Genomic DNA, 47,603 nt, shown 5'->3' on the forward strand with positions numbered 1-47,603 from the left:
GCCTCACCTCCGGCGGCCTCACCTCCGGCGGCCTCACCTCCGGCGGCCTCACCTCCGGCGGCCTCACCTCCGGCGGCCTCACCTCCGGCGGCCTCGCCCTCACCAGCCCCGCTCGCTGAGCCGCCACCATGGGCGGAGTCGGCGGCGACGCCCTCCCGAGCAGGGGCGGGAGCCTCGGGGCCGGCGTCGTCATCGGCGTCGGCTTCGGCGTCGTCATCGTCTCGGGTGGGAGACTTGGAGGCGGCACCGCCGTGGTCGGCGGTGTCGTCGTCGCGAACGGTGTCATCGTCGCGAGCGGGGGCACTGGGGGCGGGGCCGCCGGCGGGTGCCGGGTCGTCGGGGAGGGACTCGGCGTTTACCAGCACCAGCAGTTCGGTTGTGATCTGCTGTTCCAAGAACGCGATGAACGCGTCGGCGTTGCGGACCCGAAGCGGCCGGTCATCCTCCCGCGCCTTGGGCTTGGCATACGAGTCGAGGAGCGTTCGCAGTCGGGCCGCGGCCTCACGCGGCAGGCGGAACTCCCCTTCCAGCCCACCGGTGCCGGTCTCCCGCACCAGGAGGAACCGGGCAGCATTGTCGGCGTTCGCGTCGGCGATCTCCCCGTCGGGATCAAGAACCGCCCGCAGGTATCGCCCCGCCTTGGCGATCTCATCCGGACCGGCGGCGTCGGCCAGTTCCAACAAGATGGCCTCGGCCTTGGCGGCGTCCTCGTCACCGAGACCGCTCGTGGCTGCGCAGATCGCCGACACGATCCCCTCATTCAGCATCCCAGCGGCGTACCGGTGCCGGACCTCCGGTAGCCGCTCCAGATCGGTCCCCAGAGCCACCAGGCGGTTGGCGGCACGTCGGCTCATCCCGCATGCCGAGCGCAGCCATGTCTTGGTGGAGGCGTGTCCGTGCTCGCGGGCGGCCCCGGCGGCGTGCACCCGCTGGGTCCGGATCGCGATCGCCGCTTCCAGTCGGTCACGTGCGAAAGCCAACTCCTCCATCTGGGCCAGGCACTGTTGGGGCGAGTCCGGCGCCGGGGTCAATGCCAGCGACAGGGTGCTCTCCCGGATCTCACTCACCAACGGCCACGACGCCGACCCGTCCGCGGAAAAAGTCGCAGAGGCACCCTTAGGGTCGTCCGTTGAGCTGCCCGAGGGGCCATCAGAAGAATTATCGGGGGCGTTGCCAGAGTGCTTTTCAGAGTGTTCGCCAGGGGGGTTGTCGGATGGGCCATCAGAAGGCGCAGCCGTGGTCTCTGGGGCGCGCTGCCGATGGGGGCCGTCACCATCTGCGACGCGCGCCCGGGAACCGTCAGTCGTACGAGATTTGTCACCGACAACCGCATTGGCCGGCCAGTCGCCATGCAGAGAGTCGGCACTTGGAGATGAAGCGTCCGGAGGCGTACGGCGGAATGCTGCGGACCAGTCGGTCCACGATGAGGCGTCCGTCGAAGAGCCTGAGGAACGGGCCGCAGCACGTGCTGCGGCCTCCGCCTTCACTTCGGCCCACCACTCGGGCCCAAGTAGGGATGGAATCCCCGGACGCGGCAAACCCGACGGGAACAGCTCGTCGAGGTTGGTTAGCTTTTCCGACTCCATGGCCCCCCTTCCAGTGCCACTTCTTGCCGCAACTTCGATTTTCGAAAGCCTGTCTGAATAATCTCATGTCCACCCGAGGATTGCAATACCTTTCTCGATCTGTTTGGAAAGAATTATGAGTAATGGATACCGCTTGCTTATAAGTCCGAAATGCCGGTAATGATGAAAGTAGATATGGGGGTAAGGCGTAAAACGGGAAAAATGCGGCGGTCGCCGTACCGAGCATGCAGTTCGGCACGGCGACCGCCTTGTCCGGTAGGGCAGGGCTGTCAGGGGAGGGCCGTCGGGATGGGTGCCGGGGTGGGGTGTCGGGGTGGGCCGTCAGGATGCGGCGATCGCGGTCAGCACGTCGAGCCTGGCGGCGCGGCGGGCGGGCAGCAGTCCGGCCAGCAACCCGGCGAGGGCGGCCACGGTCACGATGATCAGGAGTCGGCCCACGGGCAGCACCAGCGGGGCCTCGATGGCGCTGCCCAGGGCGGCGACCGTGCCGGCCGCGAAGGCGATGCCCATACCGACACCGAGAACGATCGCCAGGGCCGCGATGAGGACCGCCTCGCCGCGGATCATCCAGCGCATCTGGCCGCCGGTCATCCCGACCGCGCGCAGCAGCCCGATCTCCCGTGTCCGCTCCATGATGGACAGGGCGAGAGTGTTGGTGATGCCCAGCGCGGCGATCAAGATGGTGAGCATCAGCAGGGCGGTCACCATGCCGAGAACCTGATCGATCATGAGGGTTCGCCCGGCGACCGCGGCGGCCTGGTCGCGCAGTTGTGCGGTCGGGTAGTCGGCGAGGACGCCGTTGATCGCCTTCTTGGCCGCGACGTCGCTCACCCCGTTGGCGATCTTCACGAAGACGCTGGCGTCGACATGCTCTCGGTAGTTCTCCGAGAACGTGTCCAGCGAGATCAGGTAGTCGGTGGACAGTGCGTGCGCGTCGCGGTCGAGCATGAGACCGACGACCGGGATGCGCTGCGTGCCGGTGAGGGAGAACGTCATGGGCAGGCTGTCGCCGACGGCGAGGTGACGCTGCCGGGCGACGCTCTCCGCCAGGACGATGCCGCCGCCGGAGAGAGCGTTCAGACCACCCGCGACCATGCGCGGTGACGCGACCTCCGGCAGCGTGGCCGGGTCCACGGCGGTCAGGGCCCGGGTGGCCTCGCCGTCCTTCCAGTGGCCGTAGCGCAGGCGGGACGCCACCGCGACTTCGGCCAGCTCGCTCACATGATGGTGCACGTGGTGGGACAGGCCGCCGAGCATCTCGTTGCGTGCGCTTTCGATGACGTAGTCGGCCGAGATCACCTCTTTGTACGAGCTCGCGACCGACGCCTTGATGGAGGTGGCCAGCACGGTCATGAAGCTGATCAGCGCGAGGCCGATCGCCAGGGCAAGGGCGGTCGCGGCGGTGCGTCGCGGTGCCCGGGCCGCCGACTCGCGCGCCAGCCGACCGGGGACTCCGGCGGCGTCCAGCGGCCGTCCGATGAGCCGGGCCAGGGTCGGGGTGACCGCCGGACCCAGCAGGACGAGCCCCACGATGACGCTGATCGCGGCGGCGCCGACCGGGGCGATCAGGCCGACCGACGAACGCGGCCCGGCGATGACGGCGGTCAGGCCGGCGGCGCCGAGCCCGGTCATGATCCACCCGATGACGGTACGGGCGCGGCCTCCGGTGGCAGCGCTCGCCGAGGACAGCCGCATCGCCTCGACCGGCGCCACGGTGGCCGCGCGGCGGGCGGGTCCGATCGCGGAGACGATCGTGACGCCGATGCCGACCAAGAATGCGATGATCACGGTTCGCGGTGCGACGATGAGGCCCCCATCGGGGAGGGTGATGCCGAAGGCTCCGGCGAGGCTGCGCAGCCAGGCCGCTGTGGCGACGCCGAGCCCGACCCCCGCGATCGACGCGGTGATCCCCACCAGGAACGCCTCACCGAGCACGGATCGGAGGACCTGACCCCCGGTGGCGCCGGCGGCGCGCAGGACGGCGATCTCACGGGTGCGCTGGGTGATGACGATCGAGAAGGTATTGGCGATCAGGAACGCGCCGACGAGCAGGGCCGCCGCCGCGAGGGCGAGCAGCATGAGCTGCAGGTAGGCGACCTGGGTCTTCGCCGCATCCGCGCTCGCCGCGGCGATGTCGCGGCTGGCGGCCACCGCGTATTCGGTCCCGAGCGCGGCGGCGACGCGGTTCTGCAGCTGCTGGGGGTCGATGTCTTCGGCGGCGATGACGGCGACCTCGGTGACGCCGTCGCCCAGCCCGAGCAGGCGCTGCGCCGTGGGTAGATTGACCAGCCCAACGGTGCTGCCCGGCAGGCCGGCGGCGCCGCCGAATCCGGCCAGCCCCACGACCCGCAGGCCGGCCGTACGTTCTGCCTGAACGGTGATGGTGTCACCCAGGGCGATGTGGTGCCCCTCGGCGGTCGCGGCGTCGATGACGATCTCGTCGTCCGCCGCCGGCGGGCGACCCGCCCGCAGCGTGAACGCCCCGACGGGGGCGGGCTCCCAGGAAGCGAGGAGCGAAGAGCCCGAGGGGACGATCGCCTTCCCGCCGGCCGTCTTGTCGGTGCTGAGCAGCCCGCTGCCCCGGACGACGGGGCTGGCGGTCGCCACACCGGGCACTGTGCGGATCTGATCCACGACCGTGGGGGGCAGCGGGTCGCGTTCGACCTCGACGCCCATGGCCGAGTCGAATGCGGCGGCGTCGCGTACGGTCAGGTCGACGCCGGCGGTAGCCGTACGGAACTGATCGTCCAGCAGCCGCTGGGAGGTGTCGGTGAGCACCAGGCTGCCGGTCACGAAGGTGACCCCGAGGATCACGGCGATCAGGGTCAGCGCCAGCCTGGCGCGATGTGCGAGAGCGTTGCGGAGGGCCAGACGCCACATCGGGATCACTTCTCCTCGTCCATCACGGAGTCGAGCGCGGAGTCGATCGCGGTCTTGGTCGCGGTCTTGGTCGCGGTCTTGGTCGCGTACGCCGGAGCCGACGTGTCGAGGCTCGCCATGCGGGACAGGATGGCCGGTACGGCCGGCGCGGACAGCTCGTCGACGACGCGCCCGTCGGCGAGGAACACCACGCGGTCGGCGTACGCGGCGGCGCTCGGGTCGTGGGTGACCATCACGATGGTCTGGCCGAGCTCACGTGCGGCGCGCCGCAGGAAGCTCAGCAGTGCCTCCCCGGCGCGGGAGTCGAGGTTGCCGGTCGGCTCGTCGGCGAACACGATCTCGGGCCGGGCGGCCAGGGCCCGGGCCACGGCGACGCGCTGCTGCTGACCGCCGGACAGCTCGGTCGGGCGGTGCCGCAACCGGTCGGCCAGCCCGAGAATCGCGACGAGCTCGTCGATCCACTCCTGATCGGGCCGCCGTCCGGCGAGGGTCAGCGGCAGGGCGATGTTCTCCGCCGCGGTCAGGGTCGGCACGAGGTTGAAGCTCTGGAAGACGAAGCCGACCCGCTCGCGGCGCAGCAGCGTGCGCTGCCGCTCGCCGAGCCGGCTGAGGTCCGTGTCGCCGAGAAGCACCTGGCCCCCGTCGATCGTGTCGAGGCCGGCCAGGGCGTGCATCAGGGTGGACTTGCCGGAGCCGGACGGCCCCATCACGGCGGTGAACTGCCCGGCCGGGATCGACAGGGTGGCGCCGTCCAGGGCGCGGACGGCCGTGTCGCCGCGACCGTAGATCTTCACGACGTTACATGCCTGCGCGGCGATCGCCGTTCCGTCCTGCGCCGATCCGCTCTGTGCCGATCCGCTCTGTGTCGATCCGCTCTGTGTCGATCCGCTCTGTGTCGATCCGCTCTGTGTCGATCCGCTCTGGGGGGATAGGGGCGGGGCGATGCTGATGGTCATGACGGGCTCCTGGATGGGGGAGAGGGTGTGGAGGGCGACGTTGAGTTCGGCTGAGTTCGGAGGAACGGTCTGTGTGGGATGGGTGGGGGCTCGGGCGACTCAGCGGGAGTCGGCTTCTGCGCGCCGCTGGGCGGCCCTGCGGGTCGCGCGGTTGACGGCACAGGAACGCCGTAGTTTGGCGACCAATCGGTAGTTGTCGGCCTCCTGTAGCAGTTCGGCGTGCTTCAGCAGGAGCAGTTCGGACATGAGGCTGAGGTGCACGGCGGGCTCCTTGGCCGGAATCGGATCTGACACGAGGAGCGTCGCGGGCCGCGCTGTCCACTGGCTGGCCATCGACTGGCCGCGCACTGGCCGCCCTCTGGCGGCGCCGGTACGGCCCGGCCGCCCAGACAGGTGCCGGGGCAGCCGGACGGACAGCGGACGGACAGCGGGGCGCCAGCAAGGTCGGGCAGCCTGATCGCATGGCAGAGGGGAGCCGTCAAGAGGCGGACATGTTGACCGTATCCGTACAAGCCAGGCTGTGCCGGCGGTGCGTTCGCGCCGTGAGCCGACTGGTCAGAGACGTTCCAGGCGTCGTTTCGTTCGAGGTCGACGCCGCGCGGGGTCTCCTGCTGGTTCAGGGAGACGTGGACGAGCGGGAACTTGTGAAAGCGCTGGGTTCAGCCGTATGCCTGGGCGATGCGACCTGTTCGGGATGCTCGGGCAAAGGGTGTTCCGCGGAGCTTCCCTAGGTCCACGGAACACGACCTGGGCCGTGTTCACCCCCTGATCGCCCCACCCCTCAAGGTGGTGATCTTGCGAATTCTCGCAGTCGACGCCACGAGCAGGCATTTCGCATTCGTGATCATGTAGCTACTCGCACATTTAGAGCCAATGAGCAGCGCGAACGCACTTGGTGATCTCGCACTTCTCGCCGCAAGATCACCAAGCGTACAGGTGCAGGTCGGACGGCTTGTCGGCATGAAACTACAAGATCATGAAAGTCGTCTGTGCAGGTCGGAAGGCCATCTTGCGAGCCTTCCGCAAGATCGCGGGGGCGGGTACAAGATCACGGGGGTAGGAAGGGGCGTTAGGTGGTGGTTTCGACTGACGTGGCAGCTGTCGTAGCAACGGTCAGGGCCGCGTGGCGGGCCTGCGCGGCCTCGTCGCGGTGGCCCGTGGCCTCGGCGCATTCGGCGGTGAACGACCACAGTCGCGCCCTGGCCCAGGGGAATTCGCGCTCCTCGAGCAGGGTCAGTGCTCGCCGGCACTCGTCGTAGGCACGCGAGACGTCGCCGCCCGTACGGGCGATGCGGGCGCGACCCCAGGCCGCCCACGCCTGGCAGCGGGGATTGCGTGCCCGCCTGGCGATCTCGTCCGCCTCGTTGAGCACGGCAGTCGCCTCGCCGTCCGTCTCCTCGGCTCCCCTGCCCTCGCCGTCCGTCTCCTCGGCTCCTCTGCCCTCGCCTTCCGCCAGGTCGAGCCGGGTGTGCGCCAGATGGACCAGGGCGAAGGTCAGCCCGTGCAGGGAATCCACCCGGCGGTTCTCGTCGACGGCCTCCTCCAGTACGGCTCGGGCCTCCGCATGGTGACCGGCCTCACGCAGGGCGACACCGAGGTGTGCCAGCGCCGCGCTGCCCAGCATCAGATCACGGGTGGAGCGGAGGAGATCGATGCTGTGCCGCCACTGGCGGGCCGACTCCTCGAATTCCCCGAGGCGCAGGGTCAGCGCGGCTTCGAGGTAGTGGGTCATCGCCCGCCACCAGCCGTCGTCGGAGTCGCCCAGCTCGTCGCGGCCTTTCGCGATCATGCGTCGATATTCGTCGGCGTCTCCGCCGTACTGGCCCGCCCAGACCATGGTGAGCCGGGAGATCGCGGCGTTGCGGTGGTCGCCGATCTCCTCGAAGAGCGCGAGGCTCTCCTCGACGGCCGCATGCGAGCGCGGGGTCGGGTAGTAGACGCTGAGCACTCCGATGCCCTGCAATGCGAGCGCCCGGGCCGCGATGGTCCCTCCGCCGGTCTCCAACAGCGCGTTCAACGCCCGGTCGCCTTCGTAGCGCAGGCCGTAGCTCCAGAACCAGACGAGCGCACCCGCGAGCCGGAATCCGATCTCGACGACGTCCCGCTCGCCCGACTCGCCGACTCTGTCGGGCTCGTCGGCCCCGCCGGCTTTGCCGGAATCCACAGCGTGGTCCAGCGCGGCCCGGAAGTTGTCGTGCTCGTCGGTCAGCCGCGACCAGGCGAGCTCCTGCGAGCGGACCTGCGGGCCGAGCTCCTCGGCCAGTCGCAGGTAGTGATCGAGATGGCGGGCGTGGCACGTCGCCGCCTCGCCGGCCTCCGCCAAGCGGGCCCGGGCGTACTCGTGCACCGTGACGAGCAACCGGAACCGCCCGCTGGCCGGGTCGGGCACCACGAGAGACCGGTCGACCAGCCGGAACAGCAGGTCGAGCACCTCATCGGAGGCGATGCCGCCGAAGGCGCACACATCCTCCGCCGCCTGCACCGTCCAGCCGCCTCGGAACACCGCGAGCCGCCGCAGCAGGCGGCGCTCGGAGTCGGACAGCAGGTCGTGGCTCCAGTCCAGGGTGGCCCGCAGGGTGCGGTGGCGTGCCTCGCTGGTGCGGGGTCCCGCCGTCAGCAGGGAGAACCTGTCGCGCAGCCGCGCCGCGATGTCGGCGGCCGACAGCGCCTTGATCCTCGCGGCCGCCAGTTCGATGGCGAGCGGCATGCCGTCGAGCTGCCGGCAGATGGTCGCGACCACCGGCGCCGTCTCGGCGTCCAGGGCGAAGGCGGGACGCACCGCCCGAGCCCGATCGAGGAACAGCCGTACGGCCGGCGCCGCCGAGATCGCCGCCGCCGAGCCCGCCGCCGAGGTCTCGGTCTCGTCCGGTACGGCCAGCGGGCCGACGGCCACCTGAACCTCGCCGGGGATGGCCAGTGCCTCCCGGCTGGTCGCCAGCACGCGCAGTCCGGGACAGCGCCCGACCAGTCGTTCTATCAGGGCGGCGACGTCGTCGATGACGTGCTCGCAGTTGTCCACGACGAGCAGTGTGCGCCCGGGGCCGAGATGTTCGGCGATCGCCTCGGTCGAATCGGCGCCGGGCCCGCCGCTCATCAGGCCCAGTTCAGTGATGAAGGTCTCCACGGTTTCGGCGCCGGCCTCCAGCGCGGCCAGGCGGATCAGGTGGACCCGATCGGCGATCGCGTCGTCCGCGCCGCGTGCGATCTCCAACGCCAGGGTCGTCTTGCCGACGCCGCCGGGGCCGGTCAACGTCACCACCCGTGCCTCACCCAACCGACGCAGCGTGGTGACCATGTCGTCGTCTCGGCCGATCAACGAGGCCAGCCGCTGGGGAAGCCGGTCGGCGTGTGCCGCCGCCACCCGAGCCTCGCTCTCAGCCCGGGACGGAACGGGTGATGCCGGAGCAGGTGATGTCGGAACGGGTGATGTCGGAGCGGTCGCCGCCGGGGGCCGGTCGACAGGGGCGGCAGTCGCGGTGGCCGGTGCCGTACCGCCTGAGGAACTGCCCGAGGGGCCGGCCGGGCTCTGGGACGGCACCTGCTGGCGGAGGATGGCCTCGGCCAGCGCCTGCAGTTCCGGTGCCGGATCGATCCCCAGCTCGTCGGCCAGATGGTGGCGCAGCGCCTGATAGGCGGTGAGCGCGTCGGCCTGCCGCCCGCTCCGATAAAGCGCGAGCATCAGCAGTCGGTGCAGCCGTTCACGCAGGGGGTTGTCCACCACGAGGCGTTCGAGATCGGCGACGGTCTCGACGTGCCGCCCGGTCTCCAGGAGGAGTTCGAGCCGGTCCTCGACGGCGCCCAGCCGCAACTCCTCCAGGCGGGCGCTTTCGGCCAGCGCCCAGTCCGTCTCCCCGACGTCGGCCAGCGCCGGCCCTCGCCACAGTCGCAGGGCCTCGTCGAGGCATTCCAACGCCGGTCCCGTCAGGCCGCGGGCCGCTACGCCGCGCGCCTCGCCCACCAGGTGCTCGAACCGGTACGCGTCCACCGACTCGGCGGGGACGGCCAGCAGGTAGCCGGGTGCCCGGGTGACGAGGACGTCCCCGCCGACGCCCGCGGCGAGGAGGGCCCTGCGAAGCTTGGAGACCCGGATCTGCAACGCGTTCGTGGCATCGGCCGGGAGGTTCTCGCCCCACAGCGCGTCGGTCAGTCCGTCGACCGACACGACGCGTCCGGGGGCGAGGGCCAGGCGGGCCAAGAGGACCCGCACGGACGGGGGCAGCGTGCCTGTCTCGCCGCCGGGGGCCTGGAGCTCGACCGGGCCGAGGACCCGGAAGGCCGCGGCCGTCACAGCAGGTCCTCAGGTGAGGCGGACGGGTGTCCCATGTCGCTCCTTGACGGCCTTCCCGGCACATTGCCCGGTTTGCCCCGACATGGTACGCGTACGGCCCGGCACGAAACAGATCACCCGTCAAACGGGTACGGCCCGACTCGCGGAGATCAACTGCTCGGCGAGCGACTCCGCGTCCCGTCCGACCCAGCCGAGCAGCGCCGAGCCGCGATTGCGCTGCCAGGGCAGGCCGAGGAAGTACAGGCCGGGCCACGTGGTCACCCCCTCCCGATGGGCGGGTGCGCCGGCGTCGTCCAGGACGGGCACGTCGAGCCAGGGATAATGCGGCCGGAATCCGGTCGCCCACACCACCACGTCGGGACTGTGCCGCGTTCCGTCGGAGAGGACGACGTCCGGTCCGTCGGCGTCCACCACGCGGTCCAGCCGCCGTACCCGCCGCATCAGGGCCTTCACGTCGGTCCCGAAGATCGGGTCCTGTTTCTTGAGACGGCGTCCGATGCGGCTGTCGCCGCCGAAGTCCATCATGCCGAGCAGCGAACACCACCAGAAGATGTCTCTGCCCAGCAGCCGCTGCGGCAGTGCCAGGCCCAGCGTGGGGGCCGACAGCGCGACGTTCCGGCCGTGGTCGACGAGTTCGGCGGCGATCTGCACTCCGGTGTTGCCCGCGCCCACGACGAGGACGTCACCTGCGGGAAGCCGGGCCGGGTCGCGGTAGTCGCTGCTGTGCAGTCGCACCACGCCGGGGGACAGCCGCGACGCGAAGTCGGGTGTCCGCGGGGTGTGGAACGGACCGGTGGCGATCACCACCTGCCGCGCGGTGAACGACCCCGCCGACGTGTCGACCGCGAACCCCGTGGGCCGGTCCGGGCGTACGGAGGTCACGGTGTGGTTCAGCAGCACCGGCAGGTCGAACCACGCGGCGTACGCCTCGAGGTAGTCGGCGACCTCGTCCTTGCCCGGATGACCGTCCGGGTCTCCGGGGAACGGCATGCCGGGCAGGGCGTCGTACCGGCGCGGGGTGAACAGCGTCAGCGAGTCCCACCGCCGCCGCCACGTGTCACCGACCCGGGCGTGGGCGTCGAGAATCACGAAGCGGCGACCGGCCTGCCGGAGGTGGTGGCCGAGCGCCAGCCCGGCCTGCCCACCTCCGATGATCAACGTGTCGAGTTCTTGGGTGTTCATTTCTAGATACCTATCTCAGACGGTCTCGTAACCGGCGTCGTCGATCGCCGCGCGCACGGCGGAAGGGTCGGCGGCGCCCGCGACGGTCACGGTCTTGGCCGACAGGTCCACCTCCACCGCGCTGACGCCGGGGACCTCGCCGACGGCCGTGGAGATGGCGTTGACGCAGTGGCCGCAGGTGATGCCGGGGACGGAGAGAACGAGCTGGCTCACGGGATGCTCCTTGTCGTGATTCGGATCTGGAACGTGAGTCCGATCCGGGATCTCGGTGGCGGGCCGCCCGATGCGGCCCGCCGGGGATGAGAGCAGCCTGCGGGCACGCGCTGTCCGCCCGCTGTCCTCCGGATTTCGGCCACCCACGAGATCGGACAGCGGTTCGGACAGCGGCTCGGACAGCGAACCGGCAGCGCCGGGAAAGCGGCGGTCGGAACAGTCGCATCGACGGCCCGCGCCGGCGGGCCCATGTCGATGAGGAACTGAGCCATGACGACTGCGACGAAGGCTTCCTGCACGCTGGACATCGGCGGTATGACCTGCGCGTCCTGCGTGCGGCGGGTGGAACGGGCCCTCGGCCGGGTCGAGGGCGTCGAGGTGGCCGAGGTGAACCTCGCGACCGAGGTCGCCACCGTCACCTACGACGCCGCCCGCGTCACGATCGAGGCACTGACCGAGGCCGCGAGCAGGGCCGTGCGCAGGGCCGGATACACCGCCGCCCCTCGCTACGAGAACGTGACGGGCCCCGAGAACACGACCGGCAACGTGGGGGAGACCGGGGGCCCCGGCAGGGCCGCGCGCCCACCGGCGCTCCCGTCAACGCCGCCACCACCGCCGACCCCGTCACGGGCCTCGTCCGCCGGCCTCGCCGAGGCGGCGCGTGACCGAGAGATCACCGACCTGAAGTGGAAATGGCAGGTCACCCTCCCGGTCGGGCTGTCGATGATGGTGCTGATGTACCTTCCGCTCCCCATCGACGCGATGGACTGGCTGATGCCGCTGCTGCTGGTCGTCTCGACGGTGGTGCAGTTCTGGGCGGGCCGGCCGTTCTACCGCGCGGCCTGGGCGGCGGGCCGCCACGGCGCGGTCAACATGAACACGCTCGTCGCCATGGGCACCACCGTGGCGTACGGCTACAGCGCGTTCGTCACCCTGTGGCCGGCCGCGGCCGAGCGGTTCGGGCTGCCGCTGCACGTGTACTTCGAGATCTCCGTCGTGGTCATCGCGCTCGTCCTGATGGGCCGGTGGCTGGAGGCCCTGGCCAAGCGGCGTACGACCACGGCGATCAAGACGCTGATGGGGCTGCAGCCGAAGACCGCCCGCGTGCTGCGCGCCAATGCGGAGGGACACGGTGTCGAGGTGGAGCTGCCGGTCGAGGAGGTCGTCGTCGGAGACCTCGTCCGCGTCCGCCCAGGAGAGAAGATCCCGGTCGACGGCGTGGTCGTCGAAGGCGTCTCAACGGTCGACGAGAGCATGATCACTGGCGAGAGCCTGCCGGTGCGCAGGGATGTCGGCGATCCGCTGATCGGATCCACCCTCAACCGGACGGGTTCGGTGGTCATGCGGGCCACCGCCGTGGGCCGGGACACCACGCTGGCGCAGATCGTCCGGCTGGTGGAGGACGCCCAGGGTTCCAAGGCACCGATGCAGCGCCTGGTTGACACCGTCTCGGGATGGTTCGTCCCCGTCGTGATCGGCATCGCCGTACTCACCTTCGCCGTCTGGGCCGTGCTCGGGCCCGAGCAGGGACGGCTCGCGATGGGCATCGGTACGGCGATCGCCGTACTGATCATCGCCTGCCCCTGTGCCCTCGGCCTGGCCACCCCGACCGCGATCATGGTGGGCACCGGGAAGGCGGCCGAGCTCGGGATCCTGATCTCCGGAGGTGAGGCCCTTGAGCAGGCCCGCCGCATCACCACGGTCGTGCTGGACAAGACCGGCACCATCACCCGCGGCCGCCCCGGCGTCACCCACGTCAGCACCGTTACCGTGAGAGACACCGAGAGAGACACCGTGGGAGACACCGCGATGTCCGCCGACGAACTGCTCGCGTACGCCGCGGCGGCCGAGACGGGATCCGAACACCCCCTGGGCGAGGCGATCGTGGCGGAGGCACGCGACCGCGGGCTCGACCTGCCGGCGGTGGAGTCGTTCGAGGCCGTGCCCGGCCACGGAGTCGAGGCACGGGTCGGCGGCCGTGCCGTACTCATCGGAAACGCCGCGCTGATGCGACGCCACGCCATTGATTCGGGTGACATTGGTGCGGGCGACGTCGATTCTGGTGGCATGGCGGCGGTGGCCGGTGAGGTGGCCGCCCAGGTGGCCGCCCAAGGGGCGACGCCCATGTACGTCGCCATCGACGGGCGTCTCGCCGGTGTGATCGGCGTCGCCGACACCGTCAAGCCCGAGTCGCGGGACGCCGTCGAGCGGCTGCGCGCCCTCGGCCTCGACGTATGGATGCTGACCGGCGACAACCAGGTCACGGCGGAGGTCGTCGCCCGGCAGGTGGGCATCGAGAGCGATCGGGTCATCGCCGACGTCCGGCCCGAGGAGAAGGCCGCCCGCGTCGCCGCGCTCCGAAGCGAGGGCGCCGTCGTCGCGATGGTCGGCGACGGGATCAACGACGCCCCGGCGCTGGCGACGGCCGACCTCGGCATCGCGATCGGCACCGGGACCGATGTCGCCATCGCCGCCTCCGACATCACCCTTGTCGGCGGCGACCTGCGGGGGATCGTCTCGGCGATCGCACTGTCCCGCCGCACCGTGACCACGATCAAGCAGGGGCTGGGCTGGGCGTTCGCCTACAACGTGCTGCTGATCCCGGTCGCCGCCGGGGTGCTCTACCCGATCAACGGCGTCCTCCTCGATCCCTCGCTGGCCGCCGCGGCGATGGCGATGAGCTCGGTCAGCGTCGTCACCAACGCCCTGCGTCTGCGCGGCTTCCGCCGTACCGACGCGGATCGGACCGGGCGCGCCCGGGTGTTGGCCAAGATCGCCGATTATGGCTATCTCACGGGCATCGCCGCGCTCGCGGTGTGCGTCGGCGCCGGGCTCACCGCGCTGAGCCGTACGGACACCGCCCAGCGCGGCATGAACGGCGTCCTCGCCTGGATGCAGGGCACCGGCATGCCGATGCGCCCGGCGATGAGCGTCATGATGGAGGCGGAGACCGAGCCGCGTCACGCCGACGACGCCGGGGTGCAGGTCGACCTGGAGGTCCCCGACGACGTCACCCCCGGGAAGCCGGTCACCGTCCGCGTCCGCGTGACCGACGCCGAGTCCGGGCGGCTCGTCGACGACATCGGGCGCAGCCACGAGGCGTGGATGCACTTCATCGCCACGCGGCTCGACCTGGGCACCTTCGCGCACGTCCACCCGGCGCCCGACGGCCGGCCCGGCGAGTTCTCCGTACGGCTGACATTCCCGACGGCCGGCACCTATCTCATCCACACCGAGTTCCGGCGGCGCGGTGAGATGACCGACATCCTGGAGCGCCACGCGATCACGGTCGGTGACCCGGCCCAACTGAACGAGTCTGCCCAACTGAACGGGTCGACACAGCCGAACGGGTCGACGCAGCGCGGCGAGGAGGCACAGCCCGGTGGTGAGGCGCCCGCGCCGTCGCCGCGGGAGCAGGTCGTGGACGGAGTGCGTGTCACGCTCATCGGGGACGCCGAGGTCGGTACGGGCAGCCGGTTCACCTTCCGGTTCGCCGACGCCGCGACCGGCAGGCCGATCGACGGTCTCAGGCCGTACCTGGCCGCGGCCGGACACGTCGTGATCATGCCGATCGACGGCAGCGCCTTCGCCCACGAGCACGCCGAGGTGGAGGACGACCAGGGCCGGCCCGTGTTCGCGCTGCCGGGTCAGACCTTCGGACCCGAGCTCGGGCTGCACGCCGACTTCCCCCGCGCCGGCCTGTACCGGTTGTGGGGACAGTTCCGCACGGCGAGCGGGCACGTCATCACGGCGCCCTTCACCGTCGAGGCCCGCTGAGGCCTTCCATCGAATGGCCGGACCCGCGCCGTCACCGGGTGGCGCGGGTCCGGCCGGCTGCCGATACGCTCAGGAATACCGACGACGATCAGCAGGGGGAGTTGACGGGGATGCGGGACACGATCACGATCGGCAAGGACCTCACGGTGGACCGTCTCGGCTTCGGGGCGATGCGCATCACCGGGCCGGGCATCTGGGGGCCGCCGGCCGATGTGCCCGCCGCCCTCGCGCTCGTCCGCCGCGCGGTCGAGCTGGGCATCACGTTCATCGACACCGCGGATTCGTACGGCCCCGGCACCAGTGAGGAACTGCTCGCCGAGGCGCTGCATCCCTATGCCGACAACCTGGTCATCGCCACCAAGGCGGGGCAGTCCCGCCCGTCTCGGGCCGAGTGGATCCCGCTGGGTCGTCCCGAGTACCTCCGCCAGCAGGCCGAGCTGAGCCTGCGGCGGCTCCGCCTGGACCGCATCGACCTGTTCCAACTCCACCGCATCGACCCCAAGGTGCCGCTCGCCGACCAGATCGGCGCCGTCAAGCAGCTCCAGGACGAGGGGAAGATCCGGCACTTCGGGCTCTCCCAGGTGTCCGTCACGGAGATCGAAGCGGTCAGGGATCTCATCGAGGTCGTTAGCGTGCAGAACCTCTACAACCTGACCCGTCGCGATGACGAGGACGTGCTGGACTACTGCGAACGCGAAGGCATCGCCTTCATCCCGTGGTCGCCGATCGCCGCCGGCGCCCACGCGTCGGTGTCCGGACCGCTCGCGGAGGTCGCCGCGGAGCTGGGCGCCACCCCCGCGCAGGTGTCCCTCGCCTGGTTGCTGCGCCGTTCGCCGGTCATGCTTCCGATCCCCGGCACCAGTACGATCGCGCACCTGGAGGAGAACACCGCCGCCGCGGATCTGCGTCTGACCGACGAGCAGTTCGAGCGTCTCCAACACTGACGATCGGACGACCATTGGCGACCTGGTCAGCAGAGTCCAAGCGCGGGTGTGTCCTGCCGTCCAGGTCAGGCGGGCTCGACCGAAGAAATTCGGTACCGATGGACCTCAGCGTCGAGGATCTGCACCGACTGCTCGTCGCTTGTGCCGTCACCGCGGAAGGCTTCGAGAGCGGCCTCGGACTCCCAGCGTTCGTAGACGTTTATCCTGCCGGGCTCCACCAGGTCGGCGGCGAGCGCGAAATCCAGGCACCCCGCCGTGGCTCGTGCCTGCTCCACGACTTCGACACAGCCCGCGAGGTAGGCGTCGCGGACCTCGGGAGCCACGTACAGATGTCCCGAGACGATGATCATCTCAGGCTCCCCGGTTCCGGGCTTGGGACAGGACAGGGTGCTTGGCCTCGTACGAGGAGACCAGTTCCTTGGGAGCGCTCAGGCACCACGCCTCGGTCACCAGCTCTGCGAGTTCGTCGGCGTCAATCTTCGTGAGGTGCACCACCACCCAGCCGAACTGGCCCGCCGTGAACTGGACCTCGAACACCTCGGGGCGCTCCGCGACGAGCGCCAGCTGCTCCTCGATCGTCGACTTGAGCCCCACAGTCTGGGTTTTCTCCCAGAGATAGCCGAAGCCCTTGTCGTGCACCTTCAGGGAGACCCAGTTGCCCGCCTCGGTCTGCTCGACATCGGGCAACTCGGCCAGCATCTTCAGGAACTCGTCCACACTCACCGCCATGCCCCACATCTACCAGGCGGCCACGACAATTTCTTCCATCCGCGGCCTCGCCGGCAGCGGTCATTCATGCCAGACCAGGTGGATGATCTCCACAAGGCGCCGATACTCGATAATCAGGTAGGTCACCATCCCTGATCCGCCTTCGCCGAACGTGCGTGTCCGCATTGGGGAGTCAGGTCGTTCCCGCATGAACGGGTGGCCGTTCCATGGCGCTACCTGGAGGAATAGGACTACCTCCTGGAATGCCGCGAGTGCCGTGGCTGGAAGAGCCGCGATCTGCTCGTCTACCTGCTCGCTCTTGCCGACCGTGTACATCTATCGGTCGAGCTCTATGCCTAATTCGGCCGCGCGTTCGGCAAGGACCTCACGTAGAGGCCTGCCCGGAGCGTACTCGCCGCGCTCGATTGTCTTCTCGATAAGGGCCGCCCGTTCCAGCACCTCTTCGTACTCGCCACTCGCTTTCATCCTTGCGATGTGCCACCAATGGGCAAGCAAGTCATTGACAGGCGAGAGGTCCAGTTCTTCGGTGGCTCTGGCCATCGCCTGCCGGTAGTCCCTGTCGAAGTAGTCGCGATCCGCAGGCGGTAGGCACGTCCGGATGTTCCGGGGACTCCGGTCGATCTCCAGGGACTCCAAGATATGCTCGGGCGTCCGAGCGAGGACCAGTTCATGGGACTCGGCGGTCACGAGGCTGACCTCCTTTGGCTGAGCGCACCCCCTACGGCAGAGCCGAGCGGGCGCATCCTTGCAGGACGTAGGGTTATGCCAGCAGCCTATGTGCGAAGTGCTGTTCTGTGCGTGCCACCGGAAGCCTCGACCGCTCCAGGTCTCACTGTCATGCCTCATGTCTATCAAGCGGCTACGACACTTCTGAAGATCAAGGGCTCGATCGTGGGTCACGACGGTGCCGGCCAGGTAGTCGTGAAGCCGCACGGCCACGGGGAATCGTGGTGATTTACGATATCGGCGCAGGGTGAAATTCATGCCGGTTTGAACGAGCGGATGGCTCGGGGGAGACGTGGGCCTGCGCCAGGAAACTTGGGTCATGCGGGAGCCGTACCGGATCGTGGGCCTGTGGGTGCGGGTCATCCTGCTGGTCGTGCTGCTCTGGGGTGGTCTGGTAACGGTTCTCAGTGAGACCCCGCGCGATCGTGCAGTCGCGGATTTCCAGGCTGCGCTGCGCACTGGCCGGGTCACGTACGTGATCTACAGGGGCGACAACAGTCACCTGAACGGTCTACGCTGGTCCACCAGCCCGCTCCTCTGGTACCGGCTGACAGATCCGTGGAACCTGACCTACACGAAGCACGATCTGCAGCGGGATCTCAGCACGCTGCCTCTCGGTACGGAGCTTCCCAGCACGGAGCTTCCCAGCATGGGGCGGGCCGGTCCGGTCGTGCGGGACGTTTCCGCGCACAACAACGGCACGGGCCTGTTTCCCGGCTGGCCGTTCCGGGTTCCGGTTCCCCATCTGAGCTGGACGGTCAGGTTCGCGTGGATCGTCACGTTTCTGATCATGCTCGGTACGGCACGGCCGCGCGTCGGCAATCGATGGGCGTGGTTCTGGCTCTTCACCGTCGGCCAGGTCGGGGCCGTCATGTTCCTGTTCTCCGAGCCCCGCCCCCTCTCGTACGGCCTCGAACCCCAGAGATCGGCCCACACCGGCCGGATGGGCGGTGGTCAGGGATGCGCCATGGCCATCGGCCTCAGCTTCGTCGTGAGCGTCATCGTCGCCTGGGCGCTCGCGGGCGTGGTGCATACCCTGCTCGACATGCTGGCGTTCCCCTGACAGCGCCTTTCAGACGTGAGACCGCTGTGGTGCTATCGCCGTACCACGGCCGTCTCGCCGATGCGTACGATGCCGGGACCGGTCACCCGCAGGATCACGCCGAACTTGTTCTCGTGAGCCGCGATGAGGTGCTTCTGCAACTCCGGCCAGCGCTCCCGGCCGTACGGGTCCCAGCTCGGCACGGCACAGCGGATGCACGGTCCGGCCTGATCGCCCGTCACCTCGAGGACGGACCCGCCCACCGTGATCACGGTGCCCTCCGTGAAGGTCTCCTCGGCGAACGCCGGTGCGTCGGTGACCAGGTGAATGTTGGGCCGGAACCTGTCCAACTCGATCTCCGCGCCCAACTCCTCCTCCAGGCCGCGCAGGGACGCCTCGAACGTCACCAGCACGGTCGGACCCCGATCCTGCTGCCCGTCGGCCGCCCTAAGCGACAGCGGGACGCCGTACGACTCCGTCAGCGCGGCGGGGAGATCGGGATCGTCCCACGCCCACGGCACGCCCTCGGGCGAGTAGAGCACCGGGGGGCTCGGCGGCTCGGGGGAGCCGTCGCATGGCGCGGGGTACGCCGCCTCCCAGGCCAGCATTCCGGGCGACTGCCGCACCGTGAGCCGCTTGCCCGTGTGGGTCGGACGCTCGTCGATGAGCGCGTACGCCCGATCGCCTGCCACCCCTCGGGCGTCCAGCAGGACGGCGGGCAGACGCTCGCCGCGCAAGGACTTGATCGGCCAGCGGTACAGTCCCTCGACGGTTCCCCCGTACATAGCTCCGATCCTAGGCCGTGTTTCGAAGTCATGTCCTTCAGTGGCTCGGTGCCGAAGGCCGGGTGAACGGCGTGACCAGCGGAGATGCGATTCGCCGCCGGTTGGATGCCCGTCAGGCGCGCTCCACCACATAGCCGCCGTCGCGGAAGCCGGTGACCCTGGCGCCCTCGCCCATCAGCCCGCCGAGCACGTCGCGTACGGCCAGCCGCCACGCCCTGGCGGCCTCCGGGTCCTCGGTGCGCAGGGATTCGATGTCTCGCGGCACGGCGACCAGCACGGTCGCGGCGTCGGTGCGACCCGCCACCGGCCTGCCGCCGGTGTCGGCGATCCCCACCACCGCGTCCGGCGGAATCTCCGTCCGGTACGGCTCCCGCCGCACCGCGGCGAGCACCCGCGGCTCGCACAGCCGCCAGACGACGAGCAGCCGGTCCGACTCGTCGCCGGCGTTGACGGCGTCGTCCAGCTGCCCGTAGAAGGCCGGCAGGTACTCCTCGGGACGGGCGCCGAGCTTGGCCAGATTGAAGTGGGCGTTGCGGCGGATCAGCGGATCGAAGGTCCAGGTGATCATCTCCAGGCCGCGGGCCAGCGCCCACTCCCGCTGGTGCAGCTTCAGGGCGAAGCCGTTCCCGCTTCCGGCCGCGGCACCGGTGACCGCACCGGTGACGTGGGAGTGCATCGCCCGTCCCACCGGCGCCGACAGGAAGCCGACCGACGCGCCCACGAGGTGGTCGGACCGGTAGGCGCCGGCCACGTAGTTGCCCGCGTGCGACAACGCGCGCATCATCTCCACGGTGACGGGCGCGCCGCCTGGCGGAGGATGCCAGATCCGGTCGAACAGCCGGAAGACGTCCTCGAACTCCTCAATGGAGTGGAGCTCGCGAAGGACGAGGTCGTTCACCGAGGGCGTCCCTGATCGGCCGGGAACGGCCGCGGCACGTTGTCGCTCAGACGGTGCGGGGTGGACGGCGGCTCGACGGACAAGTGACAACCTCCGATCCGTGACTCACCGCGACCATACGTCAGACAGGCGATCGGGGATACGGCGCTTTCACCTGGGCATCGGGTTCACCGGGGCATCGGGTTCACCGGGGCATTTGGGGGCGCGGTGGCTGCGCCGTGAGCGCGTCACGGGTCCACGACCCCAGCACCAGCAGCGTCTTGGTGCCGTTGACGTCCCCGGCCCGGCGCAGCCGGTCGATGACGTGCTGGAGGTGGCCGAGGTCGCGGACGCGGACATGGATCAGCGCGTCCGGGTCGCCGGCGATGGTGAACACCTGCTGGACCTCCGGCACGTCCGTGGCCGTACGGACGATCTCGCTGACCGGGGTCGTACCGGGATAGCGCAGCTCGGTGAAGGCCTCGATGCCCCACCCGAGCTTGGCGTAGTCGATCTGGACGGTGAAACCGGTGATGACGCCGATCTCCCGGAGCCGGTCCACGCGACGCTTGACGGCGGCAACGGACAGCCCGACCTGGCCCGCCAGCTCCGAGAAGGTCCGGCGTCCGTCCTCACGGAGCAGACGCAGCACCTGGTGGTCGATGTCGTCGATGTCCGACATGCGAGACACTCCCTCTTGAGCGCAAAGAAAATGAGCTGTGGACACGCAATCGCGAGGAATTTTGCGTCTTCATCATGCCTTCTCGCGCGATGCTTGCGCACCTGCCGGGTGACTTGCTGTCCTGGAGATCCCCCCAGGTAGCAAGCCAGGAGGTTTCGCGTGAGCGTGACTCCCACCACCTCGACGGCCTCGACGGCATCGGTGTCGCTGGACGACAGGTACACGGCCACGGACGGCAGAGTGTTGATCTCAGGCATCCAGGCCCTGGTCCGCCTGACACTGGAACAACGACGTCTGGACCGGGAGCGCGGGCTGAACACGCGGATCTTCGTCTCCGGCTATCAGGGCTCCCCACTGGGCGGCCTCGATCTGGAGATGGGGCGGGCGGCGAAGTTCCTCGATCCGGCCGGCGTGGTGTTCCGGCCCGGACTGAACGAGGAGTTGGCGGCCACGGCGGTGGCCGGGACACAGCTGCTCGGCCACCTGCCGGGTCGGCGGCACGACGGGGTGACGGGTTTCTGGTACGGCAAGAACCCCGGCCTGGATCGGGCCGCCGACGCGATCCGGCACGGCAACCTGGCGGGCACGGCCCCGCTCGGCGGCGCGGTCGCCTGGATCGGCGACGATCCGGGCAGCAAGTCCTCGACCGTGCCCAGCGCCTGCGAGCAGATGTGCCAGAGCCTGTTCATGCCGGTGCTCGCGCCGGGTTCCATCGGCGAGATCATCGAGTTGGGGTTGCACGCGGTCGCGATGTCACGCGCCACCGGTCTGTGGACGGGCCTGAAGATCGTGGCCGACCTCGCCGACGCTTCGGCGACCCTCGATCTCGACACTGATCTCGGCGCGTCGCGTGATCGAATCCCCCCATCGCCGGCCAACTCGGTCGGGCGCGGCGCGCCGCCCACTCTCGTCGGGCCGGCCTCGGTCGACGCCGAGCACGACCAGTTGACCCGCAGGCTCCGCCTGGCCCGCGACTACGCCCGTGAATGCGGTCTGAATCGGGTGACGTTCGGGTCGCGGCGGGCGAGTCTCGGCATCCTCGCCGCCGGGACGACGTACGCCGTGGTCCGGCGCGCGCTGGAGGACCTCGGGCTGGACGAGCCGGCGATGGACGATCTCGGGCTCAGACTCATCAAGATCGCCATGCCGTACCCGCTGGACTCCGGCGAGCTCGCCGGTCTGACGTCCGGCCTCGAACGGGTGCTCGTGGTGGAGGACAAGGTGCCGTTCCTGGAGGGATGGCTCAAGCAGGCGCTCTACGAGCGGGCCCTGGGCGAACGGGCCCTGGGTGAACGGTCTCTGAGTGAACGGTCTCCGGACGAGCGCGTGCCCGCCGTGATCGGGCGGTTCGACGAGACGGGACGCGAGCTGCTCACCTCCCGGGGCGCCCTCGGCGCCGAGGACGTCGCCAAGGCGCTGGTCGCCTGCGTCGGAGCCGACAGGCTGCCCCGCCCGACCGTCAACCTGACCGCGCCGCACCTGACCCCGCCTCACCTCGCCCCGTCTCGCCGGGCCACGCGTCGTCTGCTGCCGATGGTGGCGGCGCGCACGCCGTACTTCTGCTCGGGCTGCCCGCACAACATCTCGACCCGAACGTCCGACAGCACGCTGGTCGGCGTCGGCATCGGCTGCCACGCCATGATCGCGCTGGACGGGAACGGGCGCGGCACCCAGGTCGGCATCACCCAGATGGGCGGCGAGGGCGCCCAGTGGCTCGGTCTCGCTCCCTTTACCGACGACCGGCATTTCGTGCAGAACCTCGGCGACGGCACCTTCCATCACTCCGGATCGCTGGCCGTACGCGCGGCCGTGGCCGCCGGGGTGACGATGACGTACAAGCTGCTGTACAACGACGCGGTGGCGATGACCGGGGGTCAGCGGGCCGAGGGCCGCATGGACGTCCCCGCGATCACGCACTCGCTCGCCGTCGAGGGCGTCCGACGCATCGTGATCACCACGCCGGAGCCGGAGCGCTACCGGGGCGTCCGGCTGGCGCCGATCGCGGACGTACGACACCGTGACGAGTTGGCGGGGGTGGAGAAGGAACTGGCCGCGCTCGACGGGGTGACCGTGCTGATCCACGACGACCGGTGCGCGGCCGAGGAACGGCGGCTGCGCAAGCGCGGACAGCTGCCGACCCCGGCCGTGAAGGTCGTGGTCAACGAGCGGGTCTGCGAGGGCTGCGGCGACTGCGGCGACGTCTCCACCTGCCTGTCGGTGCAGCCCGTGGAGACCGAGTTCGGCCGCAAGACCCGCATCCACCAGCCGTCGTGCAACACGGACCTGAGCTGCCTCAAGGGCGACTGCCCGTCGTTCCTGCTTGTCGAGCCCCTCAAGGGACGGCGACGGGAGCGGGTGCTGCCTTCGCTTCCGGTCGAGCCGTCCGAGCCGGTCGGCAGGTTCGCCGGACGACCGGTCCTCATCCGGATGCCCGGCATCGGCGGCACCGGCGTCGTCACGGTCTCGCAGATCCTGCAGATGGCGGCCCACCTCGACGGGCTGCACGCGGCCGGGCTGGAGCAGACCGGGCTGGCCCAGAAGGGCGGGCCCGTCATCAGCGACATCCGCATCTCCCCGCGGCCGATCACCGGCGCGGTGCGCGCCTCGCGTGGCGCGGCGGACGTGCTGATCGGCTTCGACCTGCTGGGCGCGGCCGCCGACGGCAACCTCGCCGTCGCCTCCCCCGGGCACACGATCGCGGTGGTCAACACCGGCATCGTGCCCACCGCCGCCATGGTGACCGGCCGCGATGCCCTGCCCGGCTCGCCCGCCGACGCGGTCGTCCGCGTCGAGTCGGCCACCCGTGGAGGTGAGCCCGGGGCCGCCGACAACGTCTACCTCGACGCCCACGGTCTCGCCGAGGCGCTGTTCGGCGATCACATGCCCGCCAACATGCTGCTCGTCGGCGCGGCCTACCAGCACGGCTGCATCCCGGTCTCGGCCGGGTCGATCGAGCAGGCGATCCGGCTCAACGGGGCGGCGGTCGACAAGAACCTCGCGGCCTTCCGCTGGGGCCGGGCGGCGGTGGCCGACCGCCAGGCCGTACTCGCCGCGACGGATCCCCGGCCGGACAACGTCGAACCGGCCGGGCTGGAGGAGGCGCTCGCCATCCGGACCGCCGACCTGACCGATTACCAGAACGCGGCTTATGCCCGGAAGTACGCTGAGGACGTGCGCAGCGTGACTGACGCCGCCGCCGAACGTGCGGGGGCGGATGCCGGGGAGCGGATCGGGCTCGCCTATGCCCGGGGGCTGCACAAGCTCATGGCCTACAAGGACGAGTACGAGGTCGCCCGGCTGCACCTCGACCCGGAGGAGAAGGCGAGGCGGGAGCGGGAGTTCGGCCCCGACGCCGTCGTGTCGGTGCTGCTGCACCCGCCGCTGCTGCGGGCGATGGGCATGAAACGCAAGATCAGGCTGCGCAGGTCGGCCGGCGTTCTGTTCCGTGGGCTGCGCGCCGCCCGCGTCGTGCGCGGCACCGCGCTGGACGTGTTCGGGTACGCCAAGGTCCGGCGGGTCGAACGGGAACTCGTCGGCGAATACCGTGGCATGGTGCGCGAGGCCCTCACCCGGCTCACCCCGGGCACGCCGGACATGGTGGACACGGTGGACGCCGTAGCTGAGATCGCCGCGCTGCCGGAGATGATCCGCGGCTATGAGGACATCAAGCTCGCCCGCGTCGCCGAGTTCCGCGAGCGCGCCCGGACCGCTCTCGCCCGCCTTACCGAGCCCGCCGCGCAATCCACCTGACCCGTGACCCCTGACCCGTGACCTAGTCCAGGACCTGCTGAGGAGCACGACCGTGACCGTGGACCGCCTGCTGCCCACCCCGGAGGCAGCGGACCTCATCGAGCTCACCCGAGAGATCGCCGACCGGGAGCTCGCCTCCCGGGTGGACGAGCACGAACGCGCGGAGACCTACCCCGAGGGCCTGTTCACCCTGCTGGGCGACGCCGGGCTGCTCGGCCTGCCGTACCCGGAGGAGCTCGGCGGGGGCGGGCAGCCGTACGAGGTGTATCTGCAGGTGATCGAGGAGCTGGCGGCGCGCTGGGCGGCGGTCGCCGTCGCGTGCAGCGTGCACACGCTCGCCTGCTTCCCGGTGGCGGAGTACGGCACGGCGCGGCAGCGGGAGCGGTGGCTGCCGGACATGCTGGCCGGGCGGCTCGTCGGAGGCTACAGCCTGTCGGAGCCGCAGGCCGGATCGGACGCGGGCGCACTCAGGTGCAAGGCCGAGAAGGTCGAGGGCGGCTACCGGATCAGCGGCAACAAGGCGTGGATCACCCACGGCGGCATCGCCGACTTCTACGCCCTGTTCGCCCGCACGGCGGAGGGCGGCCGCGGCATCTCCTGCTTCCTCGCGCCGGGGGCGGCCGACGGCCTGACCTTCGGCCGGCCCGAGGAGAAAATGGGGCTGCACGCCGTCCCCACCACCACCGCCCACTGGGAGGGCGCGTTCCTGGAGGACGACCGGCTGCTCGGCGCGGAGGGACAGGGCCTGCAGATCGCGTTCAGCGCGCTCGACTCGGGCCGGCTCGGCATCGCCGCGTGCGCCACCGGACTCGCCCAGGCCGCGCTGGACGAGGCGGTCGCCTACGCCAAGGAACGCGAGACCTTCGGCAAGAAGATCATCGATCACCAGGGGCTCGGTTTCCTGCTCGCCGACATGGCCGCCGGCGTGGACGTGGCCCGGGCGACCTACCTCGACGCGGCCCGCCGCCGCGACGCCGGCCTGCCGTACAGCAGGCAGGCCAGCGTGGCCAAGCTGGTCGCCACCGACGCCGCCATGAAGGTCACCACCGACGCGGTGCAGGTCTTCGGCGGGTACGGCTACACGCGGGAGTTCCGCGTCGAGCGTTACATGCGCGAGGCCAAGATCATGCAGATCTTCGAGGGCACCAACCAGATCCAGCGCCTGGTGATCAGCCGCCATCTCGCCCGCTGACTCAGGGGTTAGGGTCGGGGATATGTGGATCGACAAGGTGACCGAAATCCTGCGTGAGGCCGCCGAGGTCGCGATCCTGCCCCGGTTCCGGGCACTGGAAGAGGGCGACATCGCGGAGAAGTCGCCCGGCGAGGTCGTGACCGTGGCCGACCGAGAGGCCGAGGAACTGATCAGCCGTCGGCTGCGCGACGTGATGGACATCCCGGTCGTGGGGGAGGAGGCCACCGCCGCCGATCCCCGGCTCGTCGCGGCGCTGCGGGAGGCGCCCGCGGCCTGGGTCGTCGATCCGCTCGACGGAACCTCGAACTTCGTCGCCGGCCGCCCCGAGTACGCGGTCATGGCGGCCCTGGTGCGGGACGGCGAGACCGTCGCGTCATGGATCGTACGTCCCACCGAAGGGTGTGCATATGTCGCCGAGCGGGGATCGGGGGCCTGGCGCGACGGGGTCCGGGTGCGTCGGAAGCCCGCCCCCGCCGATCCCGCGACGTTGCGCGGCGCCGCGCTGACCAGGTTCTTCGATCCCCCGGCCAGGGAGCGGGTGGCGGCGGCGGCGCCACGCTTCGCCGCGCTCGGACCGGGCACCGCCTGCGCGGGCGTGGAATATCCGCGGCTGCTCGACGGCGAGCAGGACTTCATCCTGTTCCACCGGACCCTGCCCTGGGACCACGCGCCGGGAACCCTGCTGCTGACCGAGGCCGGCTGCGTCGCCCGTCGTCCGGACGGGAGCCCCTACCGACCGGCCGACCAGCGGATCGGCCTGCTCAACGCCGCCGACCCCGCCTGCTGGGACACCGTACGCACCATCTTGCTCGAGCCCGCGTCCGCCTGACCGCCCCCGAGCCGTCTGAGGCTCCACTTCTCCGCCCACGCCGCGGCGGCCGCCGTACCAGATCTTCCCGGGCACAGGATGTCGGGTGCGGTGGGGTGGGCCGCGCCTAGCGTGGTGATCGTCAAAGGAAGGACGGGCGGGGATGCTGGAGCGGCTGAACCAGGCGATGGAGCACATCGAGCGGCGCCTCGATCAGGAGATCGACGTGGCCGAGCTCGCGCGGATCGCGGTCACCTCGGAATATCACTTCCGGCGGCTGTTCTCCGCGCTGGCCGGCCTCCCGCTGTCGGAGTACATCCGGCGCAGGCGGCTCACCGTCGCCGGCGCCGACGTGCTCGCCGGCGAGGAGACGCTGCTCGACATCGCGGTGCGGTACGGCTACGGCTCGGGTGAGGCGTTCGCGCGCGCGTTCCGCGCCGTGCACGGTGTCGGGCCCGGCGAGGCCAGGCGGACCGGTGCGGCGCTGTACTCCCAGCCCCGGATGTCCTTCCGCCTCGTCATCGAAGGGAGCAGCGGCATGCGGTATCGGATCGTGGCGAAGGAGGAGTTCCGTGTCGTGGGCAGGAAGGCCCGCGTCCCCCTCGTCCACGAGGGGATGAACCCCGCGATCGTCGCGTTCGTGAGGAGTATGGACCCGGAGACCAGGCGGCGAATCGAGGGACTCGCCGACCAGGAGCCGCGGGGGATCGTCAACGTGGCTGACCGCGTCGCGGACAGCCGTACGGAGGGCACCGAGCTCGACTACTACTACGGCGTGGTGACCGGCGCCGACGTACCCGAGGACCTGGACGTTCTCGTCGTGCCCGCCGGGGCGTGGGTGGTCTTCGAAAGCTCGGGCGCGTTTCCGCAGGCGCTGCAGTACCTGTGGCGGGACGCGTTCACGCAGTGGTTCCCGTCGAACCCGTCGTATCGCAGCCGGCCGGGGCCGGAGATCTCAAGCGTGGTCGTGTCGCAGGACGGATCGCAGGCGGACGCCGAGCTGTGGCTCCCCATCGAGCGCACCGCGAGCTGAAACACGGCCGAGCGGACCCCGAGCTGGGAGCCGGGCAGGGCTGTGGGAGGTCATCCCTTCGCGCCCGGCGCGTAGCCGAGGTCCGCGTGGTCACATCGCGAACTTGCGGTGCCGCTGGGTGCGCCACTCGACCAGCAGCATGGTCGCGTCGTCCTGGAGCACGCCGTGCTGGTGGTCCAGGACGCTGTGGATCAGGCGGCGTACGGTCTCCGGAGCGGACACGCCGTCGGCTTCGCGGCGGATCACGAAGCTGGTGAAGCGCTCGATGCCGAACGGCTCTCCCTCGGGGTTGCGCGCCTCGACGATGCCGTCGGTGTAGAACAGCAGCCGGTCGCCGGGCTCGAGGTGATAGCGGGCGAGCTCGCCCGGCAGGCCCAGCCGAAGGCCCATGGGCGGCGCCGGCGTTGCCTCGTCCAAGGTGGCGACCTGCCGTCCGTGCCGTAGGACCAGCGGCGGGGGGTGACCCCGGTTGATCCAGGTCAGCCAGCCGGATCTGGTGTCCAGGGTGGCCAGGATGCCGGTGGCGAAGCGCCCCCCGCCGAACTGGTCGTCGATGGCCTTGTCGATCGCTTCGGTGGCCTCGAACAGACCGGAGTCGCCGCGACGGCTGTTGCGGTAGGCGCCCACGGCGATGCTCGCGGTCAGTCCGGCGGCCGTGTCATGGCCCATGGCGTCGAAGATCGACAGATGCATCATGTCGCCTCGGAGGCCATAGTCGAAGACGTCTCCGCCCACGTCGTAGGCCGGCTCCAGGGCCGCGCTGATCACCACTCGGTCGTTCGCGAAGGTCGAGGCCGGCATCAGGTTCCACAGCACCTCGGCCGACAGGGTCATCTGGTGGGCGCGCACCAGGCAGGCGTAATCATCGCTGCGGTCGCGTTTGCTCATTATGAGCAGGGCCATCACGGTGCCCAGCCGCTGGGCCCGCCACCTGCTCGTCTCGTTGTCCACGGGCACGGTCACCCCGAGGACGCCGATCCGCTCGGCGCCGTCGAGCATGGGCACCCACAGCCGCCGCTGCTCCGGGGAGGGAAACGCCTCAGCGGGCTCGCCGCCGAGCGGGTCGGGGACCTGACGTACTGAAACGATCTCGAGGTCGCGGAAGGCACGCCCGGCCATCGTGGTGTCGATGCGGATGGGGTCGAGGGCCATGCCGCGCGCGTCACGCTGGCCGGGCAGCGGCACCAGGAACTGCTGCTGCAGGTCGGGCACGTAGACCATGGTCTCGGAGAAGCCGACGATCGCCGCGTGTTCCGCGAGCAGGCGCGGCAGGTCCTCCATCGTGGCCAGATGGCTGCCGCGCAGCAGGCCGCCGAGCATCAGTTCGGCCTTGCTCCGCATCGGCATCCCTCCTCGTTCGAGAACCCAACCAACCACCGGCTACCTCCTACCCCTTGTTCGCCTTCACAGGCGGACCGAGCCGCAGGCGGCCCTTGTCCGCCGCGCGTGCTGTGGAAGGATGAGGAGCATGCCGACCGATGATCTTGGGATGCCGTTCACGCCGCATGGTGCCGTACGCCGCGTCGTGTCGCTGGTCCCGTCGCTCACCGAGTCGCTCGCCGAGACGGCCCCGGAGCTGCTGGTCGGTGCGACCGATTGGTGCACCCACCCGGAGGGGTTGACCGTACGGCGACTGCGCGGCACGAAGAACCCCGACGTGGCCGCGATCATCGATCTGCGGCCGGATCTGGTGCTGGCCAACGAGGAGGAGAACCGCCGGGTCGACATCGAGGCGCTGCGGTCGGCCGGGGTGCCCGTCTGGGTGACGAGGATCCGTACCCTCGACGAGGCGTTCGCCTCGTTGCGCCGGATGTTCGCGTCGGCCTGCGGCGTCCCCGAGCCGGCCTGGCTCGACGCCGCGGAACGGGCATGGTCCGCGGTCCCGCCCGTCACGGTCGTACGGCAGGGGCTGATCCCCATCTGGCGCAAGCCCTGGATGGTGCTGGGGCGGGACACCTTCGCCGGCGACGTGCTGCTCAGGCTCGGGGTACGCAACGTCTACGCCGATCACCCGGAGCGCTATCCGAAGGTCGCCCTGCCCGAACTGCTGGCGGCCGGCGCCGACCTCGTGGTCCTCCCGGACGAGCCCTACCGTTTCACCGCCGAGGACGGCCCCGGATTCTTCCCCGCGACACCGGCCGCGCTCGTCAGCGGCAGGCACCTGACCTGGTACGGCCCATCGCTGGTGGAGGCGCCCGCCGCCCTCCTGGCCGCACTCGGTCGCTGAGGGACGTCACTGAACGACGCGTGTCGTGCGCGGTCAGCGTTCTGGCTCGCCCTCCTCGACGCGGTACGTCCAACGCGGATCTCCTGTCCGCGGGCGCTCCCGAACTGTGGCTCAGTCACGTCGCCAGCCCGGACTTCGCCAAAGTCGCCTCTCGGCGGCGGCTCAGCCAGCGCTCGTGGGCGGCGAGCAACCGCCGCCAGAGGCCGTCCCGTTCTGCGGGGGTGACGTCGCCGAGGGTGAGTCCGAAGACGTCTGCCAGGGCGGTGAAGTAGTCACGGCGATTCTCCAGCGTGCGGGAGCGCTTGCCCTCGCCGATCCGGGTCAGCACCAGTCCGCGCAGCACGTCGGCCCCGGTGGCGTCCCGCCGCTGGACGGTGGCCACCCGGACGTACCCGGACTTGGGGGAGGTGGACAGATGCTCGTGTTGTTCGGCGAAGGCCGCCATCTCCGCGGCGTGGGGGCGGAAGTCCATCCCGACGAAAGAGCCGCGCGGGTCGTGGTCGAACCGCCACCCGCTGGGCTCGGCCTGCGAGGGGCGCAAGCCGTACTGGAACGGTCCCTGCCGATGGGTCCCCTCGGTCAGCGGCAGGGGCTCGTGCAGGCCGTCGCCCATGCCGAGATCGACGAGCCAGCGGCCGTCGGGCGAGTCCTCCGACGGCAGCCCGGACACGGTGAGGACCAGGTGGCCGGCGTCGGCCTCGGCGGGATCGTCCGCGGTGCCCTGCACGCCGCCGACGTGCCGGGTGACCTGATAGCCGAGGGCGTCCAGCAGCAGGGAGAAGGCGCCATTGAGCTGGAAGCAGTAGCCGCCGCGATCACGCAGGATCCGCCGCGCCGACTCCATCGGGTCCACGGTGGTGCGACGGTTGAGCCAGATCTCCAGGCATTCGTACGGCACACGCTCCGTGTGAGCCCGGTGCAGCGTGTGGAGGTTGGCCACGCTGGGCGGCTGACCCGCCAGATTATCGAGGTCGAGCCGGTGAAGGTACGCGTCGATGAAGGCCGTCATCTATGCACATTACCGGGTAAATCAGACATTAAGTTTCACACCGGATGTACGTCGGGGAGTACGAGGCGTCCGCCGGTCCTGCGGCCGGATCCGAAACGGCGTGGTCTTGGGCGCGCCCGTGCCAGTATCGCGGTGGTTTCGGCCGGGAGGGATCGGGAGCCTACTTGACCTCTGCGTCACCATCAGCCTCAAGTCTGATGTATGAGACCTCTTGTCGCCATCATCCCTCTATGGGGATAATCTCCCCGCAATGATCCTTTCGCTCTAAAGTGGGTCCTGTGAGCATTCCCCCGCGCCCCGGTCCCGATTGGCGTTTCAACGCACCGCCGGGGTGGCCGTCCCCTCCGGACGGGTGGGCGCCCACGGCGGCCTGGGCGGGCCCGGAGGACGACTGGCCCGAAGCCCCGCCGTACTGGAAGTGGTGGGTCAGGGACCCGGCAGACGCCACCGCCGCAATGCCGCCCGGTCTCACCCCCGCCACGGCGGTCATGCCGCCCGATCCGGCGCCCGCCACGTCCATCGGGGTGCCGCCCACCCTGATCCAGCCCGCGACCAGCACGCTGGTACGGCTACGAGTGCCGCTCATCGCCACGGCCCTCGCAGCCGTGGTGATCGCCGGGACGCTCGTCGTCGTCAACCTCCAGCGCGCGCACACGTCGGAAGCGGACTCGACGCGTTCCGCGGCCCAGTCGCAGGAGCAGGCGTCCGCCGAGGCCGCGCAGGCGTCGATGGCACCCCTTGCCGATCCGAGCGAGTCCGCCGATTCAGAGTCGGAGCCGGAGGCGGGAACCACCGCGTACGACCAGGCGACGGCCATCGACGCGTTGCTCGACCGGAGCGAGCCCAGCCGGGGAGCGTTACAGCGTGCCATCAATCAGATCCTGCGCTGCTCCGGGGTGAGCAAGGGGGTCAGCGCCATCGAAAAGGTGACCCGGCAGCGCGGCGAGCAGGCCGGCCAGGCCAAGAAACTGGACGTGGACGCCCTCGACGACGGATACGAACTCAAGGACACCCTCGTCCGGGCGCTGACCGCGTCGCATCGGGCGGACAAGGCGTACCTGAAGTGGGCCAAGCGGTTCCGGGCCAGCGGATGCCGGGGGCGTACCGTGGGCGACTCCGCGTTCGACGCGGGCAACCGCGCGTCGGAATCGGCCACCGCGGCCAAGACCGAGTTCGTGTACCTGTGGAACCCCATCGCCCGCGAGCACGCCCTCCCCACCCGCCGCGAGGCCGAGATTTGACCGTTGCCATCGGGCCCGCGCCTGGAGCCGAGGAACAAGGCTTCGCATCCGAAGGGTGAACGCGACTTCGCCGAGGTGTTGCCTGCGCTCGACGGCGTACGGCGTGGCTGGTTGGATGAGGCTCTCGCGGTCGAGTATGGAGATCAACCGCGGCGTGCGCGGCCGCGGACCTGACGGGAGGACCTGTGCGACTGCCTTTCGACGCCCTGCTGTGCGACTTCGACGGTGTGATCCGCTTCTACGACACCGGCGAGGTGGCCGAGTTGGAGCGCGGTTTCGGTGTCGAGCCGGGCACGACGGCGAGGACCGCCTTCGCGCCGGACGTGGACGGCCCCGCGATGGTGGGTGAGATCACCGTGCCGCAGTGGGTGGACGCGATGGTCGCCGCGCTCACCGAACAGATGTCGCCTGAGCAGGCCCGGAAGCTGGGCGAAGCGTTCACCGGCGCGCCCTTCTCGGTGGAGCAGGACGTCCTCGACCTGTTGCGGCAGGCGCAGGCGCACGTCCCGGTGGTATTGGTGTCGAACGCGACGCTCCAACTGGAGGAGGACCTGGACGCGCTGGGGCTGACCCACTTCTTCGATGAGGTGGTCAGCAGCGCCCGGGTCGGAGTGGTCAAGCCCGATCGGCGGATCTACCAGATCGCCGCCGAACGGGCGGGGGCCGATCCCCGGCGGTGCCTGTTCATCGACGACCGGGCGGAGAACGTGGAAGCGGCGGTCGCTCTCGGGATGACGGGCGTGCTCTTTCGCGAGGTGGCCGATATGCGGCGCGCGCTGACCCCATTGCTCACCCAGCCGACGACGCCCTGACGAGCGCCTTTCCGTGGCTTCGCGGATGGCTACAGGCGGGTCTTCGCCTGGGTGCAGCGCGACGGCACCTGGTGGATGAACAACGCCGGCGCCGACCCGAACCGGGCCTGCGGCTGCGCCGCGCCGAGCTGGCGGCTCAGGTGGCTGGCGTGGATCTCTCCCACATCTCCGCAGAGAGATCCACGGGATTCTCGGGGGGTGAACGCGGCGGCCGCTTCAGCACTACGAACTGGGGCTGCTCATCGCCCGACGTGATGGCCTCGACGCAGACCAGTTGCCTTCAGGCAGGCGGGCGGACACCGACGTGCCCGGCCCGATAGATGTGCGCTTGGAGTGCGGCGTGACTCAGCGGCGGCTTCGGACCAGGCTACGTGGTGCGCGGGAGTTTCTGAGGTAGAGCTCACCGGCGATCACGGTGGAGGCGGACCGACCGCCGGTCAGCGGTCAGAACGGCCAGGGGAAACCGAGACGGTCGGCGAATTCCCGCGAGCCGCCGACGACTTCGGCATGAGACTTGGGATCGACCCGGCGCAGGTGATCGATTATCCGGGCGGCCTGGTCGTCGAGGTCGGTGTCGTCCACGGATATGAGCCATTCGAGCTGAAGCCATGGATCGTCGCTATCGAGGCCCGATGGATAGCGTGGGTGCCAGAAGCACATCCGGATCGTCTCGTACTCGTCGGTCCGCGCGTACACTCTGCCGGGTTCGCACTGCCAGGCGGCGAGCAGGCCGGGTTCGTCGGCCAGAAGGCGGTTGAGCTTGCGAGCCAGGCTGCGTGCGCCCCACTCCCACCCGTGGTCGCGTACGGCCCGGGCGATCGTCTCGGCGTACTGCTCCGCCTGGAAGCGGAAGGACTCCAGCGCGCCGGCCGCTCCGGAGGCACGCCAGTTCCCCCAGGTGACGGTGTCGCCGTCGCGGCTGATCGTCACGTGGAGGGCGCCGCAGCAGCCTTCGGTGCAGTACGCCTCGGCCAGCTGTACCTCGCGGGGTTCAGCGGTGGCCGCCAGGAGGCCCAGTAGGTCCTCGGGCCCATGCGGCGCTCCCTTGCGGAAGGCCTCGGCGACGACAGGCCGGCCGTCCACCAGCAGTCGGGTCTCGACCTGCTCGCCGATCGCGGGATCGGGGATGGCGACGCGGATCGCGAGCCGGTTGAACCGGCCGTCGCTCGGGGGGACGAGATCGGAATCACGTGGGACTGCACGCATCGCTCGTACGGCCCATGCCGCTCGCCAGCGGGTCATCGGGTCGGGTGAGCGGCGTGCTTCCGCCAGGGGCTGTGCCCAGCGCGGGGAGGCGACCAGCCGTTCCAGGCGCTCCAGCGTGGTCGCGCGTTTGCCGGGTGGCCAGGGGAGGCAGGCGGCGTGGCCGGTGCGCAGGTCCTCAGCCAGGGTGACGGCCGCGGCCAGCAGGTCCAGCGAAGGATTGGCCTGCCCGGCCCGTACGGCGAAGCCGGCGATGGCCCGGCAGGCGTCCGCGTACTCGTGCAGTTGGACGGAATAGTCCTGTGTGGAGGCGATGGCCTGCAGGAGCTTGCCCGAATGGACGGTGACCTCGTCGTCGGGGTCGCCGCTTTCCAACGCGTCGGCCAGGGAGACCGTCTCGGCGACCTGGCGGGCGTGGCTGCCGACCAAGCCGCGGTCGTCGACGGCGTGCCGGAGCAGCCAGGGGAAGGTGACGGGGTCGACCAATCGGCACATGGCGATGACGGCCTGGGTGTGGGGACGTCCCGTCGACCGCTCGGCCAGCCACGCCAACTGGATCGCCGCGCCGGGGATCTTCTCCAGCACGTCGATCGCCGCGCAGCCGAAGCGGTGCAGCAGGCCGATGGTTCGGATGAGCGGGATGTCCTCCGGGTGGGCGGTGCCGACCAGCAGACGCAGGCCGGTCGCCGCCGCGCGGACATCGGTTGAGTGCCGTACGAGCCAACTGCCCGTCTCGCGGGCGAGGTCCGGCTTGAGCCAGGGCAGCCCCTCCACCGTCATGCGGTCGATCGCACACGAGGGGATCGGCAGATCGCGGATGCCGTCATGGAGCGCGGTCACGGAGACGGGATCGGCGAAGAACGCCTCCAGCAGGGCGAGCAGTGCCGCTCTGCGTTCGCTTAGCGAGGCGGTGATGTCATCCCGGTGATTGTGGTCGGTGACCCCGGGAGGATAGTGGCGGCCCCCATCAGGGAGCGGCTGGTCAGGCGTCAGCCGGTGAAGCCGGGACGCGTGGTCGAACAGGGACGGTACGCGGTCGAGCGCCCTGCGCTCGTCGGCCATGCTCACCGCTGAGTGGGGGACTCGTTTCCCTCGATCATGCCCACACCATGCCAGTTCGGCTGATCCCAGCGCAAGAGTGGGCCGCCATGCATGTGGAATCAGTACGTGACTTCCGTCGCTGTGGCGCGCGTAGTCTGTTCGCGTGGAGAGTCCTGATCGCCGGTTCGAGACCCCCGAGGCGTTGTCCCACGACGAGGTCGCCGAGATCTTGGGTCGTGCCCTCCACGATCGGTCGCGAGAACCCGCCGCAGTGGATGCCCTGGTCGGTATCGCGCTGAGCGACGGCGATCGTGGGTTCGTTGAGCAATGCTGCCTGGAGGTGGGAACGCGGGCCGCAGCGGGTAGCCCACTGCTCGGGTTGGCCGGTCTGTGCCTGGGCCATGTCGCCCGACGTTTCGGGTCCCTCAGCGATGAGGCGATCGCGTTGGCGGAAGCCCTGGCAGCGCGGGCGAGGCTGGACACGACGGATGTGGACGGGCGCGCTCTCGACGGAATCGAGGACATACGCCGCTACCTGCGCGCGTAACAGGCGCCGCCATCGAATGCCCGCCATCGGATGCCCCCTCTGGGCGGAGGCCGTACCGTTGGCGGGCATACTGACGAACCATGCAGAAGACGTCGCTGGATTCACTGGTCCAGGAACACCTGAAAAGCGCCGAGACCGCGCCCACCGGACGCAGCGCGGAGACCATCTTCGGTGGGCGCGAGCACATGCTGCGCCAGACCCTGGTGACCCTGACCGCGGGCACCAAGCTCGCGGAGCACGAGAGCCCGGGCGAGGCGACGCTGCTCGTCCTGCACGGACGGCTGCGCCTGCATGCCGGGGACGAGTCCGAGGAGGGGCGGGCCGGCGACCTGCTCGTGATCCCTCCGGTACGGCACAGCGTGGAAGGCTTGGACGACACCGGTTTCCTGCTCACCGTGGCCAAGCGTCCCTGAGCGCCGCCCGCCCACCTGATCGGCCACGCCGGTCGGCGCGTCGAGTCGAACCGTCGAAGCCCCTTCAGGGCCGGGAAGTCGGCGGGAGGATCTGGACGTACCCGTCGGTTCCGTGAACACGGATCCGCTGCCCGTCCCGGATCAGCCGGGTCGCCTGCTCCACGCCCACGACGGCCGGCAGGCCGTACTCCCGCGCGATCACCGCGCCGTGCGTCATGAGGCCGCCCACCTCGGTCACCAGTCCGGCGACGGTGACGAACAGGGGGGTCCAACTGGGGTCGGTGTAGGCGGTGACCAGGATGTCGCCCGCCTCAAGGTCCGCCCGTGCCATGTCCATGACGACGCGGGCACGGCCTTCGACGACCCCGGCCGAGACCGGGAGGCCGGGCAGCGCGCCGGGCGGGGCGTCGTCACGCCGATACCGGCCGTTGACGGCCTCGCCGTCCGACGTGAGGACCCGGGGCGGTGTGAGCGCCTCGTACGACCGGAACGCCGCCCGCCTTTCCAGAATGAGTCCGGCGTCCGCGTCGTTGGTGCGCACGACTTCTCGCAGCTCCTCGAACCGGAGGAAGAAGATGTCTTCTTTCTCGCGCAGGGTTCCGGACCGGACGAGGCGATCGGCTTCCCGCAGCAGCGCCTGCTTGTAGGCGAAGTAGCGGCTGACCATGCCGTACTTGGGGTACTCCCGGTATCCGGCGAAGGTGCGGACACGGTCGATCATTCGCTTGGTCTCCTCGGCCTTCTGCTCCCCGTCGGGTAGGGCGCGCAACCGCTTCAGCAGTTCCTGCTCTTTCCGTCGTGACTCTTGGCGCCCCTGTTCGAAGCGTCGCTTGCCGGCGCCCGGCTCGAAGTTCTTGATGTTGCCGAGGATGGTGGGCACGAGCGTGACGGGCTGCTCGCTCCAGCGCGTTCTGGTGATGTCGATCTCGCCCGCGCAGCGCATGCCGTAGTCGTCGAGGAAGCCCCGGATGGCGTCACATGCATCCCGTCCACCGGCCAGCTCGGCCACCTCGTTCAGGAAGCCGTCGCCATCCCGGCCTTCGTCCGCGACGCGGCGCAGGAACGCCATGACGTCCGCGTGTGGTCGGATCGTGTCCGCGACGTCGAGGAGCGCCAGCCCCATCTCCGACGTGACGTTGTGGGGGACGGACTGCGTGAGCGCGTCGGCCGCGTTCTTCTCGCCCAGCCACGCCTCGAGGTGGTCGTTGAGCCACCAGGCCGCCTCCATCCCCGCCATGATCACCTGGTGGCTCCGCGCATCGAACAGGATGCGCTTCAGCTCTGTGATGTCGGCCAGGATGAAGTCGAGCAGCGCCGGCCCGGACAGGCTCTGGATCTCGCGCCGCAGGGTGGCGACGGACTCCTGACTGTGTCGGATCAGCCGGGTGACGACGGCCGGATCGGTCTCGATCGGGGCGGGCGGGTCACCGCCGAGTACGGCTCCAGAACCCTCGCCAGAACCTTCGTCAGGAAGCGAGCGGATGAAGTCGCCGCGGTCGAGGACGGTCTGTAGCGCGTCCCGAATAAGCGGGTCGGACTTCCCCAGCGTTCCGAAAAGGCTCGCGCGACCCGCGGGTGTCGCCAGGGCGGGCGCCACGTCGACGAACAACCGTCCGCCCGCCTCGTGCATCGGCCGTGGGGTCGTCAGCTGCCACAGGGAGAGTCCCAGCGGCTTCATCGCGTCGGTCATCATCTGCTGGTGACCGACGGAGACGTAGACGTGGTTCTCCTGGCCGTCGGTCGTGGGTGCGGGGAACGTCGTGGGCACGGGGAACGTCGTGGGTAGGGGGAACAGGGTGGTGATCGGTCGGCTCTGGACGATGTGGAATTCGTCGCCGACCAGGCACCATTCGATGTCCTGGGGCCGGCCGAAGTGCGCTTCGATTCGCCGGCCCAGCCGCACCAGGCGCACGACTTGTCCATCCGTCAGAGCCGGCTGCGTCTGCCGCTGCGGCTCGACCGGTGCGTCCTGGGTGCCGCCACCCGGCGACGCCTGGACGAACCGCGGCTTGGTGGCGACCGCCGTGGTGACGACCTGGTCGTCGCGCACCGTGTAGACGTCGCCGGCGGCCAGACCGGAGACAAGCGCCTCGCCGAGCCCCCAACCCGCTTCCACGGTGGCGATCTTCCGGTTCGAGGTCACGGGGTCCGCGGTGAACAGGACCCCGGCCGCGTCCGGGAACACCATCCGCTGTACGGCTACGGCCATCCGCACCTTCCGGTGGTCGAAGCCATTACGGCACCGGTAGGTCACCGCCCGCTCGGTGAACAGCGAGGCCCAGCACCGCCGGACGTGCCGCAGGATCGCCGCCAGGCCCACGATGTTCAGGTACGAGTCCTGCTGGCCGGCGAAGGACGCGGTCGGCAGGTCCTCGGCGGTCGCGCTGGAACGCACCGCGTAGGGGGCCTGCTCCCCGAGCCGGGCGAGCGACTCGCTGATCGCCGCCACAAGATCGTCGGGCATCGCGACGCCTTCGATGGTGCGGCGGATGTCCGCGCTCAGGGTGCGGATCGCCGTACGGTCGTCCGGTTTCACCCGCGACAGATGGTCAAGCTGAGCGTCGATCGACGGCGCCTCGGCCATGACCCGCTGGAAGGCGTCCGTCGTGACGCAGAAGCCGTCCGGCACGCGGAGGCCATCGATTCGCGAGAGCTCGCCCAGGTGCGCCCCCTTTCCGCCGACGTCTGCGACATTCGTCGAGTCGATTTGCTCGAACCCCAGCACGTAGCCCAATTCCGTACCTCCATCGTTCGTCGAGTCGGTTCGCAATGGGCGAGTATGAAGCATTTTTTGGCGCCTCATGAGACGCGCGGATCTGATATAAAGTGAAAATGGCAGGAGGTATTAGCGCCGCGTGCGCAGCCTGACCTCACCTTCCCCCGGAATCGTGGCCAACCGGCATCGTGACCGATCTGTCGGCGTTGACCGATCCGGGCACGTCGCTCATCGAGCGGGCCTGCCGCCGACGCGTATTGAAGAGGTGGGTCAGCCGAGCAGTTCGGCCATCCACGCCTCGATCTCATCCGCGCGCCTGGGCAGGCCCGCCGACATGAGACGTGCGCCGTCAGCTGTGATCACGAGGTCGTCCTCGATGCGTACGCCGATGCCGCGCAGCTCGGGCGGCAGCGTGAGGTCGTCGGGCTGCAGGTAGAGCCCGGGTTCGACGGTGAGCACCTGGCCCTCCTCCAGCATGCCGTCGAGGTAGGCGTCCGCGCGTGCAGCCGCGCAGTCGTGGACGTCGAGGCCGAGCATGTGCCCGCTGCTGCAGAGGGTGTAGCGGCGGTAGAGGCCGCTCTCCAGGTCGGGGCTGGACAGCACGCCCCAGTCGTGCAGACCCTCGGCGATCACCTGCATCGCGGCCAGGTGGAACTCGCGGAACCGGGCACCCGGACGCAGGGTCGCGATCGCCGCGTCCTGCGCCGCCAGGACCAGGTCGTACACCTGCCGCTGCAGTGGACTGAATCGGCCGGACAGCGGCAGCGTACGGGTGATGTCGGCGGTGTAGAGGTTGTCGCTTTCCACGCCCGCGTCCAGGAGGAGCAGCTCGTCGGGGTTCAACCGGCCGTCGTTGCGGATCCAGTGCAGCACGCAGGCGTGCGCTCCCGAGGCCACGATCGACTGGTAGCCGACCGCGTTGCCCTCCAGCCGGGAGCGCAGGCCGAAAACTCCCTCGACGTACCGCTCGCCGCGCGGGTGGGCGATCGCCGTGGGCAGCGCCCGGACCACGTCCTCGAAGCCGCGGGTGGTGGCGTCCACCGCGTGCTGCAGCTCCGCGACCTCCCACTCGTCCTTGACGAGGCGCATCTCCGCCAGGAAGGAGGCGAGCTCGCTGTCGCTTTCTCCGGGCGACACCAGGGCGTCGACCGAGGCGTCCACGCCGCGCAGCACCCGGGCGGGCCCGGAGAGCGCGTCCGGCAGGCGGTCGATGTGGACGCACTCGATCTGGTAGAGCGCCTCGGCCTCGGAGAGGTCGAGGCGGCGGCCCACCCAGAACTCGCCGTACCGGCGGTCACGGTAGAACTCCTGCCCCTCGCCGCGGGGTGACCTCGGCCGCATGAAGAGGCGCGCGGCGCCGGAGGGCTCGACCACCAGCACGTTGTCAGGCTCCTGGGCGCCGGTCAGGTAGGTGAACGCGCTGTGTGACCGGAACCGGTAGTCGTCGTCGTTGCTACGGGCCTTGAGCGTCCCCGAGGGGACGACCAGCCGCTCTCCGGGGAAGCGCGCGGCCAGGGCGGCGCGCCGCTTGGCGGTGTACGCGGCGAGCGGCAGCGGCCGCATGTCGGTCCGGCTGGTGTCGGCCCAGCCGGTCGTCATGAACGCCGAGAGCGCATCGGTGATCGGAAGGTCGTGGCTTCCGGTGTTCAGCCTGTCGGTCATCGTTGACTCCGAGGGTCGGGCAATTGCTATTGCACACATTTACTGATTTGAGCGGCGAGGGCAATGGACATTCTCCCCGGGGCCCTGCCACAGCGGCGGAGTGGTCCTCTGCCTGCTCCTTTACGGGAACGGCCGCTGCCGCGGCCGCGTCCGGGCTCCATGCCGTCGCCAGGCCTCATCGCTCCCATAATGTCGGGAGAGCTCGGCGAAAATCTCGTGCGATGTCGGGAGGGTGGGTCATGGCGGAGCCGTTTGAGTTGCCGGACCTGAGCGTCCAGCGCAGCGTGCGCGCGCAGGTCGCGCAGGCACTACGCGCGGCGCTCGTCGCCGGTCAGATGCGGCCCGGCGAGATCTACTCCGCGCCGACCCTCGCCGCGTAGCTGGGCGTGTCGCCCACGCCGGTACGGGAGGCGATGCTCGACCTGGCCAAGGAGGGCCTCGTCGAGACGGTGCGCAACAAGGGCTTCCGGGTGAAGGAGCTGTCCGACAGGGAGCTCGACCATCTCACCGAGATCCGGCAGCTGCTCGAAGTGCCGACGGCCGTCAAGGTGATCGGCGTCGCCACGGAGGAGGACCTGGCCAGACTGCGGCCGTGGGCCCAGCGCATCGTCGACGCCGCGCGGGAGCTGGACCTGATCTCCTACATCGAGCACGACCGCGAGTTCCATCTGGAGCTTCTCTCGCTGACGGGTAACACGGAACTGGTCTCACTCGTGGGCGAACTCCGGGCCCGCGCCCGGTTGTTCGGGCTCAACCGGCTCGCGGAGACCGGCGAGCTGAACGCATCGGCCCTGGAGCACGTCCAGATGCTCGACCTCATCTCGGCAGGCGACCGTCACGGCCTGGAACGCCTGATGAACGCACACATCGGTCATGTCCGTGGTACGTGGGCGGGCACAGTTCCGACACCGGCGCCAAGGCGAAGGACCTCATGATCCGTACCGGCCGGCCCTCCGAGCGAGCTTCCGGACGAAAGATCGGCGGGCACATCCCTTAAATAGCATTTTCAATGGTATGACTTCGGAGTCATGGCTGATGACGTGGACTTCCTCCCTGGTGACGGTCCCACCAGTGGCATCTCCGTCACCCTGACCGCCGGCACCCTGCAGGCGATCCGTGAGCGGGTCGGCAAGCGGGGCGTCTCGGCGTATCTGGAGATGGCGGCCCAGCGGCAGATCGAGCGGGACAACCTGGATGAGGCTGCTCCACGTTGCTGTCGCGAGCGGAACCGCTAGCGTAAACTCGTGCTCATGAGCGCTGGGTACGCGCACGAGGAGCTTCACCACCTGGTGGATCGGCTGTCGCCGAATCAGGCGCGTCGTCTCCTGCGTTTGGTGAAGACCGATCCGGAATTGGCGGACGCCGCAGAGGAAGGTGGCCCCGAACCAGTTCGGCGCCGTCGGTTGTCGATCGCCGGAATCGGTGCCTCCGGGCAGGGTGATCTGTCGGAACGGGTCGAGGATCTTCTGGCGGAGCGGTTCAATCGGTCAGTGTGACCGCAACTCTTCTCGATACCGGCCCTCTGATCGCGGTTGTCGACCGTGATGACAAGCACCACACGTCGTGCGTACGTCTCTTGGAGGAACTGGAGGGCCCGCTACTCCTACCTTCGACGGTCCTGATCGAGGTCGGGTGGACGATCAACAGACACATGGGACCCACCGTGCATGCGCAGTTCCTTGATCTGGTGACGGCAGAGTTTGAATTGGTCAATTTGCTCCCTGTAGACGTGCGGCGCATGGCCGAACTCGTCCGGCTCTACAAGGACGCCCGTCTCGACCCGGCCGATGTGTCCGTCGTCGCCATCGCCGAGTGATTGGCCGCCGTCACTCAGATCGCGACGCTCGACCGGCGTGACTTCACCATGATCCGGCCTCGTCATGTGCCCGCGTTCCGGCTACTGCCGACTGTCCTTTCCTGATCATCACGCTGCGGGTGGCAAGAATCAACCGCAGTTCGTTGCCACCACGCATCCTCGTCGAGGCCGTGGTCCGGCGATCGACCGGCACATCGGCGCGGCCCACGAGCAGAGCGACGGCTCGGCGGGCGTGCTCGCTTTGCACGGGAGATCGAAAAGAGGCTGGAAACGATCAAGCCAAGGGGTCGGGGATTCCGTCCCTACCTGGGCCTTGACGCCTGCGAGCGGGTGACGGGAATCGAACCGGACCAGTAATTGTCATGATGGCCTCATGGATCACAGGCGGGTGGAGGCGTACTTCGACGGGCGAGCGAGCAGGTACCGGCATCTGGAGTGGCATGTCGGCTATGCCGAGCGCCTGGTGGCGCTCGCGGATCTCACTCCGGGGATGCGGGTGCTGGACGCGGCCACAGGCACAGGGCTGGCCGCGCTGGCGGCGGCGCGGGCGGTCGGCCCTTCGGGCCGGGTCGTCGGAGTGGACATCTCGGCCGGGATGCTCCGGGAGGCCGGTCGGCTGCTGGCGGCGTCCGGGCTGGCCAACGTGAGCTACGTGAAGGCGGATGCGACGGCGCTGGACGAGTTCGACGACGAATCGTTCGACGCGGTGTTGTGCTGCGCGGGCATGCTCTACCTGTCGGCTGGGGCGGCATTGGCGGCGTGGCATCGAGTGTTGAAGCCGGGCGGTCTGCTCGGCTTCTCCGCGATGCGAGCGGGTTTTCCCCTCGCGGCCCGCATCTTCCGTGAATGCGCCGTCGACTTCGCTCTCACGCTTACCGACGCGATGGCCGAGGTTGGCACCGAGGAGGCCAGCCGTGACGCGGTGAATCGGGCTGGATTCGCCTTCGAGCGAGCGGTACCGGACGTGATTGCTCTCCAACCCGCGAGCACATCAGCGCTGTGGCGCAGCTACATCGTCAACCCGCACTATGCCGACGTCACGTCGCTCAGCTCTGGGGAGCTGACAGCCTTCCAAGCGAGCTACACAGCTCGTCTCGATGAGGTGATCAGCGAGCCGGGCGCTTTCGACCTGCCGGTCATGTATGTCTACGCCCGCAAGCCCGAATCCGGGGGCACTCTAGACGACGCCTGCGCCTGCCGGGACTGCTCGTGGGCGGCGGACGTAGCCGCATACGGCGGCTCCTGACCACGAGGCCGAAGGCCGAGGGGCGACGTCTGTACTGGCGGTGATGGCTGCCCTTGATCGTGGTGACGGTGACAAGGACGGATGCCGCCGCGATCCCGCAGGGTCTCCAGGTTGGGTCCGGGTCCGAGTCTTGGTTCGGACCCGGACTCGATTCGTTCTCTCGTGGGCCGACTGATGGCTCGGGTCTGCTGCCAATGCCGATGCGGGCCGGAGGTGGGTTGTCCAGCGGACTCACCCAGGGGGCGCGGCGCCGCCTCACCTCCAGCCGGTTCGCTGTCGTAGCCACTCCAGCGCCGCCCTGCCCTGCGCGAGCTGGAACGCACGCAACGTGGGCAGGCCAGGCGGCGGAGGGAGAAGCCCTCTCTGCAGGAAGTATCCGGTCATCGCGGCCAGAACCGCGGTGACCGCGTCGGGGTCGGCATGCTTGGCGATCGGGTGGTCGTCGAAGACCGTGGCCGGCGGCGGCCCGCCCTGCATGGTCACGCTGGGCAGCATCCCGAGCAGGTCGAACCACGGCGCGGCCAGGCAGGCGTGGGGCCAGTCGACCACGAGCACCCGGCTATCGGCGGTGAGCAGCAGGTTGTCGGCCCGCAAGTCGGCGTGGGCGAGGGTGGCGCCCTCGGCCACCCGGCCCCAGGATTCCTCCAGGTCGGCCAGCCGCGGCAGGTGCCGTACGGCCCAGGGGTCGAGGGCGGCGGCGAGGTCTCCGTCACCGGCGGCCAGGCGTCGCCAGCCCCGGAACTGGTCGTCGAACCGCTCGGCGGCCGACGGGACGTCCACCGGGGCGGGGGTGAGCGCCTCGGCCAGGCCGGCCAGCGCGTCGAGCACGAGGGACAGTTCGCCGGGAACCCAGGGCTGGGCGGGCATACGCCCCTCGACGTCCTCGAACAGCAGCACCACCCAGCCGTCACGGTCGAATGAGGCGAGCAGCCGGGGTGCGGGCACATCGGCCGGCAGCGCGGCGGCCACCCTCGCCTCGGCGCGGTGGAAGCCGGGGCTGTGGGGGTTGGGCCGCGGCCCGACCGCCTTGACGAACGCCCGGCCGCCGCCGGCGAGCCGCAGCCGGGCGGCCACCCCCGGCGAAAAGCCCCCGCACTGCGTGACCGCCTCGGTCACCCGGTCACCGAGGTGCCGCTCGACGGCGAGTCTCAGGTCCTCCGGCACCGCCGACCACGGGATCCGTACGCCCTCCGCGGGTGGCGGGGAGGGAAGCGATTCTGGGCTCATCCCGGCATGATCCGGCCCTGTGCGCAGACACGGCAATCGAGTTTCCAGGGTTCGGCGTCCGTCCACGATCAAGGCAGGCCGTGCTGCAGCACGTGGACCGGCAGGTCTTGGATACCCGGAGCCTGGTCTTCAACACGCCGCCGACATAGGCGGCATCACCCACGACATCGATCCGCCGGCCGGGCAGGGACCCGGCGAGCGCGGTGACCAGGCGGCGGGCCACCTCCAGCCGTGAGGCCGACACCGTGCCCTTCTTCACCAGCCCGGCCAGCACCGGCAACGCCACCGGGCGGGTCATGAACGGCAACCGCACCACGATCGCGACAATCACCCAGTTGTTGCCGTACCCGGTCGCGTGCGCCTCGGGCGCGGAGCCGTCATGGAACCACGAGGCCGCCCACACCTTCTTCCCCCGGCGGCGAAACAGCGTGTCATCGACCGCGACCAGCGCCCCTTCTCCCTCGCCAATCAGCAGATCGGCCACCAGCCGCGCCACGAGGAGACCGAACTGCTGGGCGTTCCAGCGGCGGCGGGCGAAGAACGCGTGCGCCCGATCGTGCGGCCACACCCGGGCCAGCCCGGCCCCGCTCAGGATGCCGCACACCGTCCGCGTGCCCGCACAGGCGACGAACCCGGCCATCAGCATGCAGAACGTCTCGAACGTCGGGGCGGTGAAGCAGGGACGAAATCGCTCCAACAGGCCCACAAGCGAGGGCGGTAACGCTACAGTCGCAGACGAGGGCATCGGCGTCTCCGGCATCCGGGGTTTTGAACAGCGCCGATGCTCCTCTTTTTATGCGCTCAACACCGGTATGCCCGCAGGTTGGGAGTGTCCCGGCCAATCATGCGCACCCTCCATGAAACCGCGCCAATCACCACAAAAGCGACACAATAAACGATCAAGAAAAAGAGCGAAAGTCGAGTTATATCTGGGCGATGGTGAGATGCCAGGGGTAGCTGTCGATGACCTCGGCTCCGATGCTGGGGGCGTGGGGCTCGAACTGGCCGGGGCCTAGAAGGACGTGAACGCCTTCGGCTCCAAGCGTCTCAATGCTGCGGCGGAATGGCTCGCGTGAAGCAAGGGCGCTGTTCACGAATGGCAGGACGACAACCGGGATGCCCAGACCGGGAGCTTCGGCCAAGAGGCCGAGGGCGTAGGTGTCGGCGATGCCCTGGGCGAACTTGTTGACGGTGTTATAGGTAGCCGGGGCGACGATGATGGCGTCTGCTCTGGGGGACTTGGGTTCGCCGGGTTTGCGGTATTGGCTGCGGACGGGGCGGCCGGTCAGCTTCTCCAACGCGGGGACGTCGATGAAGTCGAGTGCGGATGGGGTGGCGATGATCTGGACCGTCCAACCCTGCTGCTGGGCCTCCGTCACGAGGCGGCCAACGTCGCTTGCCGGTCCTGCGGCGCACACGATGATGTAGAGGACCTTGCCGGGTTCGGTCACGCGCTGACTCCCAGGGATTCGGCGTACTCTCGCGCTTCGCGGCGAACGCTGACGGGCGCGGTGGCGAGGATGTCGCGGACCAGCCTAAGCGTGGCGGGGCGTCCGGTGATTTCCTCGGGGGCGATGTCTCCGGCTGCGCGCAGGATGTACAGAGCGCGGTCGTGCTTACCCCATGCGAGGAACGCGCGGGAGGTGTCGAGTAGGACAGTGGCCTTGCGCTCGTTGATGGTCAGGGCATTGATGTCGATCTTGCGAGCGTTCTCGATTGCCGTTCCTGCGTCGCCAAGTCGGAGCGCGATGTTCACCCGGTGGCACAGGACGTTGTTCGGACCGAACGCGGTCCACATGTAGTTGCCGTCGTGACCGAGTCGCCGGCCTGCCTGCTCGGCCTCGTCGAGTAGTTCGGCCGCGGTGTGACGGTTGGCGTGGAGAGCGGCGGCGACGGCTCCTCTCAGGAGAAGCGTGCCGTACACCGACAGGTCATCGGGAGAAGGGTGGGACAGGTCGGCGTCCAGGCGCTGGGCGGCGGTGCTGGCCATGTCAGTCGCCGCCCGGTGGTGGCCGTCGTCCATGAGGGCGTGGGTGATGATGCGGGCGCTTGATCCGATCATCAGGGGGTTGCCGCTTGTGTGGGCGGCCTGGACGCTGCGATCGGCCGCGAGCCAGGCAAGGCCCTTGTCTTCCTGCTTGAGCAGGATGGACGCGGCGACGTGGTGCGCCTCGGCGGATAGGGCGTATGCGCGTAGCCGTTCGTCGCCGGTCAGGACTGTGCATGCTGTTCGGATCTTGTGGAGCAGCGATGGGAGGGCAGCGGCCACCTGGGAATAACGGCATGCCTGGTAGTTCTGCTTGGCCGCTGTGACCGATGCCGCGAGTGCTCGAAGGTCCGTGGCGCCGTCCAACGGGGCGGAGTAGTCGACGAGGGCGGTGGCAAGGGCCTCTACGTCCGATTGGATGTGATGGGCCTTGTCCGGTTGCCCGACTACCGCACTGAACAGCGCGGCCCCGGCCAGGCCGACGAACTCGCGTCGCTGCATGCTGTCCTCGTCTCTTCCGGATTCGACGAGATTCATAGCGTGTGGGCTGATTATGCAGCTATCAACCCGCATGGGATATTCGCGCTCTGGGTTGACTGCGGTATCGGGGACCGGCGCGACTGTGGCTCGGACGCGTTTGACGGGGACGAAACCCAGATCTTCGGGGTCGTGGTGGGTGATCTCGGCGAGTGCCAGTCGGTACGGCTCGCGGGGCCAGGAGACTTCACCGGCCTCCCACCTTCTGATGCGCTCCTCATCGCAGGTCAGGCCGTACTTGATGCCGCTGGCCGACAGATTGACCACTTTCGCCATTTCGGCCCGGGACAAATTTGCGCGGTTACGCCATGTCCGAAGTCTTACGTTTGGCGTTGCTTTGCGCATGTCCGACCTGCTTCCCGATGGGCGATCGAAAAGGGGTTAAGAGGGGGGCCTTTTAGGGGGTCTCGCAGTTCTGCTTTGTCGGTGGACTTGCCATCAAGCAACACGGTACGTCAAGCGGCCTCCC

General features: G+C 69.6%; 42 protein-coding genes. 19 read left to right on the top strand and 23 right to left on the bottom strand.

Annotation, left to right across the window (positions count from 1 at the left end; all coding sequences use genetic code 11):
* The 4 genes from Mth01_RS23960 to Mth01_RS23975 form a co-directional block, all read right to left on the bottom strand.
* Nucleotides 1-1,067, bottom strand: a 1,067-nt coding sequence (locus Mth01_RS23960; protein ID WP_204018192.1) for a DUF222 domain-containing protein, incomplete at its 3' end; no start/stop codon positions are given.
* An 840-nt stretch (nucleotides 1,068-1,907) separates the two neighbouring features.
* Nucleotides 1,908-4,466 carry an ABC transporter permease gene (locus tag Mth01_RS23965; RefSeq protein WP_204018193.1) on the bottom strand — a complete coding sequence of 853 codons (2,559 nt, stop codon included), beginning with the start codon at nucleotides 4,464-4,466 and terminating at the stop codon, nucleotides 1,908-1,910.
* 5 nt (nucleotides 4,467-4,471) lie between these two features.
* A complete protein-coding gene (locus Mth01_RS23970) occupies nucleotides 4,472-5,422 on the bottom strand; it encodes an ABC transporter ATP-binding protein (RefSeq protein ID WP_204018194.1) in 951 nt (316 codons plus the stop codon).
* A 99-nt stretch (nucleotides 5,423-5,521) separates the two neighbouring features.
* Entirely contained in the window at nucleotides 5,522-5,683 is a 162-nt protein-coding gene (locus Mth01_RS23975; protein ID WP_204018195.1) for a hypothetical protein, read from the bottom strand.
* A 230-nt stretch (nucleotides 5,684-5,913) separates the two neighbouring features.
* On the opposite strand from Mth01_RS23975, the gene Mth01_RS30475 reads away from it, so the two are divergent.
* A complete protein-coding gene (locus Mth01_RS30475) occupies nucleotides 5,914-6,153 on the top strand; it encodes a cation transporter (protein WP_407695973.1) in 240 nt (79 codons plus the stop codon).
* Nucleotides 6,154-6,491: 338 nt separating this feature from the next.
* Here the strand turns inward: Mth01_RS30475 and Mth01_RS23985 are convergent, their stop codons facing one another.
* The 3 genes from Mth01_RS23985 to Mth01_RS23995 all read right to left on the bottom strand — a co-directional run bounded on the left by Mth01_RS23985 (nucleotide 6,492) and on the right by Mth01_RS23995 (nucleotide 11,105).
* Nucleotides 6,492-9,710, bottom strand: coding sequence for an AfsR/SARP family transcriptional regulator (locus Mth01_RS23985; RefSeq protein WP_204018197.1), 3,219 nt, complete (start codon nucleotides 9,708-9,710; stop codon nucleotides 6,492-6,494).
* Nucleotides 9,711-9,830: 120 nt separating this feature from the next.
* Nucleotides 9,831-10,892 (bottom strand): flavin-containing monooxygenase, encoded by a 1,062-nt coding sequence (locus Mth01_RS23990; protein WP_204018198.1) that lies wholly within the window; start codon nucleotides 10,890-10,892, stop codon nucleotides 9,831-9,833.
* A 15-nt stretch (nucleotides 10,893-10,907) separates the two neighbouring features.
* Nucleotides 10,908-11,105, bottom strand: a complete 198-nt coding sequence (locus Mth01_RS23995) for a heavy-metal-associated domain-containing protein (protein WP_204018199.1) — start codon at nucleotides 11,103-11,105, stop codon at nucleotides 10,908-10,910.
* Between the two features lie 270 nt (nucleotides 11,106-11,375).
* Between Mth01_RS23995 and Mth01_RS24000 the strand changes: the two genes are divergently transcribed.
* Nucleotides 11,376-14,882 (top strand): heavy metal translocating P-type ATPase, encoded by a 3,507-nt coding sequence (locus tag Mth01_RS24000; protein ID WP_204018200.1) that lies wholly within the window; start codon nucleotides 11,376-11,378, stop codon nucleotides 14,880-14,882.
* Nucleotides 14,883-14,992: 110 nt separating this feature from the next.
* Nucleotides 14,993-15,826, top strand: a complete 834-nt coding sequence (locus tag Mth01_RS24005; protein WP_204018201.1) for an aldo/keto reductase — start codon at nucleotides 14,993-14,995, stop codon at nucleotides 15,824-15,826.
* A 65-nt stretch (nucleotides 15,827-15,891) separates the two neighbouring features.
* Here Mth01_RS24005 and Mth01_RS24010 read toward each other — a convergent pair whose 3' ends face one another.
* From Mth01_RS24010 to Mth01_RS24020, 3 genes are all read right to left on the bottom strand, one after another.
* Nucleotides 15,892-16,176 (bottom strand): putative quinol monooxygenase, encoded by a 285-nt coding sequence (locus Mth01_RS24010; RefSeq protein ID WP_204018202.1) that lies wholly within the window; start codon nucleotides 16,174-16,176, stop codon nucleotides 15,892-15,894.
* A gap of 1 nt (nucleotide 16,177) precedes the next feature.
* Nucleotides 16,178-16,555, bottom strand: a complete 378-nt coding sequence (locus Mth01_RS24015) for an MmcQ/YjbR family DNA-binding protein (RefSeq protein ID WP_204018203.1) — start codon at nucleotides 16,553-16,555, stop codon at nucleotides 16,178-16,180.
* A 315-nt stretch (nucleotides 16,556-16,870) separates the two neighbouring features.
* Nucleotides 16,871-17,242, bottom strand: a complete 372-nt coding sequence (locus Mth01_RS24020) for a DUF6247 family protein (protein ID WP_204018204.1) — start codon at nucleotides 17,240-17,242, stop codon at nucleotides 16,871-16,873.
* A gap of 358 nt (nucleotides 17,243-17,600) precedes the next feature.
* Here Mth01_RS24020 and Mth01_RS24025 point away from each other — a divergent pair, with 358 nt between their 5' ends.
* The gene (locus Mth01_RS24025) at nucleotides 17,601-18,344 is read left to right on the top strand and encodes a hypothetical protein (RefSeq protein ID WP_204018205.1); all 744 of its coding nucleotides are present in this window, start codon (nucleotides 17,601-17,603) and stop codon (nucleotides 18,342-18,344) included.
* 32 nt (nucleotides 18,345-18,376) lie between these two features.
* Here Mth01_RS24025 and Mth01_RS24030 read toward each other — a convergent pair whose 3' ends face one another.
* The 3 genes from Mth01_RS24030 to Mth01_RS24040 form a co-directional block, all read right to left on the bottom strand.
* The gene (locus Mth01_RS24030; protein WP_204018206.1) at nucleotides 18,377-19,108 is read right to left on the bottom strand and encodes an MOSC domain-containing protein; all 732 of its coding nucleotides are present in this window, start codon (nucleotides 19,106-19,108) and stop codon (nucleotides 18,377-18,379) included.
* Nucleotides 19,109-19,220: 112 nt separating this feature from the next.
* Nucleotides 19,221-20,006 (bottom strand): GNAT family N-acetyltransferase, encoded by a 786-nt coding sequence (locus Mth01_RS24035; protein ID WP_204018207.1) that lies wholly within the window; start codon nucleotides 20,004-20,006, stop codon nucleotides 19,221-19,223.
* Between the two features lie 184 nt (nucleotides 20,007-20,190).
* Nucleotides 20,191-20,667 carry an Lrp/AsnC family transcriptional regulator gene (locus tag Mth01_RS24040; RefSeq protein WP_204018208.1) on the bottom strand — a complete coding sequence of 159 codons (477 nt, stop codon included), beginning with the start codon at nucleotides 20,665-20,667 and terminating at the stop codon, nucleotides 20,191-20,193.
* Between the two features lie 159 nt (nucleotides 20,668-20,826).
* Between Mth01_RS24040 and Mth01_RS24045 the strand changes: the two genes are divergently transcribed.
* The 4 genes from Mth01_RS24045 to Mth01_RS24060 all read left to right on the top strand — a co-directional run bounded on the left by Mth01_RS24045 (nucleotide 20,827) and on the right by Mth01_RS24060 (nucleotide 27,450).
* Complete coding sequence (locus Mth01_RS24045) at nucleotides 20,827-24,417, top strand: indolepyruvate ferredoxin oxidoreductase family protein (RefSeq protein WP_239089951.1); 3,591 nt, start codon at nucleotides 20,827-20,829, stop codon at nucleotides 24,415-24,417.
* A 52-nt stretch (nucleotides 24,418-24,469) separates the two neighbouring features.
* Nucleotides 24,470-25,609 carry an acyl-CoA dehydrogenase family protein gene (locus Mth01_RS24050; RefSeq protein ID WP_204018209.1) on the top strand — a complete coding sequence of 380 codons (1,140 nt, stop codon included), beginning with the start codon at nucleotides 24,470-24,472 and terminating at the stop codon, nucleotides 25,607-25,609.
* A gap of 22 nt (nucleotides 25,610-25,631) precedes the next feature.
* Nucleotides 25,632-26,438: an inositol monophosphatase family protein gene (locus tag Mth01_RS24055; RefSeq protein ID WP_204018210.1), complete on the top strand. Its 807-nt coding sequence runs from the start codon at nucleotides 25,632-25,634 to the stop codon at nucleotides 26,436-26,438.
* A 142-nt stretch (nucleotides 26,439-26,580) separates the two neighbouring features.
* Nucleotides 26,581-27,450 carry an AraC family transcriptional regulator gene (locus Mth01_RS24060; RefSeq protein ID WP_204018211.1) on the top strand — a complete coding sequence of 290 codons (870 nt, stop codon included), beginning with the start codon at nucleotides 26,581-26,583 and terminating at the stop codon, nucleotides 27,448-27,450.
* Nucleotides 27,451-27,540: 90 nt separating this feature from the next.
* Here the strand turns inward: Mth01_RS24060 and Mth01_RS24065 are convergent, their stop codons facing one another.
* A complete protein-coding gene (locus tag Mth01_RS24065; protein WP_204018212.1) occupies nucleotides 27,541-28,791 on the bottom strand; it encodes a PP2C family protein-serine/threonine phosphatase in 1,251 nt (416 codons plus the stop codon).
* A gap of 127 nt (nucleotides 28,792-28,918) precedes the next feature.
* Between Mth01_RS24065 and Mth01_RS24070 the strand changes: the two genes are divergently transcribed.
* Complete coding sequence (locus Mth01_RS24070; RefSeq protein ID WP_204018213.1) at nucleotides 28,919-29,677, top strand: helical backbone metal receptor; 759 nt, start codon at nucleotides 28,919-28,921, stop codon at nucleotides 29,675-29,677.
* A gap of 115 nt (nucleotides 29,678-29,792) precedes the next feature.
* Here Mth01_RS24070 and Mth01_RS24075 read toward each other — a convergent pair whose 3' ends face one another.
* On the bottom strand, nucleotides 29,793-30,686 hold the full coding sequence (locus Mth01_RS24075; RefSeq protein WP_204018214.1) for an arylamine N-acetyltransferase family protein: 894 nt from the start codon (nucleotides 30,684-30,686) through the stop codon (nucleotides 29,793-29,795).
* 278 nt (nucleotides 30,687-30,964) lie between these two features.
* Here Mth01_RS24075 and Mth01_RS24080 point away from each other — a divergent pair, with 278 nt between their 5' ends.
* Nucleotides 30,965-31,927: a hypothetical protein gene (locus Mth01_RS24080; RefSeq protein ID WP_204018215.1), complete on the top strand. Its 963-nt coding sequence runs from the start codon at nucleotides 30,965-30,967 to the stop codon at nucleotides 31,925-31,927.
* A gap of 185 nt (nucleotides 31,928-32,112) precedes the next feature.
* Nucleotides 32,113-32,739, top strand: a complete 627-nt coding sequence (locus Mth01_RS24085; protein ID WP_204018216.1) for an HAD family hydrolase — start codon at nucleotides 32,113-32,115, stop codon at nucleotides 32,737-32,739.
* A gap of 29 nt (nucleotides 32,740-32,768) precedes the next feature.
* Here Mth01_RS24085 and Mth01_RS30205 read toward each other — a convergent pair whose 3' ends face one another.
* Nucleotides 32,769-32,903, bottom strand: a complete 135-nt coding sequence (locus Mth01_RS30205) for a hypothetical protein (protein WP_275409019.1) — start codon at nucleotides 32,901-32,903, stop codon at nucleotides 32,769-32,771.
* Nucleotides 32,904-33,183: 280 nt separating this feature from the next.
* Nucleotides 33,184-35,010 carry a hypothetical protein gene (locus Mth01_RS24090; protein ID WP_204018217.1) on the bottom strand — a complete coding sequence of 609 codons (1,827 nt, stop codon included), beginning with the start codon at nucleotides 35,008-35,010 and terminating at the stop codon, nucleotides 33,184-33,186.
* Nucleotides 35,011-35,146: 136 nt separating this feature from the next.
* On the opposite strand from Mth01_RS24090, the gene Mth01_RS24095 reads away from it, so the two are divergent.
* Both Mth01_RS24095 and Mth01_RS24100 read left to right on the top strand, forming a co-directional pair.
* On the top strand, nucleotides 35,147-35,530 hold the full coding sequence (locus tag Mth01_RS24095; protein WP_204018218.1) for a hypothetical protein: 384 nt from the start codon (nucleotides 35,147-35,149) through the stop codon (nucleotides 35,528-35,530).
* Between the two features lie 80 nt (nucleotides 35,531-35,610).
* Nucleotides 35,611-35,943: a cupin domain-containing protein gene (locus tag Mth01_RS24100; RefSeq protein ID WP_204018219.1), complete on the top strand. Its 333-nt coding sequence runs from the start codon at nucleotides 35,611-35,613 to the stop codon at nucleotides 35,941-35,943.
* Between the two features lie 64 nt (nucleotides 35,944-36,007).
* Here the strand turns inward: Mth01_RS24100 and rph are convergent, their stop codons facing one another.
* Nucleotides 36,008-38,668 carry a rifamycin-inactivating phosphotransferase gene (gene rph, locus Mth01_RS24105; protein WP_239089956.1) on the bottom strand — a complete coding sequence of 887 codons (2,661 nt, stop codon included), beginning with the start codon at nucleotides 38,666-38,668 and terminating at the stop codon, nucleotides 36,008-36,010.
* Nucleotides 38,669-38,929: 261 nt separating this feature from the next.
* Nucleotides 38,930-40,321 carry an aminopeptidase P family protein gene (locus tag Mth01_RS24110; protein WP_204018221.1) on the bottom strand — a complete coding sequence of 464 codons (1,392 nt, stop codon included), beginning with the start codon at nucleotides 40,319-40,321 and terminating at the stop codon, nucleotides 38,930-38,932.
* Nucleotides 40,322-40,560: 239 nt separating this feature from the next.
* Between Mth01_RS24110 and Mth01_RS29920 the strand changes: the two genes are divergently transcribed.
* From Mth01_RS29920 to Mth01_RS24135, 6 genes are all read left to right on the top strand, one after another.
* The gene (locus Mth01_RS29920) at nucleotides 40,561-40,701 is read left to right on the top strand and encodes a hypothetical protein (protein ID WP_239089952.1); all 141 of its coding nucleotides are present in this window, start codon (nucleotides 40,561-40,563) and stop codon (nucleotides 40,699-40,701) included.
* Nucleotides 40,702-40,707: 6 nt separating this feature from the next.
* Nucleotides 40,708-41,256, top strand: coding sequence for a GntR family transcriptional regulator (locus Mth01_RS24115; RefSeq protein ID WP_239089953.1), 549 nt, complete (start codon nucleotides 40,708-40,710; stop codon nucleotides 41,254-41,256).
* A 93-nt stretch (nucleotides 41,257-41,349) separates the two neighbouring features.
* Nucleotides 41,350-41,556 (top strand): hypothetical protein, encoded by a 207-nt coding sequence (locus Mth01_RS24120; RefSeq protein ID WP_204018222.1) that lies wholly within the window; start codon nucleotides 41,350-41,352, stop codon nucleotides 41,554-41,556.
* Between the two features lie 15 nt (nucleotides 41,557-41,571).
* Nucleotides 41,572-41,817, top strand: a complete 246-nt coding sequence (locus Mth01_RS24125) for a hypothetical protein (RefSeq protein ID WP_204018223.1) — start codon at nucleotides 41,572-41,574, stop codon at nucleotides 41,815-41,817.
* Nucleotides 41,814-42,137 carry a PIN domain-containing protein gene (locus Mth01_RS24130; RefSeq protein WP_204018224.1) on the top strand — a complete coding sequence of 108 codons (324 nt, stop codon included), beginning with the start codon at nucleotides 41,814-41,816 and terminating at the stop codon, nucleotides 42,135-42,137. The genes Mth01_RS24125 and Mth01_RS24130 overlap by 4 nt, the downstream gene beginning before the upstream one ends.
* Before the next feature lie 373 nt (nucleotides 42,138-42,510).
* The gene (locus tag Mth01_RS24135; protein WP_204018225.1) at nucleotides 42,511-43,383 is read left to right on the top strand and encodes a class I SAM-dependent methyltransferase; all 873 of its coding nucleotides are present in this window, start codon (nucleotides 42,511-42,513) and stop codon (nucleotides 43,381-43,383) included.
* A 255-nt stretch (nucleotides 43,384-43,638) separates the two neighbouring features.
* Here the strand turns inward: Mth01_RS24135 and Mth01_RS24140 are convergent, their stop codons facing one another.
* The 4 genes from Mth01_RS24140 to Mth01_RS24155 all read right to left on the bottom strand — a co-directional run bounded on the left by Mth01_RS24140 (nucleotide 43,639) and on the right by Mth01_RS24155 (nucleotide 47,479).
* The gene (locus Mth01_RS24140; protein WP_204018226.1) at nucleotides 43,639-44,610 is read right to left on the bottom strand and encodes an aminoglycoside phosphotransferase family protein; all 972 of its coding nucleotides are present in this window, start codon (nucleotides 44,608-44,610) and stop codon (nucleotides 43,639-43,641) included.
* Nucleotides 44,504-45,307: a transposase gene (locus tag Mth01_RS24145; RefSeq protein WP_204018227.1), complete on the bottom strand. Its 804-nt coding sequence runs from the start codon at nucleotides 45,305-45,307 to the stop codon at nucleotides 44,504-44,506. Before Mth01_RS24145 ends, Mth01_RS24140 begins: the two co-directional genes overlap by 107 nt.
* A gap of 226 nt (nucleotides 45,308-45,533) precedes the next feature.
* Nucleotides 45,534-46,061: a flavoprotein gene (locus Mth01_RS24150; RefSeq protein ID WP_239089954.1), complete on the bottom strand. Its 528-nt coding sequence runs from the start codon at nucleotides 46,059-46,061 to the stop codon at nucleotides 45,534-45,536.
* Nucleotides 46,058-47,479: a helix-turn-helix domain-containing protein gene (locus Mth01_RS24155; protein ID WP_239089955.1), complete on the bottom strand. Its 1,422-nt coding sequence runs from the start codon at nucleotides 47,477-47,479 to the stop codon at nucleotides 46,058-46,060. The genes Mth01_RS24150 and Mth01_RS24155 overlap by 4 nt, the downstream gene beginning before the upstream one ends.
* Nucleotides 47,480-47,603: the final 124 nt, after the last annotated feature.

It is taken from the genome of Sphaerimonospora thailandensis, assembly GCF_016863115.1.
Taxonomy (GTDB): Bacteria; Actinomycetota; Actinomycetes; order Streptosporangiales; family Streptosporangiaceae; genus Sphaerimonospora; species Sphaerimonospora cavernae.

What these genes read in the sequence shown, in the direction of transcription:
- Mth01_RS23970 (WP_204018194.1), bottom strand. Translation starts at nt 5,422, where the DNA reads ATGACCATCAGCATCGCCCCGCCCCTATCCCCCCAGAGCGGATCGACA.
- Mth01_RS29920 (WP_239089952.1), top strand. Translation starts at nt 40,561, where the DNA reads ATGGCGGAGCCGTTTGAGTTGCCGGACCTGAGCGTCCAGCGCAGCGTG.
- Mth01_RS24025 (WP_204018205.1), top strand. Translation starts at nt 17,601, where the DNA reads ATGCGGGAGCCGTACCGGATCGTGGGCCTGTGGGTGCGGGTCATCCTG.
- Mth01_RS24070 (WP_204018213.1), top strand. Translation starts at nt 28,919, where the DNA reads ATGCCGACCGATGATCTTGGGATGCCGTTCACGCCGCATGGTGCCGTA.
- Mth01_RS24055 (WP_204018210.1), top strand. Translation starts at nt 25,632, where the DNA reads ATGTGGATCGACAAGGTGACCGAAATCCTGCGTGAGGCCGCCGAGGTC.
- Mth01_RS24110 (WP_204018221.1), bottom strand. Translation starts at nt 40,321, where the DNA reads ATGACCGACAGGCTGAACACCGGAAGCCACGACCTTCCGATCACCGAT.
- Mth01_RS24060 (WP_204018211.1), top strand. Translation starts at nt 26,581, where the DNA reads ATGCTGGAGCGGCTGAACCAGGCGATGGAGCACATCGAGCGGCGCCTC.
- Mth01_RS24015 (WP_204018203.1), bottom strand. Translation starts at nt 16,555, where the DNA reads ATGGCGGTGAGTGTGGACGAGTTCCTGAAGATGCTGGCCGAGTTGCCC.
- Mth01_RS30475 (WP_407695973.1), top strand. Translation starts at nt 5,914, where the DNA reads ATGTTGACCGTATCCGTACAAGCCAGGCTGTGCCGGCGGTGCGTTCGC.
- Mth01_RS24075 (WP_204018214.1), bottom strand. Translation starts at nt 30,686, where the DNA reads ATGACGGCCTTCATCGACGCGTACCTTCACCGGCTCGACCTCGATAAT.
- Mth01_RS24155 (WP_239089955.1), bottom strand. Translation starts at nt 47,479, where the DNA reads ATGCGCAAAGCAACGCCAAACGTAAGACTTCGGACATGGCGTAACCGC.
- Mth01_RS24010 (WP_204018202.1), bottom strand. Translation starts at nt 16,176, where the DNA reads ATGATCATCGTCTCGGGACATCTGTACGTGGCTCCCGAGGTCCGCGAC.
- Mth01_RS23990 (WP_204018198.1), bottom strand. Translation starts at nt 10,892, where the DNA reads ATGAACACCCAAGAACTCGACACGTTGATCATCGGAGGTGGGCAGGCC.
- Mth01_RS24135 (WP_204018225.1), top strand. Translation starts at nt 42,511, where the DNA reads ATGGATCACAGGCGGGTGGAGGCGTACTTCGACGGGCGAGCGAGCAGG.
- Mth01_RS24125 (WP_204018223.1), top strand. Translation starts at nt 41,572, where the DNA reads ATGAGCGCTGGGTACGCGCACGAGGAGCTTCACCACCTGGTGGATCGG.
- Mth01_RS24120 (WP_204018222.1), top strand. Translation starts at nt 41,350, where the DNA reads ATGGCTGATGACGTGGACTTCCTCCCTGGTGACGGTCCCACCAGTGGC.
- Mth01_RS23965 (WP_204018193.1), bottom strand. Translation starts at nt 4,466, where the DNA reads ATGTGGCGTCTGGCCCTCCGCAACGCTCTCGCACATCGCGCCAGGCTG.
- Mth01_RS24005 (WP_204018201.1), top strand. Translation starts at nt 14,993, where the DNA reads ATGCGGGACACGATCACGATCGGCAAGGACCTCACGGTGGACCGTCTC.
- Mth01_RS24000 (WP_204018200.1), top strand. Translation starts at nt 11,376, where the DNA reads ATGACGACTGCGACGAAGGCTTCCTGCACGCTGGACATCGGCGGTATG.
- Mth01_RS24040 (WP_204018208.1), bottom strand. Translation starts at nt 20,667, where the DNA reads ATGTCGGACATCGACGACATCGACCACCAGGTGCTGCGTCTGCTCCGT.
- Mth01_RS24140 (WP_204018226.1), bottom strand. Translation starts at nt 44,610, where the DNA reads ATGAGCCCAGAATCGCTTCCCTCCCCGCCACCCGCGGAGGGCGTACGG.
- Mth01_RS24100 (WP_204018219.1), top strand. Translation starts at nt 35,611, where the DNA reads ATGCAGAAGACGTCGCTGGATTCACTGGTCCAGGAACACCTGAAAAGC.
- Mth01_RS24030 (WP_204018206.1), bottom strand. Translation starts at nt 19,108, where the DNA reads ATGTACGGGGGAACCGTCGAGGGACTGTACCGCTGGCCGATCAAGTCC.
- Mth01_RS24065 (WP_204018212.1), bottom strand. Translation starts at nt 28,791, where the DNA reads ATGCGGAGCAAGGCCGAACTGATGCTCGGCGGCCTGCTGCGCGGCAGC.